Source organism: Nocardiopsis sp. NPDC006832, assembly GCF_040635885.1.
GTDB lineage: Bacteria > Actinomycetota > Actinomycetes > Streptosporangiales > Streptosporangiaceae > Nocardiopsis.
The window spans coordinates 1-57,671 of record NZ_JBEYLC010000022.1; the positions used below are offsets into that span (position 1 = coordinate 1).

General features: G+C 69.5%; 40 protein-coding genes, 1 pseudogene and 1 riboswitch (1 of these 42 running past the window's edge). Of the genes and pseudogenes, 24 read left to right on the forward strand and 17 right to left on the reverse strand.

Going from position 1 to position 57,671, the window contains the following annotated elements:
* On the forward strand, window positions 1-2,305 hold a 2,305-nt coding region (locus ABZ717_RS12910; RefSeq protein WP_358508887.1), incomplete at its 5' end, for a type I restriction endonuclease subunit R.
* A gap of 55 nt (window positions 2,306-2,360) precedes the next feature.
* Here the strand turns inward: ABZ717_RS12910 and ABZ717_RS12915 are convergent.
* Window positions 2,361-2,717 carry a hypothetical protein gene (locus tag ABZ717_RS12915; protein ID WP_358508889.1) on the reverse strand — a complete coding sequence of 119 codons (357 nt, stop codon included), beginning with the start codon at window positions 2,715-2,717 and terminating at the stop codon, window positions 2,361-2,363.
* A 324-nt stretch (window positions 2,718-3,041) separates the two neighbouring features.
* On the opposite strand from ABZ717_RS12915, the pseudogene ABZ717_RS12920 reads away from it, so the two are divergent.
* From ABZ717_RS12920 to ABZ717_RS12935, 4 genes and pseudogenes are all read left to right on the forward strand, one after another.
* Window positions 3,042-3,467 (forward strand): annotated as a pseudogene (locus tag ABZ717_RS12920) (RNA methyltransferase); the annotation flags it as partial.
* Between the two features lie 66 nt (window positions 3,468-3,533).
* On the forward strand, window positions 3,534-4,451 hold the full coding sequence (locus ABZ717_RS12925; protein WP_358508891.1) for a 2-hydroxyacid dehydrogenase: 918 nt from the start codon (window positions 3,534-3,536) through the stop codon (window positions 4,449-4,451).
* Window positions 4,452-4,548: 97 nt separating this feature from the next.
* On the forward strand, window positions 4,549-6,240 hold the full coding sequence (locus ABZ717_RS12930; RefSeq protein WP_358508893.1) for a bifunctional 3'-5' exonuclease/DNA polymerase: 1,692 nt from the start codon (window positions 4,549-4,551) through the stop codon (window positions 6,238-6,240).
* Window positions 6,241-6,433: 193 nt separating this feature from the next.
* Window positions 6,434-7,657 (forward strand): C40 family peptidase, encoded by a 1,224-nt coding sequence (locus ABZ717_RS12935; RefSeq protein WP_358508894.1) that lies wholly within the window; start codon window positions 6,434-6,436, stop codon window positions 7,655-7,657.
* Between the two features lie 520 nt (window positions 7,658-8,177).
* Here ABZ717_RS12935 and ABZ717_RS12940 read toward each other — a convergent pair.
* Window positions 8,178-10,004: a gamma-glutamyltransferase family protein gene (locus ABZ717_RS12940; RefSeq protein ID WP_358508896.1), complete on the reverse strand. Its 1,827-nt coding sequence runs from the start codon at window positions 10,002-10,004 to the stop codon at window positions 8,178-8,180.
* Window positions 10,005-10,512: 508 nt separating this feature from the next.
* The gene (locus ABZ717_RS12945) at window positions 10,513-11,919 is read right to left on the reverse strand and encodes a hypothetical protein (protein WP_358508898.1); all 1,407 of its coding nucleotides are present in this window, start codon (window positions 11,917-11,919) and stop codon (window positions 10,513-10,515) included.
* A gap of 300 nt (window positions 11,920-12,219) precedes the next feature.
* On the opposite strand from ABZ717_RS12945, the gene ABZ717_RS12950 reads away from it, so the two are divergent.
* Entirely contained in the window at window positions 12,220-13,185 is a 966-nt protein-coding gene (locus ABZ717_RS12950) for a glycerophosphodiester phosphodiesterase family protein (RefSeq protein WP_358508900.1), read from the forward strand.
* Window positions 13,186-13,289: 104 nt separating this feature from the next.
* Complete coding sequence (locus ABZ717_RS12955) at window positions 13,290-14,543, forward strand: alanine racemase (RefSeq protein ID WP_358508902.1); 1,254 nt, start codon at window positions 13,290-13,292, stop codon at window positions 14,541-14,543.
* Window positions 14,544-14,852: 309 nt separating this feature from the next.
* On the opposite strand, the gene ABZ717_RS12960 is transcribed toward ABZ717_RS12955, so the two are convergent.
* Entirely contained in the window at window positions 14,853-16,451 is a 1,599-nt protein-coding gene (locus ABZ717_RS12960) for a beta-N-acetylhexosaminidase (protein WP_358508904.1), read from the reverse strand.
* Between the two features lie 445 nt (window positions 16,452-16,896).
* On the opposite strand from ABZ717_RS12960, the gene ABZ717_RS12965 reads away from it, so the two are divergent.
* The 3 genes from ABZ717_RS12965 (at window position 16,897) to ABZ717_RS12975 (ending at window position 19,511) form a co-directional block, all read left to right on the forward strand.
* Complete coding sequence (locus ABZ717_RS12965; RefSeq protein WP_358508906.1) at window positions 16,897-17,790, forward strand: DMT family transporter; 894 nt, start codon at window positions 16,897-16,899, stop codon at window positions 17,788-17,790.
* Between the two features lie 52 nt (window positions 17,791-17,842).
* A complete protein-coding gene (locus ABZ717_RS12970) occupies window positions 17,843-19,063 on the forward strand; it encodes a glycosyltransferase (RefSeq protein ID WP_358508908.1) in 1,221 nt (406 codons plus the stop codon).
* A gap of 118 nt (window positions 19,064-19,181) precedes the next feature.
* Entirely contained in the window at window positions 19,182-19,511 is a 330-nt protein-coding gene (locus tag ABZ717_RS12975; RefSeq protein WP_358508998.1) for a hypothetical protein, read from the forward strand.
* A 103-nt stretch (window positions 19,512-19,614) separates the two neighbouring features.
* Here the strand turns inward: ABZ717_RS12975 and ABZ717_RS12980 are convergent, their stop codons facing one another.
* Window positions 19,615-20,565 (reverse strand): LysR family transcriptional regulator, encoded by a 951-nt coding sequence (locus tag ABZ717_RS12980; RefSeq protein WP_358508910.1) that lies wholly within the window; start codon window positions 20,563-20,565, stop codon window positions 19,615-19,617.
* A 150-nt stretch (window positions 20,566-20,715) separates the two neighbouring features.
* Between ABZ717_RS12980 and ABZ717_RS12985 the strand changes: the two genes are divergently transcribed.
* On the forward strand, window positions 20,716-22,050 hold the full coding sequence (locus ABZ717_RS12985; protein ID WP_358508912.1) for a pyridoxal phosphate-dependent aminotransferase: 1,335 nt from the start codon (window positions 20,716-20,718) through the stop codon (window positions 22,048-22,050).
* Window positions 22,051-22,194: 144 nt separating this feature from the next.
* Here ABZ717_RS12985 and ABZ717_RS12990 read toward each other — a convergent pair whose 3' ends face one another.
* Entirely contained in the window at window positions 22,195-23,391 is a 1,197-nt protein-coding gene (locus ABZ717_RS12990) for a glycosyltransferase family 1 protein (RefSeq protein WP_358508914.1), read from the reverse strand.
* Between the two features lie 215 nt (window positions 23,392-23,606).
* Between ABZ717_RS12990 and ABZ717_RS12995 the strand changes: the two genes are divergently transcribed.
* Window positions 23,607-23,864, forward strand: a complete 258-nt coding sequence (locus ABZ717_RS12995) for a DUF6457 domain-containing protein (RefSeq protein ID WP_358508915.1) — start codon at window positions 23,607-23,609, stop codon at window positions 23,862-23,864.
* A gap of 208 nt (window positions 23,865-24,072) precedes the next feature.
* Window positions 24,073-25,491, forward strand: coding sequence for a sodium:alanine symporter family protein (locus ABZ717_RS13000; RefSeq protein ID WP_358508917.1), 1,419 nt, complete (start codon window positions 24,073-24,075; stop codon window positions 25,489-25,491).
* Window positions 25,492-25,564: 73 nt separating this feature from the next.
* Here ABZ717_RS13000 and thiD read toward each other — a convergent pair whose 3' ends face one another.
* The 3 genes from thiD to ABZ717_RS13015 form a co-directional block, all read right to left on the reverse strand.
* Window positions 25,565-26,368, reverse strand: a complete 804-nt coding sequence (thiD, locus tag ABZ717_RS13005; RefSeq protein ID WP_358508919.1) for a bifunctional hydroxymethylpyrimidine kinase/phosphomethylpyrimidine kinase — start codon at window positions 26,366-26,368, stop codon at window positions 25,565-25,567.
* A riboswitch (TPP riboswitch) is annotated at window positions 26,357-26,455 on the reverse strand. It overlaps the preceding gene by 12 nt.
* Window positions 26,456-26,522: 67 nt before the next feature.
* Window positions 26,523-27,449 carry a DUF368 domain-containing protein gene (locus ABZ717_RS13010; protein WP_358508921.1) on the reverse strand — a complete coding sequence of 309 codons (927 nt, stop codon included), beginning with the start codon at window positions 27,447-27,449 and terminating at the stop codon, window positions 26,523-26,525.
* A 393-nt stretch (window positions 27,450-27,842) separates the two neighbouring features.
* Window positions 27,843-29,504 (reverse strand): acyl-CoA synthetase, encoded by a 1,662-nt coding sequence (locus ABZ717_RS13015; RefSeq protein WP_358508922.1) that lies wholly within the window; start codon window positions 29,502-29,504, stop codon window positions 27,843-27,845.
* Window positions 29,505-29,874: 370 nt separating this feature from the next.
* Between ABZ717_RS13015 and rocD the strand changes: the two genes are divergently transcribed.
* Window positions 29,875-31,149 (forward strand): ornithine--oxo-acid transaminase, encoded by a 1,275-nt coding sequence (gene rocD / locus ABZ717_RS13020; RefSeq protein WP_358508924.1) that lies wholly within the window; start codon window positions 29,875-29,877, stop codon window positions 31,147-31,149.
* Between the two features lie 70 nt (window positions 31,150-31,219).
* Here the strand turns inward: rocD and ABZ717_RS13025 are convergent, their stop codons facing one another.
* The gene (locus ABZ717_RS13025) at window positions 31,220-32,575 is read right to left on the reverse strand and encodes an SGNH/GDSL hydrolase family protein (protein ID WP_358508925.1); all 1,356 of its coding nucleotides are present in this window, start codon (window positions 32,573-32,575) and stop codon (window positions 31,220-31,222) included.
* A 443-nt stretch (window positions 32,576-33,018) separates the two neighbouring features.
* Here ABZ717_RS13025 and fabI point away from each other — a divergent pair, with 443 nt between their 5' ends.
* Both fabI and ABZ717_RS13035 read left to right on the forward strand, forming a co-directional pair.
* Complete coding sequence (gene fabI / locus ABZ717_RS13030; RefSeq protein WP_358508927.1) at window positions 33,019-33,813, forward strand: enoyl-ACP reductase FabI; 795 nt, start codon at window positions 33,019-33,021, stop codon at window positions 33,811-33,813.
* 98 nt (window positions 33,814-33,911) lie between these two features.
* A complete protein-coding gene (locus ABZ717_RS13035; protein ID WP_358508929.1) occupies window positions 33,912-34,559 on the forward strand; it encodes a hypothetical protein in 648 nt (215 codons plus the stop codon).
* Here the strand turns inward: ABZ717_RS13035 and ABZ717_RS13040 are convergent.
* Window positions 34,531-34,980: a DUF3291 domain-containing protein gene (locus tag ABZ717_RS13040; RefSeq protein ID WP_358508930.1), complete on the reverse strand. Its 450-nt coding sequence runs from the start codon at window positions 34,978-34,980 to the stop codon at window positions 34,531-34,533. The genes ABZ717_RS13035 and ABZ717_RS13040 overlap by 29 nt on opposite strands.
* Before the next feature lie 118 nt (window positions 34,981-35,098).
* Here ABZ717_RS13040 and ABZ717_RS13045 point away from each other — a divergent pair, with 118 nt between their 5' ends.
* The gene (locus tag ABZ717_RS13045) at window positions 35,099-36,574 is read left to right on the forward strand and encodes a PLP-dependent aminotransferase family protein (RefSeq protein WP_358508931.1); all 1,476 of its coding nucleotides are present in this window, start codon (window positions 35,099-35,101) and stop codon (window positions 36,572-36,574) included.
* A gap of 100 nt (window positions 36,575-36,674) precedes the next feature.
* Here ABZ717_RS13045 and ABZ717_RS13050 read toward each other — a convergent pair whose 3' ends face one another.
* Window positions 36,675-37,289 carry a superoxide dismutase gene (locus ABZ717_RS13050; RefSeq protein WP_358508933.1) on the reverse strand — a complete coding sequence of 205 codons (615 nt, stop codon included), beginning with the start codon at window positions 37,287-37,289 and terminating at the stop codon, window positions 36,675-36,677.
* 490 nt (window positions 37,290-37,779) lie between these two features.
* On the opposite strand from ABZ717_RS13050, the gene ABZ717_RS13055 reads away from it, so the two are divergent.
* The 6 genes from ABZ717_RS13055 (at window position 37,780) to ABZ717_RS13080 (ending at window position 48,958) form a co-directional block, all read left to right on the forward strand.
* Complete coding sequence (locus ABZ717_RS13055) at window positions 37,780-39,855, forward strand: acyltransferase family protein (protein ID WP_358508934.1); 2,076 nt, start codon at window positions 37,780-37,782, stop codon at window positions 39,853-39,855.
* A gap of 330 nt (window positions 39,856-40,185) precedes the next feature.
* Window positions 40,186-41,205 (forward strand): class I SAM-dependent methyltransferase, encoded by a 1,020-nt coding sequence (locus ABZ717_RS13060; RefSeq protein ID WP_358508936.1) that lies wholly within the window; start codon window positions 40,186-40,188, stop codon window positions 41,203-41,205.
* Window positions 41,206-41,266: 61 nt separating this feature from the next.
* Window positions 41,267-43,333, forward strand: coding sequence for a glycosyltransferase family 2 protein (locus ABZ717_RS13065; RefSeq protein ID WP_358508938.1), 2,067 nt, complete (start codon window positions 41,267-41,269; stop codon window positions 43,331-43,333).
* 44 nt (window positions 43,334-43,377) lie between these two features.
* Entirely contained in the window at window positions 43,378-45,009 is a 1,632-nt protein-coding gene (locus ABZ717_RS13070) for a glycosyltransferase family A protein (RefSeq protein ID WP_358509000.1), read from the forward strand.
* Window positions 45,010-45,173: 164 nt separating this feature from the next.
* Complete coding sequence (locus tag ABZ717_RS13075; protein WP_358508940.1) at window positions 45,174-47,273, forward strand: glycosyl transferase family 2; 2,100 nt, start codon at window positions 45,174-45,176, stop codon at window positions 47,271-47,273.
* A 47-nt stretch (window positions 47,274-47,320) separates the two neighbouring features.
* Window positions 47,321-48,958 (forward strand): glycosyltransferase, encoded by a 1,638-nt coding sequence (locus ABZ717_RS13080; protein ID WP_358509002.1) that lies wholly within the window; start codon window positions 47,321-47,323, stop codon window positions 48,956-48,958.
* Window positions 48,959-48,975: 17 nt separating this feature from the next.
* Here the strand turns inward: ABZ717_RS13080 and ABZ717_RS13085 are convergent, their stop codons facing one another.
* The 5 genes from ABZ717_RS13085 to ABZ717_RS13105 all read right to left on the reverse strand — a co-directional run bounded on the left by ABZ717_RS13085 (window position 48,976) and on the right by ABZ717_RS13105 (window position 55,276).
* Window positions 48,976-49,431, reverse strand: a complete 456-nt coding sequence (locus ABZ717_RS13085) for a MaoC family dehydratase (RefSeq protein WP_358508942.1) — start codon at window positions 49,429-49,431, stop codon at window positions 48,976-48,978.
* Window positions 49,432-49,514: 83 nt separating this feature from the next.
* Window positions 49,515-50,663 (reverse strand): enolase C-terminal domain-like protein, encoded by a 1,149-nt coding sequence (locus ABZ717_RS13090; protein ID WP_358508944.1) that lies wholly within the window; start codon window positions 50,661-50,663, stop codon window positions 49,515-49,517.
* Between the two features lie 74 nt (window positions 50,664-50,737).
* Window positions 50,738-52,345, reverse strand: a complete 1,608-nt coding sequence (locus ABZ717_RS13095; RefSeq protein ID WP_358508946.1) for an IS200/IS605 family accessory protein TnpB-related protein — start codon at window positions 52,343-52,345, stop codon at window positions 50,738-50,740.
* 400 nt (window positions 52,346-52,745) lie between these two features.
* Entirely contained in the window at window positions 52,746-53,864 is a 1,119-nt protein-coding gene (gene ald, locus ABZ717_RS13100) for an alanine dehydrogenase (protein WP_358509003.1), read from the reverse strand.
* 137 nt (window positions 53,865-54,001) lie between these two features.
* Entirely contained in the window at window positions 54,002-55,276 is a 1,275-nt protein-coding gene (locus tag ABZ717_RS13105) for an amidohydrolase family protein (RefSeq protein ID WP_358508948.1), read from the reverse strand.
* A 328-nt stretch (window positions 55,277-55,604) separates the two neighbouring features.
* On the opposite strand from ABZ717_RS13105, the gene ABZ717_RS13110 reads away from it, so the two are divergent.
* A protein-coding gene (locus ABZ717_RS13110) for a cytochrome c oxidase assembly protein (RefSeq protein WP_358508950.1) crosses the window boundary here: on the forward strand, window positions 55,605-57,671 show its 5' portion. Its footprint extends 18 nt past the window's final position; the window shows 2,067 of its 2,085 coding nt (coding positions 1-2,067); it begins with the start codon at window positions 55,605-55,607; its stop codon lies off the right edge, out of view.

Below are 57,671 nucleotides of genomic sequence, written 5' to 3' on the forward strand. Positions count from 1 at the left end.
CTTCTTTGCGAAGCACTCGCTGTTGAACATCCTGACGAAGTACTGCGTGCTCACCGCGGATCGGGACCTGCTGGTGATGCGGCCGTACCAGATCGTCGCGACCGAGCGGATCCTGCAGAAGATCCAGATCTCGACGAACTACAAGACGCTCGGCACACTCGATGCCGGAGGATACGTCTGGCACACTACTGGTTCGGGTAAGACGCTCACTTCGTTCAAGGCAGCGCAGCTCGCATCGAAGATGCCGAGTGTGGACAAGGTGCTGTTCGTCGTGGACCGCAAGGACCTCGACTACCAGACGATGCGTGAGTACGACCGGTTCGAGAAGGGCGCGGCGAACTCGAACACGTCGACGGCGGTGCTGAAGAAGCAACTGGAGGATCCAGGTGCGCGGATCATCATCACGACGATCCAGAAGCTGTCGACGTTCATCAAGGCGAACAAGGGCCACGAGGTCTTCTCGGGCCACGCGGTGATCATCTTCGATGAGTGCCACCGGTCGCAGTTCGGCGACATGCACACCGACATCACGCGCGCGTTCAAGAAGTACAACCTGTTCGGGTTCACTGGGACGCCGATCTTCGCCGCGAACGCCGGCAGCGGTGGCAACCCTCAGTTGCGCACTACGGAGCAGGCGTTCGGCGACAAGCTGCACACGTACACGATCGTCGACGCCATCACGGACAAGAACGTGCTGCCGTTCCGGATCGACTACATCAACACCATTAAGGTCGGGAATCCCGACGACTCACAGGTGTCAGCGATTGACCGTGAGCGAGCTCTTCTGGACGTGCGTCGTATCCGGGACGTCGTGGCGTACACCCTGGAGCACTTCGATCAGAAGACGAAGCGTTCGTCGAGTTACGAGCACGGAGTCGTGACGAACGTCGCCGACTCGGTGCGGGGCCGGCGTCAGGCGGCGGCACTCAAGGAGCGGAAACGAGTTCGCGGATTCAACGCGCTGTTCGCTACCGCGTCGATCGACGCCGCGCGCCGTTACTACAACCAGTTCCAGCTGCAGATGGAGGAGCTGCCACCGGACAAGCGGCTGAAGGTCGGCTTGATCTTCAGCTACGGTGCGAACGAGGCCGAAGCCGACGGAATCCTCGATGATGAAGCGTTTGACACCGATGCGCTCGACCTGGACTCGCGCTCGTTCCTGGAAGACGCGATCCAGGACTACAACGACATGTTCGGGACCAGCTACGACACGAGCGCGGACCGGTTCCAGAACTACTACAAGGACCTGTCGCAGCGGATGAAGAACCGCGAGATCGACCTGGTCATCGTGGTGAACATGTTCCTCACCGGTTTCGACGCGACGACGCTGAACACGCTGTTCGTCGACAAGAACCTGCGCGCGCACGGCCTGATCCAGGCGTACTCGCGCACGAACCGCATCCTCAACTCGGTGAAGACCTATGGCAACATCGTCGCCTTCCGCGATCTCGAGGAGGAGACCAACGCCGCGTTGGAGCTGTTCGGCAACAAGGATGCCCGCGGCGTCGTCCTGCTGAAACCGTACGGCGACTACTACGGCGAGTATGTCGACAAGGTCACCGAACTGCTCACGCACTTCCCGATCGGGCAGCAGATCGTGGGGGAGCAGGCGCAAAAGGACTTCATCCAGCTGTTCGGCGCGATCCTGCGGCTGCAGAACATCCTCACGTCCTTCGACGACTTCGACGGCAACGACCCGCTCACCGAGCGACAGCGTCAGGACTACACCAGCATCTACCTGCGGCTCCGCGATGAGTTCACGCGCGATCGTGACGGCGACAGAGAAGTCATCAACGAGGACGTCGTGTTCGAGATCGAGCTCGTCAAGCAGGTCGAGATCAACGTCGACTACATCCTCATGCTCGTCGAGAAGCTCCGCGCCGAGAAGGGCGACGGAGACGACAAGGAAGTCCGCGCCGAGATCACCCGCGCCGTCGACGCGAGCCCGACCCTGCGCAGCAAGCGCGACCTCGTCGAGGACTTCGTCGAGTCGGTGTCGCTGCAGGGCGCGGTCGATGAGCAGTGGCAGGCGTATATCTCCGCGAAGCGAGAGGCCGAGCTTCAAGAGCTCATCGAAACGCACAAGCTCAAGCTGGAGCAGACGCGGTCGTTCGTGGATGCCGCGTTCCGGGACGGCCAGCTGCGCACAGCGGGCACCGAGATCACCCGCATCCTGCCACCCGTGTCGCGGTTCAACCGCGAGTCCAACCATGGCGACAAGAAGAAGCGGGTCATCGAAGCGCTCTCCAGGTTCTTCGAGCGGTTCCGGGGACTTGCCACTGGGGGTGGGGAGCCTGGGGACTGAGGTCAGCACGAAGGGCGCTGGCGGCACAGCCGCTCACGCGCCACAATCTGCGCATTCAGCCAGGCACGCAAGGGTGCGGCATGTTCGAGCATCTCGGCCTGGCCGTTCGACCGCGCACCGCTTCGGCCACGGCCGTCTTGATCCGCGCGGCCAGATCGTCGACGAGTTGCTGGCACAGCGCGATCCCAGCCGCACCGTCCTGCTCTTGCCGGCACTCGGACAAGCGTGCCTCGTCGATCGGGATCCGCTTGGCGAATCCACGAGTGGTGCTGACCTCGATGTATGCGCCGGTCTCACCGGGCCCGTCGGCTCCCAGCCGCATCTTCACAGGAGTATCCCACGGGACGTCGGACGTCTGCATCGCCGCGTTGCCGAAGTTGGACGCGCTCGTGTTGAACGGGCTGCTGATCATCAATGCCCCTCCTTCCTCGAATGCTCGGCGATCTCGCAGTGTGGCACCGTTCGGCGAAACCACCACCTCGCTCGGTGTGTCCAACGTTCCAATCTACATTGCAGGACCGCCCGCATCCCCGTCAGCACGCTACCTGGACAAGTGCCGGAGCCGTCTCGATCTCATCGCAGTTCGGCGCTTCGGCATCCTCACTCACTGCGATACAAAAGCCAGAGTCGTCGCTATCGGTATGATCTATCCAATTGCTCATGCGATAAGCGCTTATGCCGTTGTGCCTGGTCAGGCGCGGTTTCCTTGCAGCCGATCGTAGCCGGACAACACATCAACGTCGGCGCGATCTTCCGCAGCGCCGCCGGGCTGGGGGTGGACGCGGTCGTCCTCGCGCCCCGCTGCGCGGACCCGCTGTACCGACGTTCGGTGAAGGTCTCCATGGGCGCGGTCTTCACCCTGCCCCACACCCGCATGGACGACTGGTACGGCGGGTTGGACACCCTGCGCGAGTCAGGGTTCGACCTCATGGCGCTCACCCCGGGGGAGGGGTCCGTGCCGATGGGGGAGGCGATGGACCGCCTCGCGCCCGACGCCAAGGTGGGGTTGTTGTTGGGGACCGAGGGCGACGGGTTGTCCTCGCGCTGGTTGGAGCGGGCCACCTCACGCGTGCACATCCCGATGACCGACCGCGACGTCGACTCCCTCAACGTCACCGCGGCCGCCGCCATCGCCTGTTACGAGCTCGGACGTCCCCGGTGAGCCTCGGCCGACGCGGCGCTAGGGTGGCGCCTGACACGGACGGCCACGGCAGGGAGGACGCACGACATGGGCGGCCGAGCACTGGTGCAGTGGGAGCAGAACCGGGACAACGCGCCCGACGGGCTCCACGTCGATCTCTACGCGGGAGGACCGGCACCGGCGGAAACGAAGGAGGTCACCTTCTACCAGGTGCCCTACGCCCCCTCCACCCAGGGAGTGGACGAACGGCTGGAGATCATCGATCGGATGCCGCGGCTGCGCGTCCTGCAACTGGTCTCCGCCGGCTACGACCAGGTACTGGGACTGATTCCCGACCACGTCACCCTGTGCAACGGGCGGGGGCTGCACGACGCCGCCACCGCCGAACACGCGCTCGCGCTCATCCTCGCCGCCCAACGCGAACTACCTCGTTGGGCCATCGACCAGCGCGAACACCGGTGGGCTCCCGCGCCCCAGCGGTCACTGGCGGACTCCCGGGTGATGATCGTCGGCTACGGCAGCATCGGTAAGGCCATCGAACGGCGGCTGCTGCCGTTCGAGACCGAGGTGGTGCGGGTGGCGAGCCGCCCTCGCCCGGAGGAGGACGTCCACTGCGTCGAGGAACTGCCCGCGCTCCTGCCGGGAGTCGACATCGTCGTGCTGGTCACCCCGCTCAGCGAGGCCACCCGGGGCCTGTTCGGCACCCGTGAGTTCGCCCTGCTGCGTGACGACGCGCTCGTGGTCAACGTGGGCCGCGGCGCGGTACTCGACACCGACGCCCTGCTCGCCCAGAACGGCCGGGTGCGCGCCGCCCTGGACGTGACCGACCCCGAACCGCTGCCCGTCGACCACCCGCTCTGGGAGGCGCCCGGCGTGTACTTCACCCCGCACGTGGCCGGTGGCTCGACCGCGTTCTATCCGCGGGCACGCGCGTTCATGGACTCCCAACTGGCCCGATGGGCCGCGGGGGAGCCCCTGGCCAACGTCGTCCGCCCCGGCCGTTAGCGCAAAACCGCACCGGGCCCCGCCCTCTCCGGAAACGGCCACGAACGAACACGCGTGGATTCGTCCGATTGTCATACCTGCGGGGAAGGATGTGGGTATGCGGATCGCGGTGGTCGCAGACGGGGAGGGCGGCGGCCGGTTGAGGGAGCTCGACGGCTCCTCACCGGTCGGGCCCGCCCGACGCGTGGCCGACCTCGTCGCCGAGATCCGGGAGATCGAGACGGGTTCCACCGAACCCCCGCGCTGGGTCTGGGCCCGCACCGAGGACGTCTACCCCGAACTGGTCCGGGCCGGGGTGCGGGTGCGCCGCTGCCACGACGTCGAACACACCGAGGCGCTGCTGCTGGGCCACGCCGCCCGCCACTACGAACCCCACTCGCTCGGGGCCGCCTGGGCGCGACTGCGCGACCTTCCGGTGCCCGACGACCCCGTCCGGCCACTGGGGGAGGGCGCCGCCGCCCAACCCGCCCTGTTCGAGGCGGACCGGTCCACCCTGCCACCGGGCACCGACCGGCTCGACGCCCTCGTGGAGGTCCACCGTGACCAGGGCGAACGCATCGGTGAGCTGCTCGCCCCCGATCGCTTCTCCCTGCTGGTGGCGGTGGAGTCGGCCGGGGCCCTGGCCGCGGTGGAGATGAGCCACGACGGACTGCCCTGGCGCCCCGACGAACACGACCGAATCCTCACCGAGCTCCTCGGCCCCCGGCCGACCGGCGGAGGGCGCCCGCGCGTCCTGGCCGACCTGGCCGAACGGATCGGCGAGGTGGTCGGACACGACGTCAACCCCGATTCCCCGGCCCAGGTCATGCGGGCCATGGCGTGGATCGGACATCCGGTCGAGTCCACCCGTTCCTGGGTGCTGGAACGCGTCGACCACCCCGTGGTCCCCCTGCTGCTGCGGTACAAGGAACTCGCCCGGCTGTATTCGGCCAACGGGTGGACCTGGCTGGAGACCTGGGTCAGGGAACTCAAGACGGGGGGAGAGGGCCCGCGGCTGGGTCGTTTCCAACCCGACTACGTGATCGGCGGGGTCGTCTCCGGTCGGTGGGCCACCAGGGGCGGCGGCGCACTGCAGATCCCCAAGGCGGTCCGTGGCGCGGTGCGTTCCGATCCCGGCTGGGTGCTGGTGCGCGCCGACGCGGGCCAACTCGAACCACGTGTCCTGGCCGCGCTCTCCCACGACGACGCCCTCGCGGCGGCCGCGGCCGAGGAGGACCTGTACGCGAGCCTGGCCGACCAGGTGGGCGGGGACCGAGAACGCGCCAAGATCGGCCTGCTCGCCGCCATGTACGGGCAGACGTCCGGAGACGCCGCGCCCCTGCTCGCCACGATGCGCCGCCTCTATCCCCGGGCCCTGGACCACGTCGACGCCGCGGCGCGCACCGGGGAGGGCGGAGGCATCGTCCGTTCCTGGCTGGGGCGCACCTCCCCGCCACCGCGCGGCTGGGCGGCCACGGTCGCCGCGCCGGACGGCGATGGTCGAAGACGCGCCCACGGCCGCTTCACCCGCAACTTCGTCGTGCAGGCCACCGCCGCCGAATGGGCGTTGGTCCTGTTGGCGGCCCTGCGCCAGGAACTACGAGACCATCTTCCGAACATGCCGGAGGGCGGCGGGATCGTCTTCTTCGTGCACGACGAAGTGGTCTTGCACGTGCCCGATGACCTGGCCGAAGAGACCGTCCGAGCCGTCCGCAGAGCCGAGACCCGCACCCGGGAAATCCTCTTCGGTGATTCCCCGGTCCGTTTCCCGTTCGACCTGTCCGTGACGGATCGGTACGACCATCCCTGACCAGGAGCGAAGGCGGCACTCGTTCAGGAAACGGTCATTCGGCGGAAAGGTAGCCGTCCGATATCGGACGGCGTGGACTTCTTGCAAACAAACCCCTGGGCGCCCATTCTTGGATCGGTACACGCAACCAAAGGCCGTGCGCCGCAGCGGTCACCCCCGCCCGCCGCGGTCACAGAAAGGGTGATGACCCCCCGTGCGGAAACGGCTCAGAACATGTGCGGGAACAACGGCCGCTTTCGCGGTCGCCTTCACCGCCTTCGGGGCGACCCCCGCGATGGCCGAACCCGTGGTCGAGGAACGCCCCTCCCTCGCCGACCAGTCGGCCCACGACGTGGCACCCCCCACCGACGCGGAACCCAGCGGGGCCCGACCCCGGTCCCAGGCCCAACAGGACGGTTCGCGCGGCGATGACACCACGGCGGCGGCCTCCCCCGACATCGCGGACGTCGACGAACTCCGCCGCGACACCTACGTCGCGCCCTTCCGTGAAGCGCGCTCGGTCGAGTACATCGCCGTCGCCCCCCGGACGCTGCCCTCCGAGGTCGTCGACGAGATCCGCGGCATCGACGGCGTCGACCACGTCCTGACCGTCGACGCCGCGCGCGTGGAGGTCGACGGCGAGGCCACGTCGGTGATGGGCGTGCAGCCCTCCACCTTCCGCAACCACGCCCCCGAACCCTCCGCCGAGTCCGACGAGATCTGGCAGGGCGTCGCGGAGGGCCACATCGCCCTGTCCAACGACGTGGGCAAGGAACGCGAACTAGAGGTCGGTGGCGAGGTCACCGTCGCCGGCGGCAACGGCGAGGTCCCCATGGAGGTGTGGACGCACGCCACCTCCGGCATCGCCGGGATCGACGCCCTCGTCTCCCGCGACCAGGCCCGAGAACTCGGCATGCCCGAGGGCAACGCCCTGGTGATCTCGGCGGCCGACGCCGACCTGTGGGAGTTGCACGAGGCCCTGGAGGAGGCCCTCGGCGAGGACGCCCAGCTCCAGCTGATCGCCGACGTCCCCGAACCCCTCGACGATGGCGAGGCCGTGCCGACCACGGTCGTCGAACAGGTCATCGCCAACGCCGAGACGCAGTTGGGTGTTCCCTACGTCTGGGGCGGCACCACCCCCGACGTCGGCTTCGACTGCTCCGGTCTGCTCCAGTGGGCCTTCCAGGAGGCGGGGGTGTCGATCCCCCGGGTCACCCACGACCAGTGGAACGCCGGCAGCAAGGTGGAGTGGGACGACCTCGAACGCGGAGACCTGCTGTTCTGGCGTTCGGACCCGACCGCTCCCGACTACATCTCGCACGTGGCCATCTACCTGGGCGACGGACAGATGTTGGAGGCTCCGCGCACCGGCCTGAACGTGCACGTCACGCCGGTCCGGACCAACAACTACGCGGGCGCGGTGCGAGTCCACGCCTGAGCCCTCACCCTTGGGTGACGGGAAGAGCGAACGCCGACCCGGTCGGGCCCCGAGCCCGGCCGGGTCTTCGCTGTCCGAAACCGATCCGACCGCACCGATCGCCGCACCGACCGCGAGAATGACGATGGGCCGTGGTGTCACCGAATCGGTGACACCACGGCCCATCGCTCTCCGAGTCCGAAGAACCGCCGGGAGGGGAAGGCAGATCTCGGTCTGGAGGGGGAACAGGGCCGTCGCTGAGGGAGGGGGAGACAGCGAAACCGACCCTGTCGGGTGGTATGGAGTTGTCGCGGCGCACTCGACCGTATCGTCCGGGAGCGCACCCCGCACAAGGTCTAGATAAGCAGCGACCGGTCGATTTGGCAAGAGGTTGGATCAAGGCATGCATGGTGGTGCAACGGTGCCCTAAGTCCCATCCCGTTCAATCGTGTGCGAATTCCGTACGCTTTCGTCTGCCTTGGATGTCGGGGGTGATCTCCGGGTCGGGGCGGAGCCGCCCCGACCACCTCCGACCAGGCGATCAACGCCCGGCGGCGTACCCCTGGCCCCCTCGGGCGTCGGCGGCGGCGCGCAGTTCACCGGTCTCCGGGTCGCGGGCCACGGCCGCGAGCCGACCCAGCGACCACGGCTCCACGACCCGCACCGTGTGGCCGCGTCGACGCAGCTCCGCGATGGTCTCCTCGCCCACACCCGGCTCGACCACCAGGTCGCCGGACAGCGTCTCCCTCGGGTGGAAGGAGCTGGGGAAGGCGTTGGTGTGGAACATCGGGGTGTCCAGGGCCTCCTGCAGGTCGGTGGCCCCGTTGAGGATCCGCATCAGTGCGGTGGTCGTCCACTGGTCCTGCTGGTCGCCGCCGGGCGTGCCGATGGCCAGCACCGCCTGCCCGTCGTCCCTGGTGACCAGGGTGGGCGACAGGGTGGTGCGGGGGCGCCTGCGCGGGGCCGCCGCGTTGGGCGAGGCCGGGTCGAGCCAGAACATCTGCGCGCGGGTGCCCAAGGGGAAGCCGAGGTCGGGGATGACGGGGGAGCTGCTCAGCCAGCCACCGCTCGGCGTCGCCGAGACCATGTTCCCGTCGGCGTCCACCACGTCGAGGTGGCAGGTGTCCCCGCGCTGGTCGGAGGGGGCGATGCCGGGGGTGTCGCGTACGGTCGGCTCCCCGGTGGTGCGGTCGCCGGGGGTGTCGTCGGCCAGGAACAGCGGTGGGACGAAGGGGGAACGACCACCGGGTGAGCCGGGGCGCAGGTCCATGGCGACACGTGCGTCGTCGACGATTCGGGCGCGTTCGGCGGCGTAGGCCGGGCTCAGGAGCTCCTTGAGGGGCACGTCGGTGTGGTCGGGATCGCCGTACCAGGCCTCGCGGTCGGCGAAGGCGAGCTTGGCGATCTCGGTGACCCGGTGCACGAAGTCGGCGTCGACACCGGCGTCCGCGCCGAAGACCCCGTCCCGGCGCAGGTCGGCGTCCACACCGAGCGCCTCGGCCAGCCGGAGCTGCTGCAACATGGCGGGTCCCTGGCCCCAGGGTCCGGTCTTGTGCACCGTGTGGGCGCCGTGGGTGACGGTGGAGGTGTCCTCGTAGTGGGCGCTCCAGTCGGCCATGTCGGCGGCGGTCAGCAGTCCCTGCTCGGGCTCTCCGTGGCCGTTGGGGACGGGAGCGGCCAAGAAGGCGCCCACGGCCTCGGCGACGAACCCCTGGGCCCAGGAACGGCGGGCCGTCTCGATCTGCGCCTCGCGGTCACCGCCTCCCCGCTCGGCGTCCTCGACGATCCGCCGATAGGTGGCGGCCAGAGCCGGGTTGCGCAGCCGGGAACCGGCGGCGGGGGCGACGCCGTGCGGCAGGTACACGCCGGCCGAACCCGCCCAGTGCTCGGCGAAGACCGGCCTCAGGTTCTCGATCACGGACGCGATGCGCGGCAGGACGGGGTAGCCGCGTTCGGCCAGGCCGACGGCGTGTTCGAGGACCTGGCGGACCGACATCGTGCCGTGGTCGCGCAGCAGCAGCATCCAGGCGTCGAAGGCCCCGGGGACGGTGGCGGCCAGGACACCGCTGCCGGGGATGCGATCCATTCCGGCGAACGCCTCGATGCTCGTGGCGGCGGGGGAGACGCCTTGGCCGCACAGCACCCGCGGCGCGCTGCCCACGGCCTGGAAGATCACCGGGACCTCGCCGCCCGGGCCGTTCAGGTGGGGCTCGACGACCTGCAGGGTGAAGCCGGTGGCCACCGCCGCGTCGAAGGCGTTGCCCCCGCGTTCGAGGACGGACATGCCGGCGGCGCTGGCCAGCCAGTGCGTGGAGGCGACCATGCCGAAGTCGCCGCGCAGCTGAGGTCGTGTGGTGAATCCGGGCATGCGTTCGTCCTCCTGCGGATGGGAAGGCGGGGTGGGGCCGGGCCGGGATGGGGCACGGCGGGGGTCACACCGCGACGGGGGTCGTGCCATCGGGTGGAGACGTCGTCGAACGTGGGTGACGGTACAGCATGGCAGGCCGCGAATGTCGGGGGTTCAGGTGATTCGGGCCCAATGGCCTCAGTTTCGGGTTTCCTTCCCCTCTCTCCCGAAAGGCGACGAGGAAGGTGGTCCCAGGGTGTCCGGTGCGATACGCACGGTGTCGGGGGATGGATTCCGGGTGGGGTTGCGGGGGTGCACGCACGGGGCCGAGGGGGTGTGAGCCGGCGCGGTGGGGTCGCGAGGGGCGGAAAGGGGTCGCCCGGATTTCGCTCCGAGGCCGTTCGTGATATGTGCGGGCCGAAAAAGAACCCGGGGCCGGTGGATGCGGGCACCGGCCCCGGGTCGTATCCGTGGCGGGGAGCCTGGGCTCCGCTCGCCGCGCGCCGCCCCGCTTAAGGGGCGCGCTCCGTCAGGAGTTCTCGGCGGGGATGCTCCAGGGCAGGGAGTTCCACAGCTCTTCCCACTCCTCGGCGTCGACCGGGTCCTCGACGTCGACGGAGGCGGCGTCGGCCTCGGCCGCCTCGGGTGCGTCGGAGGAGGCCTTCTCGGCCTCGTCGATCGCGCCGGCCATGGCCTTGTTGGCCTCCTCGACCAGCTCGCCGATCAGGTCCGAGACCTCGGAGAGGCCGTCCTCGACCTCGTCGCGTTCCAGGCCGAGGCTCTCGGCGCAGGCGTCGGTCGAGGCGACCTTGTCGTCCTCGTCGCCGTAGTACCAGACGGTGGCCAGGAGACGGTCGAGTTCGGCGTCGTCGAGGTCGCCCCCGCTCACGGCCTGCTCGACGAACTCCTGACTGCCCGGGGCCATCTGCTCTTGGTCCAGCCCGGTGGAGGCGGACTCGAAGTCCACGAAGTGCTCGACCAGGCAGGTCTTGACCTCACGGGAGGTGGGGGCCGCGGGCTGGTCGGCCTCCTGGGCCTCTTCCGCGTCCTCGACCGGGGTCTCGTCGGAGACCTGGTCGACCGGGGCCGCTTCGGTGGCCCCTTCCTCCTCGGCGCCCTCTTCCTGGGCGGGCTCCTCGTCGGTGGCGCCTTCCTCGGGCGCCTCGTTCTCGGGCGTCTGCGGGGTCACGTCGTCCGCGGGGGCCTCTTCCTCCGGAGTGTCCTCTTCCGGCGCCTCGTCCTCGGGGGCGTCCTCTTCCGGCGCCTCGTCCTCGGGAGCTTCCTCTTCCGGGGTCTCGTCCGCGGGGGCCTCGTCTGTGGGGGCCTCATCCTCAGGGGCCTCGTCCTGGGGAACCTCCTCGGCCTCTTCCTCCACCGCCTCCGGGTCCGACACCGCGGAGACCGACTCGGCCATCCGGATCAGCTCGTCGCTCTCCCAACGGTCGGGCTGGAGGTGCGTGGTGACCGCGACACCAGGACTCGCCAGCCAGAACAGGTCGCCGGTCTCCTCGGACAGGTAGGCGCCGTGCTCGAACCCCTCGCTCTCGGGGAGTTCCTCCAGGCTCGAATCCGCGAGGTGGCTGTACCGACTGCCCCTGAGATCGTCCAGTTCCTGGAGATCCTCTGAGCGCAGCACCGAGACCCGGCCGTAGAGCTGGTCGGGTCCCCGGACCCATGAGAGCTGCGAGCGGCTGTTGCCCTGGCGGTCGGTCGTGGAGGCGGCGTTGATCCCGTACCGGTCCAGGCCCGGCGGCAGGTAGGCGATCCGGTGTCCGTCGAGGCTGTAGGAGGAGACCCCTTGACTGACCACGGGCCAGCTGAGCGCCTCGGTTTCCTTGTCGTCCGCCGCGGCCGGGCCGGCGAGGCCCACCAGACCCGACGTGGAGATGGCGGCGGCACTGAACAGCGCGACCCACCTCGTGTGGTGCTTGCGCATGGGAGTTCCTTCCCGTCGACTACTACGTGTGATGATTTCAGGACTCTCGGTAGTTATCGAGAGTATTCGTGGTCAAAAATCAGACATGAAGTAGCCAAATGCATACATAGAGCGAGATTCGTCGGTCCGCTGGTGCAGTCCACCAGAAAATGGGCCGCGGATCACCGACTGCTCCGCGTACGGTCACCGACCGGTCACCAAGCGCGCTCACTCTGAGTGGGCAGTCGGCCAATCCACGCGTACATGGGAGGCCCGGTGCATCAGCGCATCGGTTTCGTTGTCGGAGCAGTCACGTTCTCGATGTCCGTCCTCGCGAGCCCGGCGCTCGCGGCCCCGTCCGCGCTCGTGGGAAGCGATCACGAGCCGATCGAAGTACAGCGCGTCCAGCAGGGCACGGCCACCCCACCACAGCAGACGGCGCCGACGCGCCCGCTCATCGCCGTCTCCCACCGAGGAGCCGCCGGCACCGCGCCGGAGAACACCCTCGCCGCCATCGACGAGGGGCACCGGCTCGGCGCGGAGACCGTGGAGATCGACGTCCAGCTCACCTCGGACGAGGAGATCGTGCTCATGCACGACACCACGTTGGAGCGCACCACCGACGTCACCGAGGTGTTCCCCGACCGGGCGCCCTACGACGTCGGCGACTTCACCCTGGAGGAGATCGAGCGCCTCGACGCCGGTTCCTCCTTCGACGAGGAGTTCGCCGGTGAACCCGTCCCGACCCTGCGCGAGGCCCTCGACCGACTCCAAGAGCACGGGATGAACCTGCTCCTGGAGGTCAAGGAACCCTCCCTGTACCCGGGAATCGAGCACCAGATCTCCGTCGAACTGGCGCGCGGCCCGCACTGGCTGGTGCCCAACGCGCCCGGCGAACCCCACCGACTCGTCGTCCAGAGCTTCGACTGGGAGTCCACCGAACACTCCAAGAGCCTGCTGCCGTCCGTGCCGCACGGCCTGCTCGGACAGGTCCCCAAGGATCGAATCGCCGACTACGACTGGGCGCAGATGATCAACCCCAACCACAACTCCATCGACGCCGACTACGTCGCGGCCGTCCAGGACGCCGGGTTGGAGATCATGCCGTACACGATCAACGAGGCCGACGGGATGCGGCGCGTCCTGGAGATGGGTGTGGACGGTTTCATCACCGACTTCCCCGAGACCGGGCAGCGGGCCATCGCGGAGTTCCTGCAGGGCCGCGCCGACCTGGCCGTCGACGAGGGGCCCCAAGACTCCGAAGAGTCCGTGGAGCTCGCGTCCTGAACCTTCCTGGGAAGGTTCGCCGATGGGATGATCGGTGACGAACCCGCCGGTGTCGGACGGTGCTCGCCGTCCGACACCGGGCCCGGCCACGGAGCGGAGACCACGTGAGTGAACGGCCGACCATCCCCACCGAGTACGTCGACTGGCGCACCAAGGGCCTGTGGTGGCCGGGGGAACCCGTCACCCTCGACGAGTTCGTCGCCCGCAAGGACCATCTCTTCGACGGCCCGTTCACCTGGCCGCTGATGGTGTTGCGCGCCTCGGCCCTGGACCGCAACGTCGCCGCGCTCGCCGACTTCACCCGCGATCGCGGGTTGCTGTTCGCCCCGCACGGCAAGACCGCCATGTCACCCCTGATCACCCGGCGCCAGCTCGACGCGGGCGCTTGGGGGATCACCGCGGCCACCGCGAACCAGGTACTGGACTTCCGCCGGTTCGGGGTCCGCCGGATCCTGCTCGCCAACGAACTGCTCGACCCGAAGGCGTTGCGCTGGGTGGCCGCCGAACTCGACTCCGACCCCGACTTCGAGTTCCTCCTCTACGTCGATTCACCGGAGGGCGTCGCCGTCGCCTCCCAGGCCGTCGCTCCCCACGCCACGCCGCGCGAGGGGGCACGACCGCTCCAGGTGTTGATCGAGCGTGGTGTCCCGGGCGGTCGTACCGGTTGCCGGACCCGAGAGGAGGTACTGGCCGTCGCCCGTGAGGTGGCGAGCGCCCCGGGTCTGGACGTGGCCGGAATCGCCGGTTACGAGGGGCCACTGGGCGACGCCGCGGGCGTACGAGGTTTCCTCGACGACCTCCTCGGTGACGCCGCCGCGCTGGCCGACGCACACGGCCCGACGCGCCCGGTGCTCTCGGTGGGCGGCAGCGCCTGGTTCGACCTGGTCGCGGAAACGCTGGGCGGGCGCGAGGACGTCCTACCGATCCTGCGTAGCGGCGCCTACGTCGCCCACGACGACGGCCTGTACCTGCGCACCACGCCCTACAACCGACTTCCCGAGGGGCCCGAGAGCCTCTCGGGCGCCCTCGAACTGTGGGCGCAGGTCACCTCGACCCCGGAAGAAGGGCTGGCGATCGCCGGCATGGGCCGCCGGGAGGCCAATCACGACCAGGGGTTCCCGATCCCTCGGGTGCTGCGCCGCGCCGATGGCACCGAGGTCCCGGCCGAGGGGGTGGAGGTGTTCGACCTCAACGATCACCACGCCTACCTGAGGGTTCCGAGCGGGTTGGGGGTGCGCCCGGGCGACCTGTTCTCCTTCGGTATCTCCCACCCCTGCACGGCCTTCGACCGGTGGCAGGTGATCCCGGTGGTCGATGACGACGACCGGGTGGTCGACGCGACCGCCACCTACTTCTAGGGCGTGTTCCGTGGATGCTTTCGGTTGGTTCGGCGCTTGCGCCGATCGACGCGAGCGGCCTCCAGGCAATCTCTCGCAAGACGAGGAGCGAAGGTCAGCCCGGGTTTGGCTGTCCGAGCGAAGTCGGCGCAGCGAGAGGCAGCCTGGTGGTCGCGAGCCCGGAATGATCCGCGGAACACGCCCTAGGGGCCTCCGCTCCTCCCCGTGGCGCGGCGGCGCCGGACGGAGGATCGGTGGCTTGGGAAGCAGCGTCCGGTGAGCCGGGATGAGGCTCTCGCGCCGACGATGGCGCGAGAGCCCAAGGATCCTTCAGCCCCAGCCCTGGACGCCGGGGCGGCCGTGCCAGGGGCGGGGGCCGTCCATCGGGCGGTACTCCACGCCCGCAGCGTCCAAGCGGCCGAGGTGATGCAGCAGCCGCGGCTCGAACTCGGCGTAGTCGCGCTCGTTGGTCGACCACACCTTCTCGGCGAACGCCGACAGGCGGGGGAAGACCATGTAGTCCAGACGCCGGGGCGTGTCGATGTGCTCGGTCCACAGGTTCACCTGGGCGCCCAGGACGTGCTCGGCCTCCTTCTCGGTGAGGTCGGCCGGCACGGGGTCGCCGGCGTACACGTCCTCCACCCGCAGCAGGGTGCCCACCGGCACCGGCTCGTCCGGGCTCTCGGACTGCTTGTAGTCCAGGTAGGAGGTGGCGGTGGGGGCCATGATGACGTCGTGTCCGGAGCGGGCGGCGTCGATCCCGCCCTCCTCGCCCCGCCAGGAGAGCACGGTCGCGCCCGGCGCCAGTCCTCCTTCGAGGATCTCGTCCCAGCCCAGCAGACGACGGCCGCGCTTGGTGAGGTGGGCGTCGAGTCGCCGGATGAACCAGCTCTGCAACTCGTCCTCGTCGGCCAGCCCCTCCTCGCGGATGCGCTGTTGGGCGGACTCGCTGTTCTTCCACTGGGTCTTGGGGCACTCGTCCCCGCCCACGTGGATGTAGGGGCTCGGGAACAGTTCGATGAGCTCGTCGAAGACGTTCTCGTAGAACTCGATCACGTGGTCGGTGACGGCCAGCACCTCGTCGAAGATGCCCCATCGGGTCCCCACCGGGATCTCGCCGACCTCGCCCAGCTCGGGGTAGGCGTGGATGGCGGCCTGGGAGTGGCCGGGCACGTCGATCTCCGGGACCACCGTGATGTGTCGCGCGGCGGCGTAGGCGACGATCTCGCGGATGTCGTCCTGGGTGAGGAAACCACCGTGCGGGCGCCCGTCGAACACCGGCGGCTTGGTCATGCCGACCTGGCTCTCGGTGCGCCAGGAACCCTTCTCGGTCAGCTTCGGGTAGCGGCGGATCTCGACCCGCCAGCCCTGGTCGTCGGTCAGGTGCAGGTGCAGCACGTTGAGTTTGTGCATCGCGAGGAGGTCGACGAACCGGAGGATCTCGCGTTTGGGCACGAAGTGTCGGGCGATGTCGAGCATGGCCCCGCGCCAGCGGAAGCGGGGGGAGTCGGTGACGCGCACGCAGGGCAGCCTCCACCTGCCGGTGGCCTCGCCCACGGGCGCGTCGCGGTAGGCGTCGACGGGCAGGAGTTGGCGCAGGGTCTGCGCCCCGTAGAAGACACCGGCGGGGTCGTGGCCGACGACGATGGCGCCCGCGGCGTCCACGATCAAGCGGTAGCCCTCCTCGCCCAGCCCGGCGGTGGGGTCCACGCTCAGTCGGATCCGCGCGTCCTGCTCGTGACCGACGGACAGGGGAAGCCCGGTCGCGGTGCCGAGTTCACGCCGCAGCCAGGTCAAGGTCGGGCCGGCGGCCTGGTCCGCGGAGATGTGGGTGTCGGTGTCGAGTACCAGGCCCTCCGGTCCGTCGGTGGTGACCTCGACGGGGCGGGGGAGGAGGGAGACGGGGGAGTTGCGGGGGTTGTCAGGCACGAGGCACTGCTCCTATCCGGTCTAGACCACTATCGGACATCCTGTCACGAATCCTCGCCGTGCCCCAAGGGTTCGGCGCCGAAAGGTCCCATAAATGATGCGGTGACGGATCCCCATACCGACTTTTGACCCGTGCGGACTCTTAGGGCACGGGCGATTGCGGCAGACGTAGGGACGAGGGGGCCGATGAACGCATCGCCGGAACGACAAGGCCCGCGGTCTACGGAAGGTGGGGGGCGCACCTATGGGGAGGGAGGGCCTGTACCACCTCCAAGACGGGGGTCGTCCTTATCGCCTGGCCACGACCCGGTCCGTACCCTCGTGAACGTATCCGGTTCCCGGAAGTGGGAACGGATGGAGGACACAGTGCCGGAGGAGACGGGATGCCGCCGATGACACCAGGGGCGCACGATGACGTCGCGCACCGACCGGGCCGGAGCCGCTGATGCTCTGGTCCGTGTTGATCGCGGTGGCGGGGGCCTTCAGCCTGGCGTTCGGCTCGGCCATGCAGGAGCGCGACGCCGTTCGGGCCCCCGGAGGGCGGGTCGCCCGAGCGGGTTTCCTCCTGCACCTGCTGCGCCAGCCCCGTTGGCTGCTGGGCAGCGGTGCGGCCGTGTTGGGTGCGACGCTGCACCTGATCGCCCTCAGTGGGGCGCCCCTGACCATCATCCAGCCCATCGGTGTGACGGGCCTGCTGTTCGCCATCGTGCTGTCGGCGTTGTTCAACCGACAACGGGTGCCCCTCTCGCAGATCCTGGCCGGGGCCGCCGTCATGGTGGGTCTGGTCGGTGTCCTGTGGTTGTTCCCGCACGGTGCTCAGAGCCCCGTGATGTCGACCGGGACCGCGCTGTGGCTGTCCGGGATCGTCATCGGCTCGGGCACCATCGTGTACGTCACCGCCCAGTGGATGCCCAGCAACGCACGCGCGCTCGCGCTCGCCCTGGCCGGCGGGGCGGCGCTGGGCACCACCTCCGGGTTGGCCCGGGTGGTGTCCGCCAACACCATGGCCGACCCGATCCACCTGTTCGGTTGGCTGACGGTGTTGGCCATCGTCACCGCGGTGTTCGGAGCCCTGCTGTTGCAGAACGCCTACCGCACCGGTCACTTCGCCGCCGCCTACGCCACCCTGCTCATCGCCGACCCGGTGGTCGGGGTGGGCATCGGCGTCCTCCTCCTGGGAGAAGGTGTGCCCGACACCCCGCTGACGGCCACCGCGGCCGCGCTCTTCGCCGTCCTGGCGGTCCTGGGCACGGTGATCCTGGCCCGTTCCCGCCACCGAAACCCGGAGGCCGTCCCCAACGCTCCCACGACCACCACCGCCCACGGCCGCTCCCACTGAGGCATCGGCGACCGCCGCGAGCACCGCCACGTCGAACGAAGGAGTTCCCACCATGTTCCACCCCGAGAGTCCACTGAACGTGCTCATCGCGTCGGACACCTACCCGCCGGACGTCAACGGCGCCGGGTACTTCACCCATCGCCTGGCGGAGGGGCTGGCCGAGCGGGGGCATCGCGTGCACGTGGTGTGCCCCTCGGCGGAGGGCGAGCCGTACGTGACGGTGAACGGAAGGGTCACCGAACACAGACTCAGGTCGGTCCCGATCCCCTTCCAATCGGACATGCGGGCGGCCCTGCCACTGGGGATGGGAGGACACATATCCCGGATCCTGCGGCGCCTGGACCCCGACGTCGTCCACATCCAGAGTCATTTCACGCTGAGCCGTTCGACGCTGCGGCGGGCACGTTCGGTGGCCGTGCCGGTGGTGCTCACCAACCACTTCATGCCGGACAACCTGTACGCGCACGCCCGGGTGCCGCGGTCGATGCGGCGGGCCGCCGGCGCCGCCGCCTGGCGGGACATGGTGCGGGTGGCGATGGAGGCCGACCACGTGACCACGCCGACCCCGCGCGCCGCGGCGCTGCTGCGGGAGAAGGGGTTCGCCCGCGACATCGAGGCGATCTCCTGCGGGATCGACCTGGAACGTTTCCACCCGTGCTCGGATCGGTCCGGGCCGCGTGCCCGGTTCGGGTTGCCCGACCGCGCCACGGTGGTGTTCGTGGGGCGTCTGGACGAGGAGAAGCGGATCGACGAGACGATCCGGGCCCTGGCCAGGATCGCGCCGGAGCGGGACGTGCAGTTGGCGCTGGCCGGGACCGGGCAGCGTGAGGGCGAGCTGAGGGAACTGGCGGCCCGCCTCGGCGTGGCCGACCGCGTGTTCTTCCTGGGGTTCGTACCGGACGAGGACCTGCCGTCGGTGTACGCGGCGGGTGACGCCTTCGCGATCGCGGGCGTGGCCGAGCTGCAGAGCATCGCGACGTTGGAGGCGATGGCGACGGGGCTGCCGGTGGTGGCGGCCGACGCGATGGCCCTGCCGCACCTGGTGTCGGAAGGGCACAACGGGTACCTGTTCCCGCCGGGGGACGACGCGGTGCTGGCCGAACGTCTGCTCGCGGTGCTCGGTCCGGACCGGGAGAAGCTGGGGGAGGCGAGCCGTGAGGTCGCCCTGGAACACGACCACCACCGGTCGCTGGAGCGGTTCGAGCAGGTGTACCGGAGGCTCCGAGAATGGGGGGCGGCCGTCCTACCGGGGGAGCGTTCCCTGGTCGCCTGAACGACCGGTGCCCGGAGAACATCGGCCAGCAAAAGCGACATAAGCGGCTAATGCCACTTTCCGCATTCTTTGCGTAGCCAACAGTGATGTTCGGGCGATACAGGAAACACAAGTGGTTGTGTGGTTCGAAGGCATCAGTGGACAGACAGGCCTCGGCCGGACCGCCAAGGGCGGTAACACGACCGAGGGCCTCAACGATCGACTGCTCAGCGCCGAGCGGGAGGCGGGGTTCCATGAGCGAGACATGTCGGCGTTCGAACGTGAACGGATCGACCTGGAGCACCGGGTGAACCGGATGGAGGCGGAGCTGGATTCCCTGCGCAAGAGAAGGCTGGAAGCCTACGCGCGCTGGTGGAACGCTCGTGACGACCGTGACCGGGCCCGACACGTCTGTCGTCGGATCCGACGCAAGATCGACAAGGCGCGCCGAAGAGGGGACGGCGAGTGAGACCACGGAACCGATACCCGACCGATGAACGCGACACGTTCGCCACGTGTCGCGTTCGACGTGTGAGGCCCCCTGGGATCCGCCCTCCCGCCACGGACCCGCGTCACATGGTGGGCTCGTCGTCGGTGGTGAGCGGGTCGATGTCGTCCTCCACACCGCGCGCGGCCTGCCGCAGGGCGTCCAGGGTCACCCGCACCGCCGGCCTGCGCAGCGACGCCGGCCGCAGCACCGCGTACACGTGCCGGACCGGGGGCGAGGGCAGTTTCCGGTAGACCAGTCCCGCCGGAGCGCCCACCATCGCCAGCGCCGGGACCGCGGCGATTCCGATCCCCCTCGACACCAGGCTCAAGATCGTGCCCAGACCCTCGAACTCCCAGGTGGCGGCGGGCAGGCCGCCGGCTTCCTCGAAGAGCTTGTCCGTGCCGTAACGCGAACGCTCGCCCTCGGGCGCCACGATCCACGACTCGTTGAGCAGCCGGTCCAGGACCAGCGGGAACGTCGGCTCCGCCAACCGGTGGTCCTCCGGGACGGCCAACACCATCGGGTCCCGCAGCAGGTGGACGTGGCGTAGGGCGCTGTCCGCACCCCGCCCCGGGTGCTTGCCGCTCCAGTCGTCGACGATCGCGATGTCGACCTCGCGGGAACGCACCTTCTGCGTTCCGGTGGACAGCAATGTCTGCCGCAACACCAGTTGCATGCCCTGGTGCCGGCGCAACGGCGGCGCCAACTCGGGCGCGAACGCCACCGCGGCGGTCGGGAAGGCCGTGACGGTGACCACGCCCAAGGCCACGTCCGCCTGTTCGGCCAGGACCGACTCGGCCGCCTCGACCATCGCCAGGATCTCCTCGGCCTGGACCACCAGCAGCCGACCGGCATCGGTCAACTCCGCCCCGCGAGGAGAGCGATCCAGCAAGGCCACACCCGTCTCCCGTTCGAGCGTGGTCAGTTGCTGTGACACCGCCGAAGGGGTGTAACCGAGGGCGTTCGCGGTGGCGACGATGGTGCCCCGAACGCTGAACTCACGGAGCAACTGCAGACGATGGAGATCAAGCATAAGGACATCTTACGCTCAGCATCAAAAAGCCGCGCTTGTGCTGATGGCGATCGATGGGCAGGCTGGAACACAGAAGAGGTCAGACGAAGAGCGGAACACCGGCTCGGGGTCTGACCCCGTGCCTAACGCCATCTCGGAGATGAGTCGTCCATGACCGTCACTGTGTCCGCCACTCTCGCCGTCAACGAAGCACTCAACGAGAAGCGTCGCCAAGGGGTACGCGTGCTTCCACTCGGCTTCGGTGAGGCCGGCCTTCCGGTACACCCCGTCATGCGCGACCACCTCTCCGCGGGAAACGGCGCCAACGCCTACGGGCCGGTCGCCGGATCGGCGGCGCTCCGCGAGGCGGCCGCCGGCTACTGGAGCCGCCGAGGACTGGACACCGACCCGGACCTGGTCATCGCGGGCCCAGGCAGCAAGCCCCTGCTCTACAGCCTTCTCCTGGAGATCGGCGGTGACACCGCCATCGCCGCGCCCAGCTGGGTCAGCTACGCGGCGCAGAGCCGCCTGGTCGGCCAGAGCCCCATCATGGTGCCGACCGCCACCGGACAGGGCGGCGTACCCCAGCCCGACCTACTGCACGCCGCCGTCACCGACGCCCGCGAGCAGGGTCGCACCGTCAACGCCGTCGTCGTCACCCTCCCGGACAACCCGACCGGGACCGTCGCCGACGTCGAGACCGTTCGACGGCTCGCCGACGTCGCCCGCGAACTCGACCTCATCATCATCTCCGACGAGATCTACCGGGACCTCGTCCACCTCGACTCCGACGGCGAGGACCGCGTCGTCGTGCACAGCCCCGCCGAGTTCGCGCCCGAACGCACCGTCATCTCCACCGGCCTGAGCAAGAACCTGGCCCTGGGCGGCTGGCGGATCGGCGTCCTGCGCCTGCCCGACTCCGAGATCGGTCACCGGCTGCGCGGCGGACTCCTGGGGGTGGCCAGCGAGATCTGGTCCAGTCCGGCCGCACCGGTCCAGCAGGCCGCCTCGCACGCCTTCGCCGAACCCACCGAGCTCGTCGACCACATCGACCGCAGTCGCCGTCTGCACGGCATCGTCGCCCGAGCCGTCACCGACGTCTTCGTCGCGGCCGGGGCGAACGTCGCCGCGCCCAGCGCCGCCTTCTACCTGTACCCGGACTTCGAGCCCGTCCGGGAGCGCCTGCGGACCCTGCACGGGGTCACGACCGGGCCCGAGCTGACCGGACTGTTGCTGGACGGGTACGGCATGGGCGTCCTGCCGGCCGTGGAGTTCGGGGAGAGCCCCCACACCCTGCGCATGCGGGTGGCCACCAGCCTGCTCTACGGCGACTCCGAGGAGCGTCGTTACGCGGCCCTTTCCGCACACGATCCCCTGGCGCTGCCGTGGATCCGCGCCCACCTGGACCGACTCACCGAGGTGCTCGGCGGTCTGCTGGACAAGGGCCCGGCCCACGCCGCCACGGTCGTCCCGGTGCGACGCGAGGTCGCGCGGTCGGTGAGCTGATCCGGCCCCCACAGCTTGTGGCCGCCTCGTTTTAAGGGGGCGCGGCGGACACAACCGACGGGTCCCTCCCCATATCTCTCCCGGGGAGGGGCCCGTTCGTCATGTTCGGGGACGGTGGCACGGCGGGGTCACGGCCGCTGTGGGTCAGGCCCCCTGCGTCTGCGCCGACCGCTCGGCCAGCTCCCGGCTGGGGGCGATCACCGACCGGTAGTGCGCGACGAGGTCGGTGTTGACTGCGGCCCAGGTGCGGTGCTCCACCGAGGGCCGGGCCGCGGCCCGCATCGGCTCGCGCACCCGGTGGTTGTGCGCCAGCCGGCCCACCGCCACCTTCAGCTCACGCGACGAGTCGGGCGCGAACAGCAACCCGTTGTGCTCGTCGGTGATCAGGTCCAGCGGGCCACCCGCGGCGGGGGCCACCACCGGCACCCCGGAGGCCAGCGACTCCTGGACGGTCTGGCAGAAGGTCTCGTCGGCCCCGGTGTGCACGAACACGTCCAACGCCGCGTACAGCCGGGACAGGTCCTGGCCGGTGCGCTGACCGGTGAAGACCGCGTCGGGCAGCATCCGGCGCAGCCGGGCCCGGTCGGGGCCGTCACCGACCACCACGATCCGGATGTTGCGCAGGCGCGCCAGGTGACCCAGCAGCTCCACGCGCTTGTCCTTGGACAGCCGGCCCACGTATCCGACGAGCGTCTCGCCGTTCGGGGCCAGACGGCGCCGCAACCCCTCGGAACGGTGGTCGGGGTGGAACCGGTCGGTGTCCACCCCGCGACGCCACAGGGCCAACCGGGGGAATCCGCGGTCCGACAACGCCTCCACCGTGGCGGAGGAGGGCACCAGGGTGCGGTCCACGGCGGAGTGGATCCGGTGCAGCAACGACCAGAGCGTCTCGGTTCCGGGCAGACCGTACCGACCGGCGAAACCGGCCAGGTCGGTCTGGAACACGCCCACGGTCGGCAGCGCCCAACGTCGCGCCACGTCCACGGCGGCGGCGCCGAAGAGGGTGGGGGAGGCCAGGTGGACCACGTCGGGGGCGAAGGCGCGCAGGGCGGCGGTCATCGCCCGCCGCAGGGGCAGGCCGACCGCGAAGTCCCGGTACACGGGTAGGGGGACGGCGGGCAGTCGTACCACCGGGAACCCGGCGTACGAAGTGGGTCCGCGACCGGGCGCCAGCACCACGGCCTGGTGGCCCTCGGCGGCCAGGTGCTCCAGCACCCGACACACGGAATTGGTGACTCCATTGACCTGGGGCAGGAACGACTCGGTCACGACGGCCACCCGAAGAGGGCGGCCCGGTGGGGTGTTCGGGATGGTGTCGACGAGCGGGGTCATGGGGGACATGCGAACGGGCTCCCAACGCCGGAATATCGCTGCTCCCGACGCTAGGCTCGGAGTGTGAACCGGGGTCGCAGCCCGAGCGAACCCGCCCCGTCGGAAGGGGGAGGGTTGGAGGATCGGGCGGTGACCAGGCGTGTACGGTCGTCTGGCCGTCGCGTGACCCCGGGATGGCATGATCGCCGAAAACGTTGCAGGACACACCTTTGAGGAGTCGAGCGGTGACCCTGGTGGAATGGTCGAGGCTGGTGTTCGAGGAGCTCGAACTGTCCGGGAGCGAGCCGCTCCAGAAGGCCGACGTCGACAGGATCCTCGATCTGGCCCGAGACGCCGCGCACTCCGTCGCCCGCCCCGCGGCGCCGCTCACCACCTATCTGTTGGGTGTGGCGGTCGGTAGGGGAGCGGACCCGGAGGAGGCCGCGGCCGCGCTCAGCAGGCTCGCGCTGGCCCACGCCGAGGACGACGACAAGGCGGACTGAGGGTGCGCCCCGTCGCGCACCCGAGGTGACACCGGCGCGGCGCAACGTTCATGTCGAACACATGTGATTCGTTCGTTACGCGTCAGTGTCATTCTTTGCCGATATCGAAATGCACCCACCTGTGCCGATGTGACTCCGCGAACAACGGTCCCTCTGTTCCACCCTCGGATCTCTCGGCCCCACGCACTCACCGAAAGGGAGATCCCCTGTGGACCAACTCCTTGAGATGGCCGGCATCATCAGCGACGTCATCTGGGGACCCTTCGTCCTCATTCCGTTGTTGTTGGGTGTCGGTGTCTTCCTCACCATCCGGCTGCGCCTCCTTCAGCTGCTCAGGCTCCCGCACGCCCTTTGGCTCGCCCTCGTCCGTCGCAAGGAGGACTCCTCCGTCGAGGGCGACATCTCCCACTACCAGGCACTGAGCACCGCGCTCGCCGCCACCGTCGGCGTCGGTAACATCGCGGGCGCCGCGCTGGCCATCGGTGTCGGTGGCCCGGGCGCGCTGTTCTGGATGTGGTTCATCGGCATCTTCGGTATGGCCACCAAGTACAGCGAGGCCCTCCTGGGGGTGAAGTACCGCCGCACCGACGCCAAGGGTGAGCAGAGCGGCGGCCCGATGTACTACCTCAAGTACGGGATCAAGGGTGGGCTCGGCACCTTCCTCGGTGTCGCCTTCGCGGTCTTCGGCGCCATCGCGGCCTTCGGTATCGGTAACGGCACCCAGGCCAACACCGTGGCCCAACAGGTCAGCAGCGTCACCCCGCTGGAGCCGTGGGTCATCGGCCTCGCTCTGATGATCCTGTCCGGCGGAGTGATCCTCGGTGGCATCAAGAGCATCGGTCGTGTCGCCTCCGGCCTCGTGCCGATCATGATCATCGGTTACGTCGGCATCTGCCTCGTCGTGCTCATCGCCAACTGGCAGTCGCTCCTGCCCGCCTTCCAGCTGGTGTTCACCGACGCCTTCACCGGGACCTCCGCCGTCGGCGGTTTCGCGGGCGCCGGTGTCATGCTCGCCATCCAGATGGGCTTCGCCCGCGGCATCTTCTCCAACGAGTCCGGGCTGGGCACCGGTGGTATCGCCGCCGCCGCGGCCAAGACCAAGGAGCCGGTCCGTCAGGCCATGGTCTCCATGACCCAGACCTTCATCGACACCATCATCGTGGTGAGCATGACCTGCCTGGTCATCATCGTGACCGGTGTGTGGCAGGGAGACGAGGCCGAGGACGGTTCGCTGCTGACGTCGCAGGCCATGACCGAGGGGCTGGGTGCCATCAGCCCCACCTTCGGTACCGCGGGCGCCTACGTCGTCGCGGCCTCCGTGGCCGTCTTCGCCTTCAGCACCCTGCTCGGCTGGGCCTACTACGGTGAGCGGTGCGTGGAGTTCCTGGGCGGACGCAAGCTGGTCCTGCCCTACCGACTCATCTTCATCGTCATCATCTTCATCGGTTCGGTCGCCAGCCTCGACTCCGTCTGGCTGTTCAGCGACATCGCCAACGGCCTGATGGCGCTGCCGAACCTGGTGGGGTTGCTCCTGCTGTCCCCGGTCATCGTGGCGGAGAGCAAGAGGTTCTTCGGTCACCCCGATTGGCGTAACCCGGACGCGGTGATGGACGACGTCCAGCGCTAGCCGACTCGCACGCCCCACGGGGAGAATATGAAGGGGGGACCGGTCCGCACGGGCCGGTCCCCCCTTCGTGTGATCACCACCAGGCGTGGAAATGGTGCACGGGGCCCTGGCCGCCGCCGGCGTCGATCTCGTCGGCGTGGCGCAGCGCCTCGGTCAGCCAGGTCTTGGCGTCGGCCACGGCGGTGGCCACGTCCGGGCGTTGGGGGATCAGCGCGGCGATCGCGGAGGACAGGGTGCAGCCGGTGCCGTGGGTGTTGCGGGTCGCCACGCGCGTGGCGCTCAGCTCGACCGGGGCGGACTCCCCGTCGACCAGCAGGTCGACGCTGTCGGTCCCCGCCAGGTGCCCGCCCTTGAGCAGGATCCGACGCGGCCCCAGCTTCAAAAGCCTCTCGGCCTGGGAGCGCATCGTGGCCAGGTCCGTGGCCTCCTCCTCGTCGAGCAGGTCGGCGGCCTCCGGCAGGTTCGGTGTGAGGAGGTCGGCGCGCGGCAGCAGTTCACCGCGCAGCGCCTCCATGGCCGAACGCTCCAACAACCGGTCGCCGCTCTTGGCGACCATCACCGGGTCCACCACCACGTTCGACAGCCCGTGCCGGTCGATCGCGGCGGCCACGGCCTCGGTGACCTCGGCGGTGCCCAGCATGCCCACCTTGACCGCGTGGACCGTCGCGTCCTCGAACAGCGTCTCCATCTGGTCGACGACGAATGAAGCGGGGACACCGTGAACCCCGGTGACCCCGCGCGTGGACTGGGCGGTCAACGCCGTCACCACGCTCATCCCGAAGACCCCGTGGGCGGAGAACGATTTCAGGTCCGCCTGGATGCCGGCGCCCCCACTGGGGTCGCTTCCGGCGATGGACACGACGTTGTACACGCTCATCGGCGTTCCTTCGCTAGTACGAACTAGGGCAGGTTCGACGGGTGTGCTCTCAGCCGGGTCGTTTCCCCGGCACCCCGCGCCGTCGGGGTCGAAGCGCGGTGAAGCGCTCGCTCGACCCCGACTCGGTATGTGGTTGTGGGTACGACTCTAAGGGTCAGACGGAGACGCTCTCGTGGCCGGCCTCGACCTCACGCTGGAGCCGCTTGCGGCGCTCCCACAGGATGGACACCACGATGATGGCGAAACCGGCCACCATCAGGGCGACCGTCAACGGGACCTCGGTGGGAGCGAGGATCTCTCGGTCCTCGCTCTGCCAGGGCCACAGGGCACGCAGCGAACCCGCCATCAGGCCGGTCAGGACCACCAGGGTCAAGTGGTGGAAGTTCTCCAGGAAGTACTGGAGGACCTTGACGAAGAGCGCCAGGCCGGTGAGCGCGCCGAGGGCGAAGGCACCGATGTAGACGAAGTCGAGGTTCTCCAACGCGTCCTTGCTCGGAGTGTACAGACCGACGGCCAACAGGATGAAGGAACCGGAGACGCCCGGCAGGACCAGCGCGCAGATCGCTACCGAGGCGACGAGGAAGACCACCACCGGGTGCGGGGGCAGGTTGGCGCCGGGGAGACTGGTCAGGAAGAACGACAGTACGGCGAAGACCAGGGCCAGGAGGTAGTGTCCGGCCTTCCATGACTTGCCCGCGCCGGTGTAGGGGATCCACAGACAGGCGAGCACCAGACCGAAGAAGATCGCGTATGCGTACTGGGTGTACTCCTCCACCAGCGGGGCGATGAGCAGCAACGCTCCCACCAGGGCCACCGCCATGCCGATCAGGGCGGGGACGAGGACGGACCATTCCACCTGGCGGAACTGCTCCACAGCGCGGTCCTTGCCGCGACCTCGGGGCACGTCGGTGACGTAGCGCTTGATCCCGCTGACCATGTGGCCCGCGCCACCGATCAACTGGTCGTAGAGGCCGACGATGAGCGCGACGGTGCCACCGCTGATACCGGGAAGCGCTTCGGAGGTGCCCACGGCCCCGCCGCGCACCGCGTTGAAGATGTAGGAGCCTACTGAGTTGGCCATGAATGCTCGGGCGCGTCTTCCGGGGAACCGGGAAGGGGGCGCCGTCCTCCGTCCTGATGGTGCCGCCGGTCCCGTATCCACGGTGGACCGGACGGTCAAAGGGGTGCTTGGGTCGGCACGGACCTCGATGAACCCGCCGATGGTACGGTCCCGGGTCCAACATCGAGGTTCGTCACTCCGGCCACACGATGGGGGAGGGGGACCGCGAGCCCCGGGCCGGCTGTGGCCATTCTAGTGCCGTCGGCGAGGGCGGAAGGCGTCCCGGAGCTGTCCTGGAGGCATCGAAAGGGCGCCGAAACCACGTTTCGGCTGCTTGGTGGCGTACCGACTCGGAGACCGAAATGAGAGGTGCCACAGAGGGAGGATGAGGAGACCTCCCGGAGCCCCCGTGGGTCACCGCGATTGAGGGCTGGGGGTACCTTCCCCGGCCACCGAAGCGGCCCAACGGTAGTCCTGTTTGCCCACGGCGGTGCGCCGGACCCGGTCCACGAAGTGCACCGTCCGGGGCACCTTGAACCCGGCCAACCGAACCCGGCAGTGGGCGCGCAGCGCCTTCTCGTCCGGGCTGCCGCCGGGGGCCAACGAGACCAGGGCCGTGACCCGCTGACCGAGGTTCTCGTCCGGAGCGGGCACCACGATCACGTCGTCCACCGACGGGTGGGCCTTGAGCACGGCCTCCACCTCCTCGGGGTACACCTTCTCCCCGGCGGTGTTGATGACCACGCTGCCCCGACCCAACAGGACGATCGAACCGTCCGTGGCCCGGGTCCCGTAGTCGCCCGACAACGCCCAACGTCGCCCCTCGGCGTCGGTGGGAAAGGTGCGAGCGGTGGCGATGGGGTCGTTGTAGTAGCCCAAGGGGATCCGTCCGGTCCGCGCGATCCGTCCGACCCGCGGCGACCCCGGCCGCAACGGACGCAACGCCTCGTCGAGCACCGAGATGCTGCCACCCATGGTGAAGCTGCGACGGTCGGTGGTGTCGGCGACCGTGGCCGCCTCGTCGGGTGCGGTCGCCGAACCGCACACACCCGTCTCCGAACCCCCGTAGGAGTCGGCCAGGGCCACGTCCTCGCGCCAGGCCTTCCACAGGTTGCGCACCGCCGGGGTCAACGGGGTACCACCGGAACGCACCGAGGTCAGGTCCGGGCACAGCTCGGGTTCGGTGAGCAGGTGCCGCGCCAGTGGCCGCGCCATCGCATCGCCCACCAGCTGGAGCGCGTGTACGCCCTCGCGGTGCGCCAGTTCCAGCACACGGTCCGGTCTGAAGCTGCGGTCGGTGGACAGCACCACGCGCTTGCCGCACAACAACATGCTCAACGCGTGCCACTGCCCGGCCGCGTGCATGACCGGACCCAGGACCAGCATGCGCTGCGGGAAACAACGAAGGGCGCGTTCGGCCACTTCCTCGGGGGTGCGTGCGCGCGGGGTGCCGGGGGAGCGACGTTCCACGGCGGCGCGAAAGACGTCGGCCTGGCGCCACAGCACACCCTTGGGGTACCCCGTGGTGCCGCCGGTGTAGAGCAGGTAGTGGTCGTCGCCGCTCGTGCCGGGAAGCGCGCTCCGGGGGGTTCCGACGTCCTCGCCCTGCGCGGTCAGGGCGGACTCGTAGTCCGTCCCCTCGGCGGTTCGCTCGGTGCCGTCGGCCAACAGCAGCACGTGGCGCAGTCGTGGCAGATCCGGTCGGATGGCCGTGACCGTGGCAGCCAGGGAGTCCTCGGCGATCAGCGCCGCCGCGTGCGAGTCGGAGAGTACGTGTCGCAGTTCGCCGGCCACGTACCGGTAGTTGACGTTGACCGGCACCGCTCCGGCGCGCAGCACACCGAGGAACGACTCCATCCACTCGGCCCGGTTGAACGACAGGATCGCCACGTTTTCACCAGGGCGCACACCCGCGCCGACCAGGTGTCGGGCCAATCGGGTGGCCCGTTCGTCCAAGGCGCGGTAGGTGAGCCGACGTGGGCCCGCGACGAGGGCGATCCGCTCCGGTACGGCCTCGGCGACCGCCGCCATCAGCGCAGGGAGGGAGAAAGGGGTATCCGAAGACGTGTGTGGCACGGCTGATCCTCCCTGGCGTTCGTGTGACGGCCGTCCCCGGCGAAGAGGCTCGCGGCGGCTGTGACTGTACGGCGACCGTACCCGTCAGAAACCGGGCTGATCGTGATGAGGGCTGTGTACCGCGTCACCTGCGCGACCATGCCCGTGACCCCCTTGTGACCGGGGTTCGGAAGAGCCCCGCTCAGGCGGTGTACCGGCATGGAGCGCACATGGGTTTCGGGCGTCGGTCGCGCGCGGTGATGTCGGCCACCTCTTGTGTGCTCACCGGATGATCTGCTCAACTCTTGGAGATCCCGCCGCGGAGGCTCTACCCGGCCCCACGGTGGGTATCTACTGTCTGACATCGGTCAATGGTGATCGGAGCGGCTAGATGACCACCCAGAACCTGGGACAGCAGGACTCCGCCGGAAACCCCGCCGGACACGCACTTTCCAGCTCGGACCACATCGAACTCGCGCAGGCCAGATCGGCGCACAACTACTCACCCCTTCCCGTCGTGATCTCCGAGGGCCGTGGCGCCTGGGTGACGGACGTCGAGGGAAAGCGGTACCTCGATTGCCTGGCCGGGTACTCGGCCATGAACTTCGGCCACCACAACCCCGACCTCCTGGCGGCGGCGCACGCCCAGCTCGACCGGGTGACGTTGACCAGCCGGGCCTTCTACAACGACCGGTTCGGACCATGGGTGAGAGACCTGGCCGACATGGTCGGCAAGCAGAAGGTCCTGCCGATGAACACCGGTGCCGAGGCGGTGGAGACCGGCATCAAGGTGGCCCGTAAGTGGGGCTACGAGGTCAAGGGCGTTCCCGAGAACCAGGCGACCATCGTCGTGGCGGGCGCCAACTTCCACGGACGCACCACCACCATCATCTCCTTCTCCTCGGATCCGGAGGCGAAGACGGGTTTCGGCCCCTACACGCCGGGCTTCCGCTCCGTGGCCTACGGGGACGCCAAGGCCATCGAGGACGCCGTCGACGACACCACGGTCGCGGTGCTCATCGAACCGGTGCAGGGTGAGGCGGGCGTGATCGTGCCGCCCGCGGACTACCTGCCCCGGGTCCGGGAGATCTGCGACGACAACCGCGTGCTGTTCATCGCCGACGAGGTACAGGCCGGACTGGGTCGCACCGGCACCATCCGGGCCTGTGAGCACAGCGGGGTGGTCCCGGACGCCTACCTGTTCGGCAAGGCGCTGGGCGGCGGCATCCTGCCGGTTTCGGCCATGGTCGCCGACGAGGACGTGTTGGGTGTCATCCAGCCCGGCCAGCACGGGAGCACCTTTGGCGGCAACCCGCTCGCCGGGGCCGTCGGAGAGACGGTCGTGCGCATGCTGAGTGAGGGCCCCTACCTGGAGAACGCCCGCAAACTGGGCGAGGTCCTCAAACGCCGGCTGGACGAGTTCGTTGGCGACGGGGTGGTCTCGGCGCGCAGCATCGGCCTGTGGGCCGGCGTGGACGTCGACCCCGAACTGGCCTCCGGCAAGGAGCTGTGCAAGCGGCTCGCCGAGCACGGGGTCCTGGTCAAGGACACGCACGGTTCCACCGTGCGGATGTCGCCGCCCCTGGTGATCACCGAAGAGGACCTCAACTGGGGTCTGGACCGCTTCGCCGAGGTCATCGCCGAACTCAAGGCGGAGAAGAAGTAGCGACGGGGGAGCGGGGGCCGTTCGCGGCCCCCGCCTCCACCGGCCGTCCGAGCGTCGATCGAGAACCGGGTCAGGAGTCGGTGTCGGAGTCCGCCTCGGCGGCCTCCTCCGCACCCTCGTCGGCGGCGGGTTCGTCCTCGGGCTCGCCGTTCACCGGGTCCAGCGGACCACCGAGTTCACGGGACAGTTTCTCCGGGGACACGCTCTCCAACCGGTCGCGGGACTGGTACAGCACCCGTTCGGGACCCTCCAGGATCTGTAGGCGCACCCGCTCGGCGACCGAGCGCTGCCCCTCGGCGGTCGGATGGAAGCTCGCGCGGTCCACCTTCAGCCCCTCGCCCAGTTCGCCCAGAACGATGCCGTTGAGCCAGGCGTCGTCCGCGCTGACCTCGTGGCCGGTCAACGAACTGAACACGTTCACGTACTCCACGCTGCCGACCTGGCGCGAACCGTAGACCTCGCCGTCCACCCGGTAGGCGGTGTCGCGGATGCGGTCGTTGAACCGCTGGGCGACGGTGTTCAGCCAGAGTTGGTCACCGTTGGAGAGCGTGTAGTACATGCCGGGCGGCTCCTCCGGGAAGAGCCTCGGGTAGCCCAGGACCAGGACACGGGCGTCGGGGGCGCGGTCGCGGATCTCACCGAGCACCTCGGTGAGGGTCTCCTCGAACGTGTCCATCTTCTCCTCGACCTCGGCCTCCTGGTCGGTGCAACCGGTCCGCTCCAAGAGGGGCATGCGCACGATGCAGGTGCGCAGCACCGAGATGAACCCGAGGTCGTTGCCGCCGATGCCCACGGTCACCAGCGAGGTGTTCTCGGTGACGCGTTCGAGCTGGGACTCGGAGGTGCCGACCTGTTCGAGCATCTCCGAGCCGCGGTGTCCACTGCACGCGTAGAACCCCAGGGAGCCCACGAAGTCGAACTCCTGCTCGATGAGCTTGGGGTAGGCGTTCTCCGAGCGCCAGCACTCGCCGGGTTCGGCGGTCTCGGGGTCGTATTCGCCGGCGCCGTCACCGGAGGAGTAGGAGTCGCCCAGGGACACGTAGTTGCCCCACAGCGCGGCCTCCTCGGGTTCCACGCGCACCCGCCAGTCGATCTCCTCGTCCTCGGTGATCGGTGGCAGCGCCTCGCCGGGGCAGACCCCGCCGGTGACGTCGCACCACAGGGCCAGGATCCCGTCGCGGCTGACGGGGACGGCCATCACGACGACCATGACCAGGACCAGGGCGGTCGCGACGATCACGGTGACCTTGGATCGGCGGCGTCGCCTGGGCGGCTCGGCGTCCTCGATGTCGAAGGCGTTCGCGCCGGCGCCCGGCACCTCGGGCGGGTGGTGAACCTCTGAGGGGGTGTTCTCCTCGGCGGCACCGTCGTCATCGGGACCGGGGGTCCCCTCGGGCACGTCCGGCCCACCCTCGCGTGATGACACGGCCGCTAGCCTCCCGCGTTACTCGGGCCTGTGGTCCAGCAGCCAGACTACCCGTGGTGATTCGTGCGGATTACGTCCGGAACCGGCCGTGTGAGGGGTTCTCCGGGGTGTGGGGGCCGACCCGTGGGCATGGAGATGACGAGGCGCCCCAGCGGCGGCCAAGCCCGCTGGGACGCCCCGAACCCGTGCCAGGGAGGCGCGCTTACGACTCTGCCCGCATCACACCCCCGCGGTCACCCGTGGAAGACCACAAAGAATCGGTGTGGATTCCTGGCTCACTCGTACGGACCGGGGCTCCGCCGGTGTGCCCGCGCCCCGGTTCCACCGGTGTGGGCCGCGTGACCAAAGAGGGGGCTGGAATCTTTGTCGGCTTCCACGACTGATGAATCGTGGATCCGCCGATACGTTTCCACTGCAAGTCGCCGAATCGTCAAGGGGACCTCTTGAACCTGCTCATCACCGGTATCACCACCCAGTCCTCCATCGCCTACGCGATCGCGGAGGAGGCCATGAACCAGGGCCACGACGTCATCCTGACGAACCCGCCCGGACGCGCCTTCTCCATCTGCGAGCGCATCGCCAAGCGGCTGCCCAAGGAACCGGTCGCGGTGCTGCCGATGGACGTCACCGACCCTGAGCAGATCAAGGCCACCGTCGAGGCGATCGGTGAGCACTGGGACCACTTGGACGGGGTGCTGCACGCCATCGCCTACGCCCCCGAGTCCGCGCTGGGCGGCAACTTCCTCAACACCGACTGGGAGGACGTCTCCAAGGCGATCCACATCTCCGGTTACTCCCTGGCCGCCCTGACCGTGGGCATGCGCGACCTGCTCGCCAAGGCCCCCGAGGGCGCCGGCGTGGTGTCGCTGACCTTCGACGCCAGCGTCGCCTGGCCGGTCTACGACTGGATGGGGTCGGCCAAGGCCGTCCTGGAGAACTCGGCCCGCTACCTGGCCCGTGACCTGGGCCCGGACCGCATCCGCGTGAACACGATCTCCGCCGGCCCGATCAAGTCCCTCGCGGGTGGGTCCATCCCCGGTTTCTCCCAGATCGCCGACTCCTGGGGCGACCACTCCCCGCTGGGCTGGGACACCAAGGACACGTCGGTGGTCGCCGGTCCGGCCCTGTTCCTGATGTCGCCCGCCGCCCGCGCCATCACGGGCACGGTCATGCACGTCGACGGCGGCTACCACGCCATGGGTGCCCCCCTGGCCCCCGCAGAGCCCGAGAACGACTAGGGACCGGGCGGTGGAGGCGGCGGGGTTCGAGGAGGGCGAGACCTCCGAACGCTAAGCTGTGGGATCCCCCCATCCCCCAGATGGCAAGGCGGACGCTCTTGCTCGAATCCCCCGAACCACTGCGGGTCAGTATCGATCCCGGGTTGCCGGAACACCATGCTCGCGGTGTCCGGCGTGCGTTGAACCAGGCACCTGAGGCGGTGGGCCGGCTCAGGGCCGAGGACCGGCCGGAGAGCCGGCGGGTCGGTCATGCCATGGGGCTGCTCGGGCTGTGCGGGCTGGGAGTCCTGGAGTGGCTGTTCTGGGACTCGGCACAGACCATCGGCGCGGTGCTCGGCTTCGGGATCTTCCTCCTCCACCTTCGACATCGATACCGGCGCAAGGCGGACGAGGCGGAGGCCTCGATCGATCCTCGGGTGACGATCGCGTTCTTCGAGGACTCGTTCGTGGTGGACACGATGCTCGATGACGTGGATCGGGCCCGACTGGGGCGGATCCAACGTGTGTCCGAAGTGCTCCTGGAACAGGGCCACGACCTGAGGTGGGTGGCCGAACGGGAGTGGGGTCTGGCGGTGAGGCTCCCGGCCCTCACGCTCGATCGGGTGAGGGCCGAACGTTGCTCGCGCAAAGGTGAGCGGGAGCGGCGCGGGGCGGAGACGTCGACGCACGAGGCCTTCGTGGACGGATGGATCCGCTACCTGGAGGACGCCGCCGGGGTCAGGCCGGGACCGGGGAGGCCAGGCTGAAGGCGCGCGGCCCGGGGCCGTGGCCGCGCAGGTGCGAGGACCGCTCGATCGCTTCCGCCAGGGTGACGTTCGCGCCCGCGTCGGACCACCACAGGGTGCGCTCCACGGTGGGAAAGGCTCCGCTGTCCTCGCGGTAGGCGAGCAGGTCGGGGTGGGCCTCCTCCACGAAGGTGCGCAGTTCGATGGGCCCCCGCCACAACCGAACCAGATGCACGCGGTCCATTTCGTGGTGGAAATGGACCTCTCCCAGGTGGCCCGAGTGGTCCTTGACCCGGTTCCGGAGCGCGCGGGCGAGGGTGGCCAGGTGAGTGTGGTCGCCCTGGATCACGTGGTGTTCGACCAACGTCGTTTGCGGACGCGGAACTTGCGGCCTGGGGCCTCGGGAGGCGGCGGCGTGGCGACGACGAAGCAGGGTGCTCATGAGGATTCTCCTTCAAGTGGACCCTGTGATCGAGGCCACTTTGGCTCTGGTGGATCCACGAACTTGATGCCATTCTCGGAAGGGCAGGCCATGATGGCGAGATCCAATGGAGCGAAAAATGGACCTTGTTCGGCGGACCGATGAGCTCGTGGGTCTTCTCGGCTCCTGGACGAGCGGCTCCGGCGCCCTCTACAAACGCCTGTCCGAAGCCCTGAAAGACCTGGTCGAGCAGGGTTCGCTCGCCCCCGGGGAACGCCTGCCGTCCGAACGGGCGTTGGCCGGCGCGCTCCGAGTGAGTCGCACCACAGTGGTGGCCGCCTACGACCACCTGCGCGAGGAGGGGACCCTGGAGAGCCGCCAAGGCAGCGGAACCCGGGTCAACAGCGCCCTGCCCCCGGTGATCTCGGACGGGTGGACCGCCGGCGGCAACGGCAACCCCGTCTACGGCACGTTGCTGCGCACCGATGACTCGCTCATCTCCGCCTCCTGCCTGCGCACCCCCGCCCTGGAAGGGGTCGAACGCGCCGTCCGCGAGGTCGTGGCCCAGGACCTGCCCTCACTGATGGCGGAGAGCACCTACCACCCGCGCGGCCTGCCCGCCCTGCGCGAGGCGATCTGTCGTTACTACGAACGCCAGGGGTTGCCCACCCACCCCGACCAGATCGTCGTCACCACCGGCGCCCACCAGGCGGTGTCCCTGGTCGCCCAGCTCTACCTGCGGCGGGGGACCAAGGTGGTGGCGGAGGACCCGAGCTTCGCCGGGTGTCTGGACCTCATGCGCGACCGCGAGGCCGAGATCATCCCGGTGCCCCTCGATGACCAGGGCATCGATCCGAACGGGGTGCGCCGCGCGATCGCCGAGCACCGCCCGCACCTGATGTACCTCATGCCCTCGTACCACAACCCGACCGGCGTGATGATGTCCGCGGTCCGCCGCAGGGAGCTGGGGGAGCTGTCCGCGCGTTCGGGGGTGCCGATCCTGGAGGACAGCGCCTACACCGGCATCCGCGCCGAGGACGAACCCCCACCGCTGGCGGCCTTCGCCCCGCGCGGAGCGGAGGTCATCACCGTCGACTCGCTCTCCAAGGTGGCCTGGGCCGGGCTGCGGGTGGGGTGGCTGCGCGCACCGGCCGAGATGGCGTTGCGGTTGAGCCGCCGCAAGATCCTCGCCGACCTGGCGGGCCCGCTGCTGGACCAAGCGGTCGGGGTGCGCTTGATGGACGACTACGAAGCGCTGGCCCACGACCGTTCGGAGACCCTGCGCGAGGCCATGGCCCACATGGAGGAGATGCTGCGGCGGGACCTGCCCGGCTGGGAGTGGCGCACCCCTGATGGTGGGGCTGCGCTGTGGGTGCGGCTGCCGGGTGTCGCCGCCCGGGCCTTCGCGCAGGTGGCGCTCTCGCACGAGGTCGACCTGGTGCCCGGTCCGGTGATGTCGGCGTCGGGCGGCGGGTGCCACGAGGAGTACTTCCGGCTTCCGGTGTCCTACGACCGCGCCACCCGGGAGGAGATGGTGTGGCGGCTGACCCGTGCCTGGCGCGAACTGGACCGGCACGGTCCGATGGTCGGCCACCCGGACACCCTGGTCGTCTGAGGGCGAGGACCCCGAAGACGACCCCCGGACGAGGGGGAGGGCGGCACCGATCGGTGCCGCCCTCCCCCGTTCGAACGCACGAGAACGTTCGTTCGAGGTGCTAGCCCAGCCGGGTCTTGCGGGCCTCGGTGAAACGCTGCTGGACGTCGGCCCAGTTGACGACGTTCCAGAACGCCTTGACGTAGTCCGCCTTCACGTTCTTGTACTGGAGGTAGAAGGCGTGCTCCCACATGTCCAGCATGAGCAGCGGCTGCGTGCCGATGGCGATGTTGCCCTGCTGGTCGAACAGCTGCTCGATGATCAGGCGCTGACCCAGGGCGTCCCAGGCCAGGATGGCCCAGCCCGAACCCTGGATGCCCAGAGCCGCGGCGTTGAAGTGCCCGCGGAAGGCGTCGAAGGACCCGAACTGGTCGTCGATGGCCGCGCCCAGCTCACCCTCGGGCTTGTCGCCACCGTCCGGGGACAGGTTCTTCCAGAACACGGAGTGGTTGACGTGGCCGCCCAGGTTGAACGCGAGGTTCTTCTGGAGCTGGTTCACGGTCCCGAAGTCGCCGGCCTCGCGGGCCTCGGCCATCTTCTCCAGGGTCGTGTTGGCGCCCGCGACGTAGTTGGCGTGGTGCTTGTCGTGGTGCAGCTCCATGATCTGACCGGAGATCCACGGCTCAAGGGCCGCGTAGTCGTAGGGCAGCTCGGGAAGCGTGTACGGCGCAGACATACTCTGACGCACCTTTCCAGGACGATATTCGTCGTGTTCTTACCAGCGATGGGATCGCTAACCAGCAAGCTATCAGCAGCGGAAGCGAGTCCCCGATGTCAGCTCGTGGACACGGGCGGCCGGGAATAAAATCGGGCCGGACCGTCGTTGCCGTGCCGGTCCGAAGGCGACCCCATGCTCCTCATCCCCCCTGCCCGCCACAGAGGTCCCGTGAACCCCGGGAGCCCGACGAATCCTCCCGTCGGATCCGTCGGGGCGCCCCTTAAGACAGGAACCCTCCGTATTCTCGATCTCGGGTGATTCGGTCCGGTCCCGCTACCCTGACCCGCGTGCCCCCGAATCGCGATTGAACGTTGACCGCGTGTTCGTCCGACATTCACCGTGGTGGCATCGGCCCGGGGGAGAATTCATCGTCGAATTCGAATGGCCATGCCCACGAAGCCTCGTTCGGTGAAACACGCTTCCTGATCTTCCGAGGCCGTCTGCGCATATGAGTGAAACCACGACCGGGGTTCCCACCCCCGGCGACCCCCGCATCCCCTCGGTCACCGACACTCGGCGGACCGTCCGGACCGGAGGCGGTTTTCGCCCCGAGATCGAGGGGCTGCGCGCCATCGCCGTGGTCCTGGTCGCGGTCTACCACATCTGGTTCGGACGGGTCTCCGGTGGCGTGGACGTGTTCCTGCTGCTCACCGGCTTCCTCATCACGGGTTCCCTGGTGCGCGCCGTCGAACGCGACGGTCGGGTCCGGTTCGTCGCCTTCTGGGCCCGGTTGGCCAAACGTCTGGTGCCCTTGGTCGCGGTGGTCCTGCTCGCCATCATGGCCGCCATGTACGTGTGGCTGCCCAGTTCACGCTGGGAGGGCCTCCTGGAGGAGGTACGGGCCGCCGCGTTCTACCACGAGAACTGGACCCTGGCCGGTAACGCGGTCGACTACCTGGCCCGCGAGACGGCCGCCGGCCCCCTCCAGCACTTCTGGTCGCTGTCCATCCAGGGGCAGTTCTACCTGCTGTGGCCGGTGCTGGTCACCGTCGCCGCGTTCATGGCCACCAGGATGGGGTTGCCGCTGCGCCGGAGCCTGCTCGTGCTGGTCACGGCGTTGTTCGCCCTCTCCCTGAGCTACTCGGTGTACATCACCGCCCACGACCAGGCCTGGGCCTACTTCGACACCGGCGCCCGGCTGTGGGAGCTGTCCCTGGGCGCGATCCTCGCCCTGGTCATCACGGAGCTGCGCGTGCCCACGCGGGTCAGGATCTTCCTCGGCTGGTTCGGGTTGGTGGCGCTGGTCTCCTGCGGGTTGCTCCTCCAGGTCTCCACGCTCTTTCCCGGGTACGTCGCGCTGTGGCCGACCGGCGCGGCCCTGCTGGTCATCGTGGCCGGTGGCACAGGCAGCAGGTTCGGGGCCGATCGGCTGCTCACCTGGAAGCCGCTGATGTCGGTGGGCCGCTTCTCCTACGGGCTGTACCTGTGGCACTGGCCGATCCTGGTCTGCTATCTGGAGGTGACCGGGAGACAGACGGCCACGCTGATGGGAGGGGCCGCGATCCTGGGCGCCTCGTTCGTGCTGGCCTGGATCACCCATCAGGTGGTGGACGGGGGCGTCGATCGCCTCACCCGACCGGAACACCGTCGCGGGCCCGGATGGTCGGTCATGATCGCCGTGCTCTTCCTGGTTCCGGTCCTGATCGTCGCGCAGTCGTGGTCGCAGCGGTTGGAGGGGGAACGCGTGGAACGGGTGCAGGAGGTCATCGAACCCGAGACGTACCCGGGCGCGCGGGTGGTCGCCGAGCCCGACCTGCTGACGGTACTGCCCGACGTGCCGGTACGCCCGGCCCCGGAGGACGCCCAGGGGGACCTGTCCTCCCACCATCAGGAGGGCTGCCACGTCAACCTCGTCGTCGAGGAACTGGTGGTCTGCGATCGGGGGCCGGCGGACGCGGAGCACACGTTGGCGCTGGTGGGAGCGTCGCGCACCGCCCACTGGTATCCGGCGGTGGAGAAGGTCGCGGCCGAGCACGGGTGGCGGCTGGTGTCGTTCACCAAGAGCGGCTGTCCGTTCGGTCTGGCCACGTCGACCCGGGATGGGGAGGTGTTCCAGGAATGCGAGGTGTGGAAGGCCGATGCGTTGGCGGAGTTGGAGGAACTGAACCCCGACGCGGTGTTGCTGTCCTCAACGAGGGCGTTCGCCGATCGTGAGGTGGTCCAAGAGGGCTACACGGAGATGTGGTGGCACCTGAACGACCTGGGCATCGACGTGATCGGCCTGCGTGACCTGCCCCGACTGCCCTACCGTGGCGCGGAGTGCCTGGAGTCCACCGAAGCGGTGGAGTGCACCAGCCCCGTTTCGCGCAGCCTGCGGGAGGTCGACCCGGCCGCGCAGCTGGAGGAGCTGCCACCCAACGTCACCCTGCTGGACCTGACCGAACACGTGTGTCCGGACGGCGCCTGTGACGCGGTGGTGGGCAACGTACTGGTCTACTGGGACCACTCGCACATCACCGCCACCTACGCGGCCACCCTCACCCCGGTGGTGGAGAGCGCGCTGTTGGAGGCCACGGATTGGTGACCCGGGCCCCGTCGCGACGACCTCGCCCGGATGACGTCCGAGGGTGTTCCGGGCTGGCTTCATGCCGATCCGACGGTTTTCCGTGGCACTTCGGAATCCCTTTCCAGAAATTCCGGACACGCTTTGGTGATATCGGAGTGATCGTCCGGTGAACGATGCGGTAATTGACGCTCTCCTGGGTTTCGGATGCGCATACTCGGCACCCCCGGGCTCTTTCAAGGCGTTAATGTCGAAGACGCACAGTGGCCTTCCCCGCTGATGCGGTTCCGAACGGTTCCGCGTGCTGATCCGCGCGTCGGTCGCCGCACCCCTTTCGCGGAGGTAACCCCCATGAGCTCCCTCAAGAAGAAAATTCGCCGATCGCTGCCCGTGGTCGGACTCCTCGGTCTGGCGGCCGTCGCGACCCCGATCGCCCTGGGCGTCCTGGGGCTGGTGACCTGGGGCGAGGCCGTCCTGGCCGTCACGGTCCTGTTCCTGGGCGTGGCGATGCTCGGCCTCGCCGTGGGGTTGTCACGACTGCGCCGATCGGTGCTGGAACTGTCCACGTCGGTCCGCACGCAGACCGGCCAGGTCACCGAACTCTTCGGGCAGGACCGGCTGGAGCTGGCCCGCTCCCTCGACGGGGTGCGCGCCGAGGTCAAGGAACTGCGCGACGTCGCCCTGCCCCGGGCGATCCACAAGATCACCCGCGCCGGTGTGCGGAGCGGACGCGACGACTACGAGCAGCAGGTCGCCTGGACCGAGCTGCGCGAGTACCTGGACGTGGCCCCGTTCATGCCGCCGCTGCGCGGTTGGGCCGCCTCCCCCGACGTGCTACGGGTGTTGGTCCGCGTCATCGACCGGGACCGTCCCGAACTCGTGGTGGAGTGCGGCAGCGGTTCCTCCAGCGTGTGGATCGGCTACGCGCTGCGCAAGGCGGGGGCCGGTCGTCTGGTCGCGATCGAACACGACGCGCGCTACGCCGAGCTCAGCCGCGCCCTGGTCGCCACCCACGCCCTGGAGGACATCGTCGAGGTCCGGCACGCGCCGCTCACCCCGGTACCCGCGGAACTGGCCGACGGGGTGTCCGCCGAGGTGCCCTGGTACGACACCGAGGCCCTGAGCGACCTCAAGGGAGTCGGACTGGTCTTCGTCGACGGCCCGCCCGCGGCCACCGGACCGGAGGCCCGCCACCCGGCCGTTCCCGCGCTCCTGCCAGCCTGCACCGACTCCGCCGTGTTCGTCCTCGACGACGCCGACCGCGACGAGGAACGCGCCCTGGGCGACCGGTGGCTGGCCGCTCACCCCGAGCTGACCCGCGTCGAGGAGGCCACCGAGAAGGGGGCGCACGTCTTCACCCGTACACCCTGATCCTCCCTCCCCCGAGCGTCCCCCATTCTCCCGATCCGCAGCAGAACCGAGAAGGTCACCGATGATCACCACCGTCCTCCGGCAGGCCCTGCGCGCACGTGGCGAAGAGCCCGCCGTGCTCTGCCACAGTGGGGCCGACACACTCCGGGAGGTGTCCGGGGCGCCTCGGCGGCCCGGGGACCTGCTCGTGGATCTGGGCGCTCATCCTCTGGGCGAACCGCTCCGGATCGACTCCGTCGAAGGCGCGGAGGTGGAACCCGTCGCCGGGCTGGTGGCGTTGGTCGCCGCCACCCCCACCGACCTGAACCGGGCCCTGACCGCCGCCGTGCACCTGCCCCGGACCGTGCAGGTGGTGGTCGCGCTCCTGGACACCCCGGGCCACCAGGACCCGCCGGTGCCCGCGGGACCGGGCATGGGCCAATGGCGTGACCTGCAGGAACTGCGGGTGCGGCGGATGGGCAAGCGCGGTTGGGTTTGCGAACTGTTCTTCCCCAACGCGATCGATACCGCCCAGGTCCTCGACTCCGTCCTGCACGGCACCCGAGGCCGCCGACGCGGGCCGATGGTGGCACCCCTGACCGCGCTCAGCGGCCCCGAGTCCTCGCTGTGGCGGCCTGGCGACACCGGCGCGCACGGCATCGACGCGACCGGCCCCGTCCCGCTGCGTCGGGTCACCCCCGTCGCCGACCTGGCCCTGCGCGTGCACGACGACGCGGCCCCGGAGTGGAACGAGGAGACCGTCCCGGTGCTGGACCGCGCGGCCACCACGGCCGACGCCTGGGAGGCCCTCACCGGGACCGACGGTCGCGCTCGCGCCGAGCGGGTCGTCGCCGAGCAGAGCCCGGCCGCTCGGGTCACCGTCTCGCCCGCCCACCTGGTGGCGCCGATCGACGAGACCACCGTCAACCCGACCGGGTTCTCCAAGGCCGAGAAGGGGCCCCTGGGACACCTCACCGTGCACGGGGACCGCGCCGTCATCCGTGAGGGGAACAAGGACCTGGTCGCCGTGGCGGCCGACGGCACCGTCACCGACGTCGACCTGACCCACCTGCGTCACCTGCGCGGGGTGAGCGTCGACTGGTCCGGGCACACCGGCCCCACGGCGGCGGTCCGCGCGGTGGCCTCCCTGGCCGCCGGGGGCGTTCCCCTTGTCGCCGGCCCCGTGCCCTCCTGGGCCGCCGGTCTGGGCACGCCGCTGACCGAACTCCTGGCCGGGGCCACCGACGCCGACCTCACCGACCGATTGGCCCGCGAGGAGCACAGCATCCGGCTGCGCCGCGCCGCCCTTTACACACACGGTCTGCGCTCACGCTGGCGCGCGCTCGGCGCGCGGGCCGGGATCCCACTGCCACCCGCACCCCGGATCTCGGTCATCCTGTGCACCCGACGCCCCGAGATGGTCGGCTTCGCGCTCGCCCAGATCGCCCGACAGCGCGGGGTCGAGTTGGAGACGGTGCTGACGCTGCACGGGTTCGGCGCCGACCGGCCCGAGGTGCTCTCGGCGATCCAGGCCTACCGTGACACCGGTCTGGCGATCACCGTGCACGAGGCCTCCGCCGACCAGATCTTCGGGTCGGTGCTCAACGACTCCGTCGCCCGCGCCTCCGGTGACCTCATCGCCAAGTGGGACGACGACGACTGGTACGGGCCCGAACACCTGGCCGACCTCGTACTCGCCCGGACCTACTCCGGGGCCGAACTGGTCGGCACCGGACAGGACTTCGTCTACCTCCAAGAGGTGGACCTCATGGTGTGGCGCAGCCGCGAGTCCGAGACCGCCACCCGGTTCATCGCCGGTGGCACCATCCTCACCGACCGCGTGGTGTTGGAGGAGACCGGTGGTTTCCGGCCACTACCGCGCGCCATCGACACCCAACTGCTCATCGCCGTGTCCCGGGGCGGGGGACGTATCCACCGCACCCATGGGCTCGGGTACGTGCTGCGCCGCACCGGCGGCGGACACACCTGGTCCGAGGACATGGCCTACTTCCTGCACAACTACGCACGACAGTGGGCCGGCTGGCGTCCGAGCGTCCTGCTCGAAGGCGAACCTCGCCCGCTGGGTGGACCGACCGAGGTCCACGAGGAGCCGGTCATGGCCACGACGAACCCGGGGGAACAACCTTGACCAGTACCGAAGAGCACACGATCGCCTCGATCACCGAGCCGACCGTGACGACGACGGACATCGTGTCCGCGCTGCCGCGCGGGACCGTGGACCTGTCCGCCCAGCCTCGCGTCCATCGCAACGACTACTCGGTGGTGGACGTCCCCGAACTGGGGGAGTGGACGCCGACGTTGTCGGTGAGCGTGGTGATCCCGGCGTACGGCGGGGCGGACAAGCTCGCCCTGGTGCTGGCGTCGTTGGCCGCGCAGAGCTACCCGGCGCACCTCATGGAGGTGATCGTGGTGGACGACGGCAGCCCCGAACCGCTCACCCTGCCGTCGGTCCACCCGGAGAACACCCGCGTCATCCCTTCTGCCGAAGGTGGCTGGGGGTCGGCGCACGGCGTCAACACCGGTGTCGCCGCGTCCTCGGGCCAGGTGATCCTGCGGCTGGACTCGGACATGCTCGTCTACCGCGAGCACGTGGAGTCCCAGATGCGCTGGCACCACCGGATCGACTACGGTGCCGTCCTCGGGCACAAGCTGTTCGTCGACTTCGACCCCGCCGCCCTGACCGCCGAACACGTGCGAGAGGAGGTCGCGGCCGGCCGCGCGGACCGGCTTTTCGACAAGGAGACCGCCGACCCGCACTGGATCGAGCGGCAGATCGACCGACACGACCGGCTGCGAACCGCCGGACGGTTGGCCTACAAGGTGTTCATCGGCGCCTCCGGGTCGTTGCACCGGGAGCTGTTCGACGCCGCGGGCGGACTCGACGCCGAGCTCATCCTGGGCGGTGACACCGAGTTCGCCTACCGGCTCGCCCAGCGCGGAACGGTGTTCGTGCCCGACCTGGACACCAGCAGCTGGCACCTGGGGCGAACCCAGATGCAGACCCGTCGCGACGCCGGTACCCGCTACCGGATGCCGTACGTGTCCAACCGGGTGCCCGACTTCCACCTGCGCCGCAAGCGTCCGGACCGCCAATGGGACGTGCCGCTGGTGGACGTGGTCGTGGACACCACCGACAGCACCCTGGAGGAGGTCGACACGACCGTTTCCTCGTTGCTGTCCGGTTCCACCCCCGACCTGCGGTTGTGGCTGCTGGGTCCGTGGACGCGGCTGCACGACGACCGCCGCGCCCCGTTGGACGAAGAGCTCCTCGACGTCCGTCTGGTCCACGAGACCTTCCGCGGCGACCCCCGGGTGAAGTTCGTGGGGACGCCGCCGCGGACCGATCCGCGCGTGCCGCACCGCCTGTACCTGGCGGCCGGGCCCACCCTGACCGAGACGGCCGTGGCAGACCTGATCAAGGAGATCGACAAGTTGGGCTGCGGGCTGCTGTGCGCGCCCCTGCCCGGTGCCACCAAGGCCAGTGACGGGGTGTTGCGCCTGGAGCGCGCCTCCTCGTTCGCTCGGGCGCTCCACTTGGAGCCCGAGGCCACCGGCAAGGAACTGGACCAGACGGTCGAGCGGACCCATGGCACCCACTGGATGCCGGGGGAGCGCTTCGTCGCCGTGGTGGAGGAGGAGACCGAGGAGGCCTCGAAGCCCAGCGTGGAGGTCCTCGAACAGCGTCTGGAGAAGGCGTTGGTCGACGCCGACCGGCAGCGGGCGCGCGCCCAGCGGGCCGAACGCAAGCTGCGCTGGTTCACTCCGGGGGTGGGACGGCGGCTGCTGCGCCGTATCGCGCGCTGAGAACGGATCGGGGTGGGCACGTCGGTCGTGTCCGCCCCGATCGGGTGCCGTGTTCGCTCCGGCGACACACCGCCTGCGATAATCACATACGGTGACAATTATGGCACGCTGGGTTCGGTCCGTCTTCAAGGGCCTCACCTGCCCGCTACGCCCAAGGTTGCCCGATGATCACATCAGTCGTCCGTCAGGCCCTACGCATCCGCGGTGAAGAACCCGCCGTTCTCTGCCACACCGGTGACCCGACGACGACCAGGCGTGAACTGGCCACGCTTCGACTGCGCCCGGGCGACCGCCTGATCGACCTGGACGCCCACCGCATGGGCGACCTGGTGCCCGTCTCCGACATCGAGAACGAGGGGGGTGGGCCGGAGGAGGGCGCCGGGACCGCCGGGCTGGTCGCGGTCGTGGCCGCCAGTCTGACCGACCTGCGCCGCGTCCTGACGGCGGCCACCGCGCTGCCGCGCACCGTGCACCTGCTCGTTTCCGTGATCGACACCCCCGGTCACCAGGGCCCGCTCCTGCCCTCGCCGCCCGGCATCGACGAGTGGAACGACCTCCTCGAAGCCCGCGTGCGCCGGATGGGCAAGCGCGGGTGGGTGTGCGAACTGTTCTTCCCCAACTCCGTCGAGACGGCCCTGGCCATGGACTGCGTCGTGCACGGCGTCCGAGGGGGACGACGTGGCCGGCGCACCGTGCCCCTGGCAGGCCTCCACGGAAACGAGGGGTCCCTGTGGCGGCCCGGCGACATCGCCGCCACCGGGGTCAGCGCCACCGGCCCGGTTCCGCTGCGTCGGGTCTCGCCCAAGTCCGACCTGGTCCTGCGCACCGACGAGGTGGGACTGCCCGAGTGGGAGGACCCCGTCGTCCCCCACCTGGACATCCCGGCGACCACGGGCCGTACCTGGTCCGCCATCGTCAGGGCCGTTCCACCGGGGGCCGGGGAGGCCGATCCACACCGGGTCCCACCCGTCGACGAGTACACCGTCAACCCCATCGGCTTCACCAAGAAGGCCGGCGGCCCCATGGGCGACCTCACCGCCCACGGCGACCGTGCCGTCATCCTCGAAGACAAGAAGGTGTTGTGCGTCCTGCCGGAGGACGGCACCGTCACCGACCTCGACATCGGCAGGCTCCGGTACCTGCGCGGCATCCGGATCGACTGGACCGGACACTCCGGCCCGCTCGCCGCGGTGCGCACGGTGGCCTCCCTGGCCGCCGCCGGTGTACCCCTGATCGGTCGGCCCGTCCCGGTATGGGCGGCCGACCTCGGAGACCCGCTCGTCGAACTGCTCACCGCGGTGGAGGAGAGGGAACTCGCCGACCCCCTCACCCGCGAGGAGCACAGCGTCCGGCTGCGCCGCGCGGCCCTGGGCACCCACTCGCAATCGGTCCGCTGGCGTGCGCTGGCCGCACGTGCCGGTGTCCCGCTGCCACCCGAACCCCTGGTCACGGTGCTGCTCTGCACCCGTAGACCGGAACTGGTGGGCTTCGCGCTGGCCCAGATCGCCCGCCAACGGGGTGTCCGCTTCGAGCTGGTACTGGCCATGCACGGGTTCACCGCCGACGTGCCCGTGGTGCGGTCGGCGCTACGCGAGTTCGAGGCCACCGGAATCCCGCTCACCGTCCACGAGGCCCCCGCCGACCAGGTGTTCGGCGCCGTCCTCAACGACGCCGCCGACCGTGCCTCGGGGACGGTCATCGCCAAGTGGGACGACGACGACTGGTACGGCCCCGAACACCTCGGCGACATGCTCATGGCCCGCCGGTACTCCGGCGCCGACCTCGTCGGCATCACCCAGGACCTGGTCTACCTGCAGGAACTGGACATCACGGTGTGGCGCAGCTACCAGACGGAGAAGCCCTCTCCGGACGTGGTGGGCAGCACGATCGTCATCGACCGCTCCGTGCTCGACGCCGTCGGCGGGTTCCGGCCGCTGCCCCGAGCGATCGACAGCCAGCTGTTGCTGGCCGTGCGCCGCAACGGCGGCCGTATCTTCCGTACCCACGGCCTGGGCTACCTACTGCGCCGCGCGGGGGAGGGGCACACCTGGTCCGCCGACATGGGCTACTTCCTGCGCCGCAACAGCAGACAGTGGTCCGGCTGGCGGCCCAGCGCCCTGTTGGAGGGCACACCCGAGCCCATGGGCGGCGGACAGGATCCCCTGCTCGGATCCCGGGCACCGGTCCAGGCCCGCATCGAGGGACCTGACGTGAACGGGACACCGGGCACGACGACACCGACCACCACGGGAGGCCACCGTTGACCACCGCAGACAACACCTCCGCGTACGACGAGACCGGACCGGCGCCGCTGCTCGGAGTCGTCCCACCGGACGGCGGGACGCCCGAACGGCCCCGGATCCACCGCAACGACTACACCGTGCTGGACGTCCCCGAATTGGGGGAGTGGACGCCGACGTTGTCGGTGAGCGTGGTGATCCCGGCGCATGAGGGGGCGGACAAGCTCGCCCTGGTGCTGGCGTCGTTGGCCGCGCAGAGCTACCCGGCGCACCTCATGGAGGTGATCGTGGTGGACGACGGCAGCCCCGAACCGCTCACCCCGCCGCGGATACGTCCCGAGAACACCCGCGTCATCCCTTCCGCCGAAGGTGGCTGGGGGTCGGCGCACGCCGTCAACACCGGTGTCGCCGCCGCGACGGGGCAGGTGATCCTGCGGCTGGACGCGGACATGCTGGTCCATCGCGAGCACGTGGAGTCCCAGCTGCGCTGGCACCACCTGGCCGACTACACGGTGGTGCTGGGCCACAAGCTGTTCGTCGACTTCGACCCCACCGCGATGGTCCCGGAATACGTGTACGAGGAGGTCGCGGCGGGTCGCGGCGACACGCTCTTCGACCGGGAGAGCGCCGACCCGCACTGGGTGGAACGGTTCATCGAACGGACCGACCGACTGCGTTCGGCGGGCCACGAGGGGTTCAAGGTCTACGTCGGCGCCACCGGGTCGCTGCACCGCGACCTGTACCTGAGGTCGGGGGGCATGGACCCCGAGATGGTCCTGGGCGGCGACAGCGAGTTCGGGCACCGGTTGGCCCAGCGCGGCGCGGTGTTCGTGCCCGACCTGGACAGCAGCAGTTGGCACCTGGGGCGTTCCCAGATGCAGGAGAAGCGTGACGCGGGCACCCGCTACCGGATGCCGTACGTGTCCAACCGGGTGCCCGACTTCCACCTGCGCCGCAAGCGTTCGGAACGCCAGTGGGAGGTGCCGCTGGTGGACGTGGTCCTCGACGTGGCCGAACGCACCCTGGAGGAGGTCGACGAGACCGCCGGGGCGTTGCTGTCCGGTTCCACCCCGGACCTGCGTCTGTGGATGGTGGGGCCGTGGTCGCGACTGCACAACGACCGCCGCCCGCCGTTGGAGGAGGAGTTCCTCGACCTGCGCCTGGCGCACGAGACCTTCCGAGGGGACCCGCGGGTGCGTTTCGTGGAGTCGCCGCCGGAGACCGACCCGCGCGTGCCGTTCCGGCTGTACCTGGAGGCGGGGCCGCCGCCGACCCCGGACGCCCTGGCGGAACTCGTCATGGCCTGCGACCGGTCCGGCGCCGGACTTCTGTGCTCCCCGATGCCGGGGGCGTTGCGCGCCGGTGAGGGTGTGCTGCGGCTGGAGCGGGTGGCCGCCTTCGAGCGCGCCCGTCACCTGGACCCGGAGGCCGAGGGCAAGGACCTGGACCACCTCGTGGAGGAGGTGTTCGGCATCCACTGGACCCCGGCGACCGGCGTCATCGCGTCCCTGGGCCCGGAGGAGGCCGAACTGGAGGAGAAGGCCCCCACCGGTCGCGAGAGCGAGTCGGTGGAGCGTCTGCGGGCCAAGTTGCGGCAGGCCACGGACCGGGGCGACCGGATGCGTCGACGGGCCGAACGCGCCGAACGCAAGCTGCGCTGGTTCACCCCGAGCCTGGTCCGCCGGGCCCTGAGCCGTATCGCCCGCTGAGACAGGGGGATCGGGGGTCAGGGCACCCACAGCCCCAAGGTCTCGGCGACCAGGGCCGGCCGTTCCCGACCCTCGATCTCCACGGTGTGCCGGCTGGAGACGAGGTAGCCCTTGGGCGTCTCCTTGACCTTGATGAGTTCCACGGCGTCGCGCACGCGTGAGCCCACGACGACGGGCTGGAGGAAGCGCACCTTGTCGAGCCCGTAGTTGATGGACATCTTGGGCTTCTCCGTGATCTGGAAGATCTGCTGGGAGAAGTGCGCCACGAGCGACAGCGACAGGAAGCCGTGCGCGATGGTGGCGCCGAAGGGGCCGTGGGCGGCGCGGGCGGCGTCGAGGTGGATCCACTGGTGGTCCTCGGTCGCGTCGGCGAATCCATCGATACGGCTCTGGTCGATGGTGACCCAGTCGGTGACGCCCAAGGACTCGCCTTGGGCGGAGATGACCTCGTTGATGTCGGCGAATACGCGCACGACGCCTCCACGTTCGGGTTGGGGGCCGGGCCTGCCTACCGAGGCCCGCTGTGGTGCGCGCCACTCTACCTAACGGTGTTCGGTTAATTGTGTTCGGGGCCGCCCGGGCGCCAGGTCGTGCCCGGATCGGAGGCCCGTGGGGAGTCCAACAGCAGCGTCCTGGCGGTGAAGGAGCGAAGGGTCGTCGGATCGAGTTCGTGTCCCAGACCGCTCGCGGTCAAGGGCACCGGGACCACCCCGTCGTGCGCGCGCACCGGTGGCACGACCAGATCGCGACCGCGAGAGCCCGCGCCGGGCATCTCCACCGGCAGGGTCGCCCCGGCCAGTGAGGCCAACGCGACCGTCGCCGCGCGGCCCACCCCGGTCCGCGCCGAGGAACCGCACCACACCGGCCAACCGGCGTCCACCGCCATGTCCACCGCCCGACGGGCCGCGGTCAACCCGCCCAGCCGGGCCGGATCCACGTTGACCGCGCCGCCGGCCTCGGCCCGGATCGCCTCGCCCAGGTCCTCCAACGAGGACAACGAACGGTTCAGGGCCACCGGTGTTCGCAGCTCGGTGGACAGCCGGGTGTGCGCGGCGAGGTCGTCGGCCGGGAAGGGGTCCTCGATGGCCACCAGCCCCAAGGCGTCCAGGGACCGCAGCGCGTCCAGGTCCTCGGGGGACTCGGTGTACCGGCCGCCCGCGTCCACCTGGAGCACCATGAACGGGAAGCTGGTCTGTACCGCGCGGACCACGTCGGTGTCCCAGCCCGGCTGGACCTCCAACCTGATCCGCCGGAAACCCGCCCCCACCTGACGGTTCACCTCGGTGATCACCGACTCCGACGTCACCTGCCGGGCCAGGGTCACCCCCGCGGTGAGCGCGGTGCGCGACCCGGCCAGGGCGTGCGCCAGCGGGGTCGAGCGCTGTCGACTCCACAGGTCCCAACAGGCGGTGTCCAACGCGCCCACCAGCGCGGGATCCCAGGGCAGGTCGGCGAAGGCCTCCACCACCTCGGTCGGCCGGCGCCAGGAGTGGTCGAGCAGGGCGGGTGCGAAGACCCGTGCCAGCGCGTCCCACTGCCCGGGGGTGGCACCGGGCACCTCGCCCCAACCGCTCACCTCGCCGTCGGAGACCCGGACCAGGACGGGGGCGGCGCTGCCCGCGCCTCGCCCCGCCAGAGACGGACGCAGCCGCACCAGTTCGAGTTCGACGATGCGGGTCACGGTCACCGCTCCGGCGTGCGTCACTACAGTCCACCTTTGCTCGGGCCTCGGGCAAGGGGCCCGCCACGGGGAAGGACCCACTTTCGACGGTACCGTTCCTAGAGACCGAGTATGAGTTGCACATGCTCGGCCGAGCACCCCGAACGGTCTTGGGCGCTCTGGTCCACCGCGTTCGGCCCGCGCCCGGCCCCATCGGATCGTGTCCGTGGTCCGGATGCGCGGGGGCGGTCTCCCTCACGCCCTGGGCCACGTGGCCCGGTCTGGACGGTCCGATGCCCCGCACCATCACTCCGGTGATGCGGGGGCGGTGCCATCCGACACCGGATCGCGTGCCCCAGAGCGCGCCTACCGATCGCCACCGCGGCGGCGGCGTGTCGGGAAGTCCTTCGTTTCCTACCGGTCAGCGGCCTCTGCCAATGCTGAGCACCCCACCTGGAGGTGTAAGCGGGATCAACGGCGATCACACCGATCCCGGCCTCAGCGCACATCGACAGCAGCCGAGTACGGAGCCTGCCGGTGGGCATCCCGGAGATGAGCTGCCGGAACCGTTTCCTACGGCCGTGCCTCTCCCGGGTCTTGGAGTCGGTGAAGTCCAGATCCTCCACCGCGATCGCTCGCACACCGCACTCCCGTGCCCAGCGCAACAACCGGGTCAAAGCGTGGCGGACCTGGGCGTCACGATGCGAGGCGCTGCCCGACAACCGGTAGTCGAACCGGCGCGGTGCGCCCACCGGGTTGCCATGGGTGTCCAAACGCCAGGCGGCCAGGTGGTCGGCGTTCATGTCCACCCCGATCACCCCTTGAGCCAGGGCGGACCGAAGGGGGATCTGCGATGGCTCCGCGATCTGCCATGAGGCGGTCAGGTACCAGCGCCCACGATCCACATCCAGGTGCACCCGGTAGGCCACCGACCGATTCGCCGCCACCCGGCTGGCCCACTCCCGGCCCCGGTGGACGAAAACGGCCGTCCCGGAGAGCCGGTACCGGCCGTGCGGGGCGTTCGCCCATTCCTTGAGCGGCGCCGGGAGTTTGATCGACACCTCACCGTCAGGGGTGACGCGGATCGTCTCGTTCCCGAACCGCTTGCCGGACTCCCCATCGGCCTGGAAGAACCAGCGGGCCGCTTGCCACCGCTCACGCCATGAGGGCTCGGTGAGCTGAACCGCATCGAGATGGTGGCGGTGACGGGCCACGTGCTTACCGCCACGCACCACGGAGACTTTCCCTGCCTCGAAGTCGGCCCGCACCGTGGCCAGCCGGTCTTGCAGGGTGGCCAGGCGTCGGGACTTGGCGTGCCACTCCTGCCGGGACCGGTAACCACCGGGCTTCTTCTTGATGCCCTTGGCCCCGACCGGCAAGGACAACCGGTGCCGGATCGTGGCGATCCCGGCTTCCAAAGAGCGCAGGTGCGCCACCTGGCCGCGCCGGGCCAGGGCCCACTGGTCGTGGGTGGCCTTGGTGATCGACCCCGCCCACCGCGAAGACGACTCCGGCGTCAACGCCCGCTTACGCTCCGCCCACGACGCACTGTCGTGATCCAGGCCATCGGCGCACCGGGCCTTGAGGTCGGCGGCGGCGAGCGAGCCCAGATGGGCGCCGACCAGACGCAACACCTTCTCATCCTGAGCAGTCAGGTGCTTGAGGCGGGTGCGCACGGCCACCCCGGTGGGCCCCGAAACCGGATAGGGGTCCGCGATCGACCGCACACCCCGCTGATCGGTGCCCACCACTGGCTTGCCACCCCTGCCCTTGATCGTGTTCGATCCCTGTGTTCGAATCCAACGCTAGCCACCTCCGGGAGCGGGGGTGGCACGAACCGGGAAACTCCTCTGCCCGGATCAGGGGGCGAAACGGTCCCTGACCCGGTGGCCGAGCCGTCGCGTTGGCGAAGTGGTTCGGGGGTGATTGATGAGTGTTCATGCAAACCCATGCGACCGCGCACACGAAGAGACAGTACCCCCGCCGGACCCGCCCGACCACCCCGTACGGCTCACCCTGTGGACGAAGGTTTCCCTGGTGGTACGGGCTTTGTGCGGGTCGGAGCGGGTTCGTCCCTCTCGGGTCGGGCCCACGTCGGGTGTCTCACCCCGGACACGGGAACAGGGATCAGTGGGCGAGGACCTCGTCCAGGGCACGGTGCTTGAGGCCGTGGGCCTCCGCCACCGGGGCGTAGACCACCTCTCCGCCGAAGGTGTTCAGACCGGCCGCCAAGGCCGGGTCCTCACGCAGGGCCCGTTTCCATCCCTTGTCCGCGAGTGCCACGACGTAGTGCAGGGTGTCCTTGGTGAGCGCGTGCGTGGAGGTGTTGGGGACCGCGCCCGGCATGTTCGCGACGCAGTAGAACACCGTGTCGTGCACGGTGAACGTGGGATCGTCGTGGGTGGTGGGACGCGAGTCCTCGAAACAGCCGCCCTGGTCGATCGCGATGTCCACCAGGACCGCGCCCGGGCGCATCCGGGCGACCAGTTCGTTGGAGATCAGCTTCGGTGCCCTGGCGCCGGGGACCAGCACCGCGCCGATCACCATGTCGGACTCCAGGGCCGACGACTCCACCTCGAAGCGGTTGGACGCCACCGTCTTGATCCGCCCCTGGTACAGGGAGTCCAGGTGCCGCAGCTTGTCGACGTTCAGGTCCAGCACCGTCACCTCGGCGCCCATCCCCACGGCGATCTGTGCGGCGTTCAACCCGGACACACCGGCGCCGATCACCGTGACCCGGGCCGGTCGCACCCCCGGGACCCCGCCCATGAGGACCCCACGACCACCGGCGGAACGCTGCAAGGTCACCGAGCCGACCTGTGTGGCCAGCCGGCCCGCCACCTCCGACATGGGCGCCAGCAGCGGCAGCGAACCGTCGGGCAACTGGACGGTCTCGTAGGCGATGCCGGTGACCCCGCGTTCGACCAGCGCGTCGGTGCACTCGTTCGAGGCCGCCAGGTGCAGGAAGGTGAAGAGGGTCTGGCCCTCGCGCATGCGGTGGTACTCGGCGGGGACGGGTTCCTTCACCTTGAGGACGAGGTCGGCGGTGGCCCACACCTCGTCGGCGGTGGCCAGGATGGTGGCGCCGGCCTCCCGGTACTCCTCGTCGGTGATGGAGGAACCCAGACCCGCGTCGTGTTCGACGAAGACCTCGTGCCCTCGGCCGGTCAGTTCATGGACCCCTGCCGGGGTGATGGCGACTCGGTACTCGTGGTTCTTGATCTCGCGGGGCACACCGATGAGCACGGTTCCTCCAACTGGTATCGCCATGGACACCTACCACTGTGAACGGCGAAGGCGCCCCGGCGCTATCGCCAATGTGCATAGCCCTGTAGGGCCATGTTGACAGGATGTAAGGACTCCGTGTGGCGTGTGACACGGGTCTAGGAGTGTGCTTCTCGGCCCCCCACCCACACCCTCGCGACCCTTCCGGCGAGCCGCATCCCCGCGTAGGGTCCCGGGTCGTCCTCGGGCACCAGGGTGGTCGCCTCGTCGTCGAAGGCGAGCAGGTCCGCCTCGAACCCGGGCTGGATCCGGCCACGGGCCAGCCCCAGGAGGTCGGCGGGGCCTTGGGCGGTCCAACGGGCCAGATGGCTCAGGGTGAGGTTGCGTCGACGCGCGGCGGTCCACAACGCGGACAGACTCCACCGCAGCGTGTACAACCCGATCGCCGGCAGATGGCCCGAACCGATGGTTCCCAGGGCCGACCCGGGTTCGAGGAGGGCACTCCACAGCGCCTTGCGGTTGGCGTCCGAGCGCAGCGGCGGACGGCAGCCGCGCACCGGGGAGTCCGGCCCGGGGAACTCCGCGGGCAGGCACAGGTAGTGCGGGCAGGTCTGTGCGCCCAGTTCCACCCCGGCCGCCTCCGCGGCCGACAACAGCGCCGCGCACTCGGCGGCGGTGAACGGGGCGATGTGGGTGCGCGCACCCACGACGCGGGCGGCGGAGATCACCCGTTCCAGCCCGCGTCGTTCGGCCCGGGGCGGGCGCTGTTCGGCACTGACCGGAGGGGTCCCGAGTTCGGCGGCGTCCTCGGCGTGCACGATCAGCAGCGAGTCCAGGGTGGCGATCTCCACCATGGCCTTGCGCAGCCCGGCGTCGCTCAGCGCCGCCATGTCGGGGGCGCCCCCGTCCGAGAGGGACGCTTGGAAGGCCACCACGCCACCGGCCTGGAGATCGGCCAGGTCCAGCGGGCCGGTGCCCTGGTTGACCCCGCCCAGGAACGCGATCGCCACCGGGGAACCGGCGGACGCGCGTTGGTGTACCTGGAGGGAGTCCGCGCAGGTGATGGCGGGACGTCCGGGCGCGGGGGCGACCACCATGCAGGTGACGCCGCCGCGCAGGGCGGCGGTACCGGCCCGGTGGTAGGAGTGGGCCAGATCCTCACCGGGGGCGTGCACCCCGGTACCCAGGTCGACCGCCCCGGGCAACAGGGGCCGATCCCCGAGGTCGACGATCCGTGGACCGGGCCCTTCGTGTCGTTCGGGTTCGGATCGTTCGACTCGATCTGGTCGATCCGATGAAGCGGGCGGATCGGTGATCGAGCGATATGGCAGCACCGCCTCGATGCGGCCTTCGCGGACGGCCACGTCCGCGGCTTCGATCCCCTCGGGGACCACCACTCGTGTCGAACGGATGACGGTATCGAAATCGGGCATCGCTCCCCCTTCGGGCGCAGGGCTCGGGTCAGGGTGAGAGGTGTCGAGGAGGGGAAGGAGCAGGGACTCGTCGGGGCGTCGAGCGTATCGCGTGGAGCCCCTTCATATGGGGGGAACATCACCAACAGGGCCGCTTTCACGTACTGGCCGGGGCCCTGGGGCGGTCTATCGTGTACCAAGTCCGACACCGCGTAGTAAACGGACTAACCTTGGTCGAGGTGTTCCTCCGTGCGGCCCCTGCCGGACCCCGATCTGCACAGCACAGCGGTGGCCATCACGGCCGAGAGCCCTGACCTGCTGTTGACCGCACTCGAAGACGGAGTGGCACGTGGCTCCTCCCGCACAGAACGACAATTCCCCGATCAAGGACCACCAGAACGACACCGACCAGCCGCCGGGCACCGGTGTCGTACCGATCTTCGCGATGATCGTCGCCCTGGTCTGCGCTATTTTCCTGGGCTTCACCCTGGTCATCGGCGGTTCGGTCTTCGCCAGGGTCATCCCGGGCCTACCCGACGCCGGTGAGGCCGTGCGCTGGGGCATGCCGATCACGAAGGCCTTCATGAACGTCGGGGCCGTCCTGACGATCGGCCTGCTGGTGATGGCGGTCCTGCTGCTGCCCTCCTACAAGGGACGCCTGTCCGACCAGGCCATCGGCTACGTACGCGCCGCCACCTGGGCCTCCCTCGGCTGGACCGTGGCCGCCGTGGCGACCCTGTACTTCCAGGCCTCCGAGTTCCTCGCCAAACCCATGGGCCAGGTCTCCATCGACGAGGTGACCGCCTTCGCGGGTTCGGTCTCCGGTGGCATCGCCCTGATGTTCGTCATCCTGATCACGACCGGAATCGCGCTGTTCGGTCGTACCTGCACCGGCGCCACCTCCGGCCTGTGGCTGCTCGTGGCCTCCCTGGTCGCGGTCACCCCGCCGGCCCTTACGGGACACTCGGCCTCCTCGGGTTCCCACGAACTCGCGGTCACCGGCCTGGCCCTGCACCTGATCTCCATCTGCGTGTGGGTGGGCGGCCTGGCCGCGGTCACCTACCACGCGGTACGAACCGATGGCGAGGCGCCGGCCACCGCCGCTCACCGGTTCAGTCGCATGGCGCTGTGGGCCTACGTCGGTGTCGCCGTCAGCGGTGCCGCCAGCGCCCTGGCCCGCCTCTACTCCCTGGAACACCTGTTCTTCACCGAGTACGGGCTCTTCATCGTCGCGAAGGTCGTGCTGTTCGTCGTCCTCGGCGGCTTCGGCTACGCGCACCGCAAATGGACGGTGAACCGGATCGCCGGGGCACCGGAGGGCGAGGACGGCCACGCCTTCCGACGCTGGAACTTCATCCGGCTGTCCGGGGTCGAGGTCGTCATCATGGCCGCGGTCATGGGGATCTCCGTGGGGCTGGGCCGTACCGCGCCGCCCCCGCCGCTGGAGAGCACCGTCGACCCGGCCGCCGCCATCCTGGGCTTCACCATCCCGTCCGCCATGAGCATGCAGAACCTGCTCACCCTGTGGCGCCCCGACCTGTTCTTCATCATGTTCGTGGTCGTCGCCGCGGGCCTGTACCTGGGTGGTGTGCGCCGGCTGGTCAAGCGGGGCGACAAGTGGCCGATCGGACGCCTCGTCGCCTTCCTCGCGGGGCTGCTGACCATCGTCCTGGTCCAACTCACCGGCTTCGCGACCTACGCGATGATCATGTTCTCGGCGCACATGATCCAGCACATGGTGTTGGCCATGGTCACCCCGATCCTGTTGGTGCTGGGCGCGCCGGCGACCCTGGCCCTGCGTGCCCTGAAACCGGCGGAGCGGCGGGGCGACCGGGGGCCGCGCGAATGGCTCAACGCCTTCCTCAACAGCCGCTACTCGAAGTTCTTCACCCACCCCGCGGTGGCCGCGCCGATCTTCGTGCTCAGCCTGTACGCCCTCTACTTCACGCCGCTGTTCGGCATGCTCATGAACGACCACCTCGGTCACCTGTTCATGGGTGTGCACTTCCTCGTCTCGGGTTTCCTCTTCTACTGGGTGATCATCGGTGTCGACCCGGCCCCGAGGAAGGTCCCGTTCCTGCTGCGCCTGCTGTTGCTGCTGGTGGTGATGGGGTTCCACGCCTTCTTCGGCATCGCCATCATGGAGCAGACCACGCCCATCGCCGCGGAGTACTACGGCCAGTTCGAGATCCCGTGGATGCAGGACCCGATGGCCGACCAGTACAAGGGCGGTGGCATCGCCTGGGCCCTGGGCGAGATCCCCACGCTCCTGGTGATGCTGGCGCTGGTGGTGCAGTGGTCGCGTGACGACGAACGTCAGGAACGTCGTCGGCAGCGGCACAGCAGCCGTGGCGATTCCGACGACTCCGACATGGACGCCTACAACGAGTACCTCGCCGAGCTCGACCGTCGTTCC

Excerpts from the sequence above, each read along its gene's own strand:
- ABZ717_RS12980 (WP_358508910.1), bottom strand. The coding sequence starts at position 20,565 with ATGCTTGATCTCCATCGTCTGCAGTTGCTCCGTGAGTTCAGCGTTCGG.
- ABZ717_RS12925 (WP_358508891.1), top strand. The coding sequence starts at position 3,534 with ATGGGCGGCCGAGCACTGGTGCAGTGGGAGCAGAACCGGGACAACGCG.
- rocD (WP_358508924.1), top strand. The coding sequence starts at position 29,875 with ATGACCACCCAGAACCTGGGACAGCAGGACTCCGCCGGAAACCCCGCC.
- ABZ717_RS13055 (WP_358508934.1), top strand. The coding sequence starts at position 37,780 with ATGAGTGAAACCACGACCGGGGTTCCCACCCCCGGCGACCCCCGCATC.
- ABZ717_RS13105 (WP_358508948.1), bottom strand. The coding sequence starts at position 55,276 with ATGCCCGATTTCGATACCGTCATCCGTTCGACACGAGTGGTGGTCCCC.
- ABZ717_RS12940 (WP_358508896.1), bottom strand. The coding sequence starts at position 10,004 with ATGCCCGGATTCACCACACGACCTCAGCTGCGCGGCGACTTCGGCATG.
- ABZ717_RS13060 (WP_358508936.1), top strand. The coding sequence starts at position 40,186 with ATGAGCTCCCTCAAGAAGAAAATTCGCCGATCGCTGCCCGTGGTCGGA.
- ABZ717_RS13050 (WP_358508933.1), bottom strand. The coding sequence starts at position 37,289 with ATGTCTGCGCCGTACACGCTTCCCGAGCTGCCCTACGACTACGCGGCC.
- ABZ717_RS12945 (WP_358508898.1), bottom strand. The coding sequence starts at position 11,919 with ATGCGCAAGCACCACACGAGGTGGGTCGCGCTGTTCAGTGCCGCCGCC.
- ABZ717_RS12970 (WP_358508908.1), top strand. The coding sequence starts at position 17,843 with ATGTTCCACCCCGAGAGTCCACTGAACGTGCTCATCGCGTCGGACACC.
- ABZ717_RS13065 (WP_358508938.1), top strand. The coding sequence starts at position 41,267 with ATGATCACCACCGTCCTCCGGCAGGCCCTGCGCGCACGTGGCGAAGAG.
- ABZ717_RS13045 (WP_358508931.1), top strand. The coding sequence starts at position 35,099 with ATGGACCTTGTTCGGCGGACCGATGAGCTCGTGGGTCTTCTCGGCTCC.
- ABZ717_RS13040 (WP_358508930.1), bottom strand. The coding sequence starts at position 34,980 with ATGAGCACCCTGCTTCGTCGTCGCCACGCCGCCGCCTCCCGAGGCCCC.
- ABZ717_RS12915 (WP_358508889.1), bottom strand. The coding sequence starts at position 2,717 with ATGATCAGCAGCCCGTTCAACACGAGCGCGTCCAACTTCGGCAACGCG.
- ABZ717_RS12965 (WP_358508906.1), top strand. The coding sequence starts at position 16,897 with ATGCTCTGGTCCGTGTTGATCGCGGTGGCGGGGGCCTTCAGCCTGGCG.
- ABZ717_RS12930 (WP_358508893.1), top strand. The coding sequence starts at position 4,549 with ATGCGGATCGCGGTGGTCGCAGACGGGGAGGGCGGCGGCCGGTTGAGG.
- ABZ717_RS13075 (WP_358508940.1), top strand. The coding sequence starts at position 45,174 with ATGATCACATCAGTCGTCCGTCAGGCCCTACGCATCCGCGGTGAAGAA.
- ABZ717_RS13010 (WP_358508921.1), bottom strand. The coding sequence starts at position 27,449 with ATGGCCAACTCAGTAGGCTCCTACATCTTCAACGCGGTGCGCGGCGGG.
- ABZ717_RS12950 (WP_358508900.1), top strand. The coding sequence starts at position 12,220 with ATGTCCGTCCTCGCGAGCCCGGCGCTCGCGGCCCCGTCCGCGCTCGTG.
- thiD (WP_358508919.1), bottom strand. The coding sequence starts at position 26,368 with ATGAGCGTGTACAACGTCGTGTCCATCGCCGGAAGCGACCCCAGTGGG.
- ABZ717_RS12990 (WP_358508914.1), bottom strand. The coding sequence starts at position 23,391 with ATGTCCCCCATGACCCCGCTCGTCGACACCATCCCGAACACCCCACCG.
- ABZ717_RS12985 (WP_358508912.1), top strand. The coding sequence starts at position 20,716 with ATGACCGTCACTGTGTCCGCCACTCTCGCCGTCAACGAAGCACTCAAC.